Source organism: Legionella sp. 227 (genome assembly GCF_043161935.1).
Lineage (GTDB): Bacteria > Pseudomonadota > Gammaproteobacteria > Legionellales > Legionellaceae > Legionella > Legionella sheltonii.
Genome location: NZ_CP171154.1, coordinates 1,617,501 through 1,675,171, shown reverse-complemented (window position 1 = coordinate 1,675,171; position 57,671 = coordinate 1,617,501). Strand labels below are relative to the sequence as shown.

Below are 57,671 nucleotides of genomic sequence, written 5' to 3'. Positions count from 1 at the left end.
ATTATAATAACGGATAAATCCTGGCAACCTACGATTGCCCCAGTTAACGACAACAATAGAATTCGCTAAGATTTGTATGAATAATAAAACATATTTAATGCCCGATGAGCCAACGCGTTTTACTCCACTGTTTATGGATAAAATGTTGGAGCATACAGAGCGTTTAAATGCTTCTGATATTACCATTCAAACAGGAGAACCCATTTACGCAGAAGTTTATGGAAAACTCTTACGCATAACGAATCGTCGTTTATCCAACACAGAACTTGGTGATTTAATTAATGCAATCTATGGTCCTAATGCCACGACTCAGCTTCTTTCAGGTAAAGATATTGATACTCACTATGAATTTCGTCCGAATCGCGGGGTCAGATACCGTTACCGTGTCAATGGAACGGCCTGTCTTGTGGAAGGCCATGATGCAATCCAGATTACTTTAAGAACGATTCCTACCACGCCTCCGAGGCTTGAGACGATGAATCTACCCGATAATGTGCTGGAAGCAATTGCTCCTCAAGAAGGAATCGTTTTTATAACAGGAGCAACGGGTTCAGGTAAATCGACCCTATTGGCCTCTATTATTCGTGACTTAATTGAAACCGAAGATTCAAACCGTAAAGTATTGACCTATGAATCTCCAATCGAATTTGTCTATGATGAAATTGAAACCATATCCGCTGTAGTAAGTCAGTCAGAAATCCCTCGTCACTTGCCTAGCTTTGCTGATGGAGTAAGAAACGCTTTACGTCGTAAGCCACGTTTAATTATGGTGGGTGAGTGCCGGGATGCAGAAACAATCAGTGCTGCATTAGAAGCTGCTCTTACTGGACATCCAGTATACACAACGTTGCACACCTCGGGTGTTGCCGAAACCATGCGCCGTTTAGTCACCTCATTCTCTGGCGAAGAACGTTTAGGAAGAACGATTGATATTTTGGAAACGATTCGATTATGTATTTGGCAAAAACTGGTGCCTACCGTAGACGAAAAACGAGTTGCCTTAAGAGAGTATCTGGTATTTGATGAAGAAGTCCGAGATATTTTACTTGAAAGCGATCCGAATGATGTAACCTCTGCTACACGTAAGTTAGTACGCCAAAAAGGCCAACTGATGACCTGGGATGCCAAAGCGAAGTTTGAACAGGGCATTATCAGTGAGCGGGTTTACAAATTAATTATTGCTGGAGCTAAAGAATATCAGCAATAGATTCATAAAAAAATCTAGAACCATGCGTTATTTCTGTAAATTTAGCTGCTTAGGTTAACATCATTTCCTGTCATTTCTCTACTTTTATAAAGAGTCTTCCATCAACTCTAATTTTAGCTATACTAATTTTAAGAACAGGTATGCTTTGTACCCGTACTTAGGAGTTATATGAACGATTCGATCATGCTTTTAGACGCCTCATTAAGAGATGGGGGACACCGCACTAATTTCCATTTCGAAGACATGCATTTAGAAAAAATCATTGGCCCACTCGATAACTCGGGCATTGAATATATTGAAATTGGCTATCGTAATGAGATGTTAGCTCCTACCACTGTAGGTAGAGCAGGATTGTGTAAAAAAGATTACCTGCTTCTTTGTCGATCGTTAATACAAAAAGCTAAAATGGTCGTCATGGTTTTCCCAAATAACCTCACTCAAAATGATCTGATGGAATTAAAGGAGTGTGGTGTTGATTTATTAAGAATCTGTATTGCTAAAAATGAACTTGCTTCTGCCCTACCTAAAATCCAAATGATAAAAAATGCCCATATGAATGTTTCGGTCAATCTGATGCATATTTCTTATTACCAAGACAATGAACTCACTGATTCGATCCAGAAAATCAGTGAATATGAACCCGATATCATTTATTTTGCCGATTCAAATGGTAGTTTATTGCCGTCTCGTACTCAAAAAATTTATGAGCAATACACTAGTAAATACCCCTTCCCCTTTGGATTTCATGCTCATGACAATTTGGGTTTAGCACAAGCGAATGCCTTAGCAGCAATGGACTCCGGGGTACGTTTTATCGATGCATCATTAGCGGGTATGGGTAAAGGCACTGGGAATTTAAAAACAGAATTTTTTGTTGCTTATTTACATTCGATTCAATTAAAAAAATACAATCTGGAAGAGGTATTAAAGGCGGCTAATTTTGTCCGTAGCGCATTAAAGATTGGCCAGGAACCCATCGAAATGTCTGAATTTATCCGAGGCATTTCTGATCTCTCTAGTGCGAGTTGTCAACCTAAAGGCTAATGCGTGCTCAGTACTTTTTCTTAAAAATAAAGCAAATTCATGATTTGAGAGAATTCATGGGGATCTCTTCAGCAACAGCAGATTGCAGTATATCCGAATGCTTATGATTAGGTTTTTGCAAAAACCCTTTAGCCAAGGCTTTTAGATCAGGATCATCTGGATTGTCTTGTATTCCCTTTTCTAATTTCTGGACTGTTTTATCCCTCATATCACTAGTAAACTCTTTATAACGCCCTTTGACTTCATCTTTAACATCTTGAGTCACATTCTCAAAGCCGCCTCTGCGATTTGCTTCCTGACATAGCAGAACCCCATGAATGTTGGCGCGGGTATTTGCTATAGTACAATTATCGTATGATTGCGGTTTTTGAGTTATGGTACTTATTGGTTCTTTACCTTGAGTGACTTTCTGGATTTCTGCCATGACTTGTCCGTGTGATAACCCTTTATCGTGCCCACTCATTACGTTATTTATAAAGTCAGGAGTAACATCCTTGGTATTTACCTCATAAATTTGCGTTCCATACTTTCCTTTTGCCCCCTCCCCTCGATTGGTGAATACTAAATAAGTTTTATCAGGATTTCCTTCAACCGGCACAAAAGATAGCCCCATAGCATGTCCCTTGCAATTGATGGGGACTGAGGTTACTTTGCCTTCTTGTACTCGCTCAGAAAGTGAGACTCCTGCTTTAGGGCTTCCTTTAGGAGTGCTGAATTCAAAATTGGCTTCTTTATTTGCAAAAGCGAAGGCCTCTTTAATTTGCGTAAAGTCTTTTTTTGTAGGCTCCTTACTACTACCTTGGCTATACTCCCTTATGGCATCGGACATCATGTGATAAGTAGGGCCTATATGCGCGCGTTGAGAAGACGTTTTATCGACACTTTCCATGACGATACCCAGAACCAGACCAAATTCTTTAACTTTATGCAATTTATCTGGACGAGATTGATACCCCCCCTCAGGAGGAGTGATGGTCTTTTGTTGAAGCGCCTGTTGGCCTCGCTGGCTTTTAATTGCAATATCATATTCATCCATTGATCGAACATCATATTTTGCGCCTGAATTAAGTAAGGTTTGCGCCAGAGAGAAATCTTGGTTTTGCAATGCTTGAGTTAATGGGGACTGTCCACGTGCATTTTTTGCAGAATTTAAAGCGGTAGGCAGGTCTTGGTAGCCACAATCTTTAGCAAGATCAGTTAATTCAGCTTTAGGATCGACTTGAAGGTTTAAAATTGAAGCCAGCATTCTTTGTAAAAATAGAAATAACTCTTGGAAAAATCGATCTTCATCTATTTTCGCTTTTTGCAAACCTTTAAGTTTATCTTGAGCCATATCGCTCTGGCTCATCGTAGTACTTTTAGGAGCAGATAATTCAGGCATGATGCAAACGACCTTATGTTTAATATGTATCTAATTATATCACAATGCGCTTTAAAACTTTTTACATTGGAAATAAAGTGATAATCCTTTTTAGCAATTTTACTTAGTTACAGGCGCTTCAGTACCACCTAATTCCTGCCCCCCTGACTTAGGTGCTCCTTTACTAGATCCTTTTTTATCTTTACCACTATCCGTATCACTACTCGGAGTCGCATTACCCTGAGCAGAAACATCGCCACCGCCGCCGCCTTTGCCCAAAAGACCTTTAGCCATACCAACGCCTTTCACACCATAGCCACCCAATGTCTTATCGATTTGTCCTTGTGCAGTCTGGGTTTCCTTACCTGCTTCTTGAGTCTTGCCTTTTACTTCCTCACCCCATTGTGCGGTTTCTTGACCCAAGCTTTCAGGAGTACCGCCAATCCATCGCAACACTTTATCTGGCAGATAGGATATCAGTGTAAATGATTTTTGAATTATCACTAAGTACAACGAGGTATAAGTTAATATTGAGAAGAAGAATGCATAAATTCCCGCCCAATCCGTATATCCACCGGTACCAGAAGGCGAGTCGGAACCACCAGTCGACCAAAATCCAGCCGCGAGATGCGCTGGGTCTTGATTAGGCCGTTGTATAAAGGCAATAGCCTGATCATACCCTGCATTTAGAACCCATACGCCTACGTAAGATAAGGCGATAGCAGATATATACCCTATAATCATCATCGAAGGTCTTAGGAAGACATTAACCAGGATCATGATTGCAGCCTCACCTTTACCAAAAGCGTCATGTCCCTCAGGATGGGTCACTCCCAATGCAACAATAGGTGCGGCAACCATTGCTTCAATGACCGAGATTAACCAGCCCAGGGCACCAAAGGTAAAAATCATATACGGTAATATTGGAATATAATAGGCGGTTGTAAAGCCTACGGTAACCATGACCCCCACCCAGGCGATCACCAGCGGCATAGCCAAAGACATCATCGCAAAGATAAAGATACCAAATACCGGGATTAACGCACTGGATACCGCCATATTCAATAAAAGCATCCATAAGTTACCCGCAAAATTGATGTATTCATTTCCCATATTGGCTAATGCAACAACTGGGTTTACCCCGGGTTGCGCGATAATCTGAAGCCCTTGCTGGAAGATTGTTGCCATTCCTTGTAATGGAATCATCAGGAATGCCATAACCACACTGTTGATAATCTGGCCAAAGATATCAAGGAACAGGTTATATACGGTCACCAAGATAATATTATAAAATATGTTTCCAAGAATTTGTCCTAAACAAATAGAGAAGAACGGTTTTACTTCACCGCAAGAAAAGTTTTGCCGTTGTAATCGATACAATGACGTATTCACACTGAAGTTGATGCTGTTTGCAAAAGTCAGTTGCTGTACCCCTGGTTGGCCAGGAGTTTGCATCATCAATCCATTGTTAATAAAACCATATACCGTAGATGCAGACTGCGTTTTATCACTTGTCATCGAGGATGACCAGGAAGGCTTTTTATCTGTATCGCTGGAAGTTATTAACGCTTGCACCGCTTTTAATGGAGCATTATCTTGATTAAACCAAGTACATAATGTGGTAAAATCTTTACCCTGAGCCGTCATGTTTCCAGGACCACAAGTAACACTCGTACCGTTGGTGCCAATTACAAACGGACTCGTTATCGCCTGAGGATTAAACGTACTTCCATCCAGTCCTGTGCCTGAATCGGTTTGACTTGAATTCGCAATGGATGACGTTCCCTGAATCTCCACCAAGTTAAAAAAGTAAGCACCGGCCATAATCCAGCCTTGCAGCTCAGCATTATTGATAAAGTCTGTGGCCTTAGCATTGTCTGATGCATTGTTAATCAGGCGGGATAGATTTACCGTAGGCATCATAATGCCATTATAATCATTGATCGCATTGATTAATTCATTACCATTTAACAAAGTCCCACCCATTGGAGATCCCGGCACTGGCCCCCAAATCACGCATCGATCATCTGGCGGAGTGCTGCTGCTGTAATTATCACACACTGTTCCATCTTTTTTATAGGGTACACCGAATTGCTCCGTTGCCACTGCAGAATAAGCACTTGGGTTTGGTTTTTGATTAAACGGTATTCCTGGAGAATTAGTTATCATAGACCGAGCCACTGGTGACAAATCCGAATACATTTGCTGGATTGCAATAGCGCGAGACATCTGCGTGGCCGCAATCTCTCCTGGAGTTAACGTGTTATTTCCAACTTTCACGTTATTTCCTGCAGTGAAATAATTCATTTCAACCTGGCCATCTTTGCCGATTACAGGATTACCGTTTTGATCCAGTTTAGGACTAGCACTTCCAGACAGTAGGGTGCCAAAATTAGAATTTAGGGTGGTAATACTGTTCCATTTGATGGTGCCGCAGATTCCATTAAGAAAACTATAAGGGGAACTGGAATCAAAATTAGGCATGTCAACGCTCCAAGAGCTTCTAGTTGGAGCAGCATTTTGAACCGCAACTGCATTGACCGAGCCTAAGAAATCTGGAACTACATTATTACAAAATTGCTGCATGCTAGAACCTTGAGCAGCGGAGTAACACGCCCCTGTTTTTTGCGATTGGGCATCCAGCAGGGCTTGTCTTTGAGTCGTCAGTTGCGTCTGCAATCCCAGCATACATACTTGGCCCGCAAGGATATTGACGACACCACTTGCTATACCACTAATCCCTGTGGTTCCAGTATTAGTCAATTCAGAGGCCGGATTTATCTGTTGTGCTTGAATAATAACGCCACCACGATTCAAATAGCTTAACGCAGCATTCCATACCTTATCTGCTGCACCAACCCCTTGCACAACAACCCACATGACAAAAATTTGCATTAAGCAATAACCAGAAGTCTTAGGGATCAATAAAGCTAAACCTACAGTGGAGCGAATAGGAATCCAAATGGAGGACCACTTTTGCCCAAGCATCTGCCCTTCGTGGGCAGTATTCATGGTGGCTACCAGGAGGGTATACATAATAATGATACCGCCCAATGCCAAAACAGCAGCGTTAAATACGGCAAACATGTTGCCCATAATTTGGCTGCCAGTACCACTTAAAACACCATCAACAACACCAAATAAATTACCAAGAAATACTACAGAATAATCACTCGCAGGAGGAGCAAAACTCAAAGCACCGCCACTACTATCCGCTAAAACCAATCCAGGAAATAAAAGGAGGAGTAGAGTAACTAACAACTTATTCATTTCTTCTCTCCCAACAACCCCTGCCTATACCATTCATTAAAAGTACACCCTAACTTACGATTTTTCATTTGAAAGTACCAAAAGTGGTAACGGAAGGCTAAAACTAGTGCAATCATAGTAACAATAATGCTCACAAGAAACGCTCTTATCGAACCGTAAAAAAGCTGATATCCAGCATATACAAAAATTAAAACAGCGGCTAATACCATAAGAATACTTAAACGAAACAATGATTTTTGTTTCGTAAGTATACTTTCATCGCTAAGATTTAGAAGCTTCACCGCTTCACTGAATGATTCACCCTCGGTTGGTGCTTTTTGTGGCACGAATAAGCGTTTAAACCCATTTCCCAAATATAAAGTAAACGCTCTCATTCGTTCCCAATCGAACCACCTACGAACATTAAGGATCGATGAAACCAGCTTAATTATTCTTGACCGCTTTTTCATATATTTTACTTCTTTCTTTTACCTTTCATAATATACTATAGTAGTAAGTAATGGTTTCGTCCATCCGCTAATTATAAGTAAAGAAAGAGTAAAAAATGCCAGATCTTAGCCACGAAGCATCCGCACAATACTGGTTTGAATACATTGATCCTATGATCTATAGAGTGATTACTTTTATGGAAAGTGTGGAGGATTGGACTCTTGATGGAAATCCAGAGTTTGAGCAAGCCATGGAGCAATTAGGCAGAGAACTTGACGACATAGAAAAAATAGACATGGGGCTGTTAGCCGAAGAAGAAAAGTTTATTCGCATCGTGGGGAATATCAAATCAGGCAGAGGCCTACGTCTGCTGCAGGCAATTGATACGGTCCATCCGGGCAGTGCTTCACGAGTCTTGATCCATGCAGAAGAAACAAGTACAGGAAGTCATGATTCAGCCGGAGTTTTTCTCAAAAGAAATATTGTATTTGAACGTTTAAGGTTGTTGTCGCGAGTTTTTTGCCAGTACCGGCTAAAACTTGTTTTACGTGCACTTGAAGGGGAAGAATAAATGAAATTATCGTCGTCCAAATTTGTATTGCTTAATCTGCTTTGTTTTACTGCTTTTCCTGCTGCAGCAGATAATACAACCAATTTATACAATCAACAACAAATGTCTAATAATACCCAAAAACTTGTCCAATATTTCCAAAATTTTGGTAGTTATTTGGGTTTTGATGTAACGCAACAACCACAAAATCCCCAAACCTACATACTCAACTACAATCTAATTAACCTACCTGTTGCACAACTGGCGCAAACCTATATGCTTTACACTTATCTAGGTGCGATTCCCGTCAATACGTTTACGAGTGGTAGTAATCAGAATAGCGGAGGCAATGAAAGTGCCGCAACCCCCTTCTCTCAGTTAGTGCCTACAAATATTCCGACTGCTTCGGCGATTAATCAGCTGGTTAATAATACATTTAATGGCTTTAATGGTTCGAGCTCTTCAGGTTCCTCTGGCCAGTCAACAGTTACAGCGAATCCATTATTCGACCAATCAGTTCAATCGAATCAATCAGGTGGTAGTGCCTTAGGATTCACTGCGAACCCATTGTTCAATCAAATACAAGGTGGCAGTCAAGGTCAGGGATCTTTTCAACAAGAGCCAATTAGCCAAGCGGTACTCAATATTTTAGGAACACCGGATATTAGTTACTGTATGAAATATGACCAGTCCCCAACTACCATGACTGAGAATTGCGGCTACCTGTATGGCACTTTAGTATCTGCTAATGCAATAGGAGCATACATCCCCAATGCGACTACTTTTTTTAACGGCCAATACATTTCACAATTTTTAAATCAGCTGAACAGCAACGCATTAACTGGACCATTAATGTATTCAACTGATAGTCTTGGGGTGGGTACCGGAACCAATAATGGCCTCACCGCGCAAAATCAAGAACAACTCGCTAACAATTTTATACGTTACGTTACCGGAAGTATTGTTCCTATAAAATTACCAAAATGGTATGACTATGATCAATTGGTACAGAAGACGATTCCTAGCTCATCCAATAGCGGCGGCGCTCCTACTGCGCAACAAGTTCAGGCGACACAAACAATCTCTAAATATCTTGCAAGCTTACGTACCTACGCAGCTCAAAGCTCAGTAGGAATAAGTAACCTTTACTTTATTATGTCCAAAAGAATGCCTCAATCACCCCCTCAGAACGCACAGGGAGGTCAGCAAGGTCAAAATCTGACCCCAATGAGCCAAGCGTTAAGTGAATACAATATGGCCACTTGGCGGTTATTCCCTAATGCTGGTGCGGGTGGTACCACTGGCACTGGTAGCACTGGAACTACTGGCACTGGGTCAAGCGGTACTGGCCAATCAGGTGGTAGCCAATGGATAACTCAACTGAACACTGCAGCTCCTGCTACTGTAGAAAAAGAAATTGCGATCTTACTCGCTGAGATTAATTATCAGCTTTATTTGGATCGTCAAATCCATGAGCGTCTTTTAATGACGAATAGCATCTTGTTGTTGCAAAGCGTTCGTTCTGGCGCACCAAATGCTGATCTGAATGCAGGACAATAACTTCGTAATATCCCTTCAGGGTGAAAGAGCCATTTCACCCTGATTCATTTTTAGCTCCATCAATTCAACGCCGACCTTAGAATTTCTTATCGATTCAAAGACGACCTCCAGTAATCCCCTAAGCACTTTTAAAAAAGATGGTGCAAAAAATGATGCATATGATATGATTTCACGCATATTATAACTTTCTGCTTTTTTAATAAACTTAAGGCTTGATGTTTTATAAACCTAAGTAAAACGTCTTTTTTTTCAAAGACTAAGTCAGACCTGTCTCAAAAAATATGAGCAATTAAGCCAGAAAATTCAGGACCTAACAACAATAAGAAAAATATCAAGTCTTACTAAAATAATTCTTAATTGACGAGCCTATATGCCTAAATCCAGAAGCTATATTTTTTATGTTGATGGGATGACCTGTGCCGGTTGTAGTCGGACTATTAGAAGTTACCTACAAGGTCAACTGTCTGACAGGCTAATACATTTTCATGCAGACATCACAACGCCAGATCCTAAAAAAGTAACCGTAATTATTAAAGTTGATGATGAAGAAAAACGAGTCGATCAAGAAATCTGGTTGGAACTTAAGAACCATATTGAAGAAGTGGGTTTTTCATGTAGAACATATGAATATCAACCGGATAAAAAGGACGCACCGCAAGCACCAGCTGAGCAATTAACCCCCTTAAAGCAAACCATTAATAAAATCAAAAAATTTTTTAACTCACATTGGTTTCTTGGTGCAGTCGGATGCGTGTCAGGAGTGGCTGTACTTATCCTTTGCCTTGCAACCGGCGGACTTTCACTCCCTGTGATGGCGTCTCTTGCTGTTTTTAGTTCTCTACTAACCCTATTACTTGGGTATAACTCCTATTATGACGCTTGGATAAAATTGACCAAAAGCAAAAAATTAACTATGGACAGTTTATTTGCGCTCAGTACTGCCTCCATCATAGTTTGCTCAATTGCCTCACTCTTTGTACCTTGGCTTCCTATGATGTTTGAAGCAGGCTTGCTTATTTATGGCTTTAGACATATAGGCATTGCGATAGAAGATACCATCAAAGAAAAAATTGGCACCACAAAGTTTCAGGACAGAGTTCCTAAAGTTGTAAAAAAACAGAACACTATTGGCTATGATGAAATTAGTTTAGAGTTGATTAATGAAGACGATGTGATTATTGTGCACCCAGGAGAAGTTATACCTCTTGATGGTACCTGTGAAAATGAAAGTATCATTTACAATACCATCATTACAGGAGCTACTCTTCCTCATTATTTTCCGCCGCAAGCAAAAGTAGTAGCTGGCATGCGCTTAGCGAACCATGCAAACCCTTTAGCTATTCGTGTCACAAAAAATCACAAAGAATCCTACCTGGCACGGCTCGATAAGGCAATAGAAGCATCGGCGTTGGAAGCTGCGCCCATTGAATTAAAAACCGAACAACTTTTAACCTATTTTATCCCAACCGTAATTGCATTAGCAGTGGCCTCTGGAATCATTATCGGCCTCTTTTATCCAGCCGCTATAGCAATTCAGTGCGCCGTATCGGTTTTAGTAAGTGCTTGCCCCTGTACCTTAGGGTTAATTACGCCTTTTGCCGTAAAAACAGGGATGCATAAAGCGGCAGAAAATGGAGTGACCTTTAATAGTGCTAAAACATTACAACACGCAGAACAAATAGACACGGTAATTTTTGATTTGAATGGCACCCTTACAACAGGGGTTCCTAATATTAAAGAACTTTATCTATTTGATGAGAGTGGACTTAAAGAATCAGAGTTCCTCTCCTATTGTTCGGCCCTAGAAAAAAAATCAACTCACTCCATAGGCCAAGCGATTTATTCGTTTAGCAATCAACATCACGTATCCCATTATGAAGTTACGGATCTTGATGACTCTCATCATTCTGGAGTTTCTGGGCTAATAAAGAATAAAAAATATACTATTGGCAGCATGACGCTAATGAAAGAAAAAAACATCTCCATTCCCGCTAAATTCAAACAACCTAAATTAGAGGCAGGAGATCAGGTAGTCTATGTGGCACGTCAGAATACTGTAATTGGATTTATGGTAATCACCGATCCGCTACGTGAAGATGCCTATTGTACTATTCGTACGTTAAAGGCAATGGGGAAAAAAATCTGCTTGTGTACCGGAGCAGATGAAGAAACAGCCACTCGTTATGCTAGAGCGCTTGGCATCGAACACGTTTATGCCGGCTGCAAGCCAACTTCTCTAGAGGAAAATGATCAAAAGGAAAATTCTCTGTCAAAAACTTCCCGTATTCTCGCGTTAAGGAATAAAGGGCATAAAGTAGCCATGGTAGGCGATGCAGGAAATGATGCGCCTGCAATTAAAGTCAGCAACTTAGGCATAGCAGTAATATCGGACAGCAGTGATGTTTTAACTCAAGAAGCAGCAGGAGTGGTCATTCATAAAGGAATGCTACTCCCTATCGCTTCAGTTTTTGCAATCTCCAAACAAACTGTATCCAATATAAATCAAAATCTGGCCATGAGCTTGGCTTATAACCTCGGTTCCATCTTGGTTTCTGGTGGGCTTTTAGTTGCAGTGGGTTTGACGCTTAATCCAGTAGTTGGCGTCACATTAATGATTCTTCAAGCATGCATGATTTTTATGAATGTCTATCGCTTTAAAGAACAACCTCTAGAACATTTGCAAGAAGAGGCAAAGCGATATCAGGAAGCCAGCTCGCCTACAGAATCATCTCATGCAAAAATCCACAAATACACCCCTACTGGTTATCAAAGCGAACTTGTTTGTGATCAAGAGCCCCCATATACTAGACCAAAACCACAGCAATCAACAACATTTCCTTTTTGGAATAACTGCTGTAATGAGGGACGTAATGACGTGGAGTACCCCTCACTTGAAACGGATTTAGAAAATCATTTAGAGATTGCTTACAGTAAAAAAAATTAGTAAGAGCCTGTAAAGTATAACGCCGCAGTAGAGTGGTTGAGAAACAAAAGGTAAGCGTTCAAGCAATGGCAGCAACTAACGAACAGCCTAGGTAAGGTCGAAACTCGAGTTTCACCTAAACTAGGCGTATATGAAGGAGCTGCGTGGTACTTAAGCTGACGCCATCGGTCGCTCATGTAATTGCTATTGACGATAGCCATCTAATACAGCTGCTAATTTTTCCATTACCTCATCAACGGAAATCAATTGCATGGGTTCGTCACCGTGTACATGTTGCCCCCAAACATCCTCAATTCGCTTGCTACCCAGAATTTTTTCTGCTGCTTCAGGATAGCGATTTACCACTAAATGTTGAAAAAGATAAGGACCAGAAATAAGCGGGTTAGTCACTGCATGCAACGCAATAACAGGAGTATTTACCGCAGTTGACATATGGGAAGGTCCCGTGTCAGGGCAAAGAACAACGGTCGCTTTACTTATGAGCGCTAATAATTGTTTGGGTCTCGTTTTGCCAACGAGATTTATTGCAGGGATAACTTGGGCTATTTGTTCTGCCAAATGTTTATCAAAATCAATCGGCCCTCCAGTTATAACGACTTGTACGTTCCATTTCTCCTGAGCTCGTTGCAAGACATCAATATATCGAGCAATAGGCCAACTACGCTCCGGTTTACTGGCGGCGGGATTAATTACTAAAATAGGGCCTTGTTTAGGTAGGTGCTGTTCCGCCCACTCATAATCTTCAGGAGCAATAGGTAAATCCCAACGAATAACACGCTCCTTTATTCCTAGTGCCTGCGCAAATTTTAAAAAACCATCTAAGGTATGCTCTAAGCCCGGAGTAATTCGTTCATTAACAAATAAGCCATGAGCATCATTGGCTCGGTGCTCGTCATAACCTATTTTTCGTTTTGCTCTAATCAGGGGATAGAGTAAATTAGTCCTAAGACTTGCTTGTGGCGCTAGTAATACATCGAAAGTACGCCCTTTCATTTGTTTTTTAAAGCGCCAATAATCCACAACACTGTTCGGCTTGTCGATTAAAATAAACTCCACACCATCCATCCCTTCCACCAAATCAAAAGCAGGCTTGGAAATGATCCAAGTCAACTTGGCTTGTGGGAGACTGGCTTGCAACGTTCTAATGAGCGGAACAGCCATTAGAACATCACCTAATGCAGATAAACGTACAATACAAATGGATTTAATCATTCTGTAAAACAAACCGCGAACCGCAATAAGGACAAACTTCTACTCCAGTTTTTTCAATAGGCAAATAAACCTTAGGGTGAGCATTCCACAAAATCATATCCTTTGTGGGACAACTCAAAGGTAATTCATTACGATGGACTATATAATTTTTTTCTGTGCTTGCTGGTTCTTTTTTAACTTTTAACATGATGTTCCTTTGATACGTGTTTGCTAGGATTATCTAATATTTCCCCAATTTTCGCTATAATCTCATCGCGAAAAGCCTCATTTTGTGGATCATAATAGAATGCCTCTCCCCAATGCCTAAGCCAGGTTAACTGGCGTTTCGCCAATTGCCGTGTCGCTGCAATTCCTTTATCACGCATGAGGGAATAATCAAAATCATCTTGCAAATATTCAAGTACCTGCCTATACCCTACACAACGCATTGCTGGCAAGTTCATGGTTAGCTTCCATTTTTGCTGTAACTGTTTCACCTCATCAATAAAGCCTTCAGTAAGCATCTGATCAAAGCGTTGTGCTATGCGTTCGTGCAACCATGCCCTCTGCTCAGGGAAAAGAATAAAATTCACAAAGTGATAGTCCGTTTTTTCATTGGGTTGAACAAGAAATGAAGACAATGTCTTACCGGTCAAATAATATACCTCTAAGGCACGTTGAATTCGTTGTGTATCATGAGCATGGATACGTGCAGCAGACTCTGGATCAATATGTTCTAATTTTTGATGGAGAACAGCCCAACCACATAAAGCCGCCTCTTCTTCTAACTGGCGACGTACAACGGGATCCGCTTCGGGCAAAGTAGATAAACCTTTTTGTAACGCATTAAAATACATCATCGTTCCCCCTACCAGAAGAGGAATTTTGCCTTTTTTGAAAATTTTTTCACATAAAGATAAGGCGTCAGTACAAAATTGAGCGGCAGAGTACGACTCAACAGGATCCTTAATATTTATTAAATGATGTGGCGCACTATGCAACTCCTGAGGAGTTGGTTTGGCAGTCCCAATGTCCATACCCCGATAAATCATTGCAGAATCAACACTAATAATTTCAAAAGGATAACGTGTTACCAATTCACACGCTAAAGATGTTTTCCCTGATGCAGTAGGTCCCATTAAACAAAAAATTAATTTAACCATTCAAGATCTCAATAAAACAGCCATAATTTTACCCTCATCCGCCCTTAAGTGCACCTTCTCCCTTGCAGGAAGAAGGGATTTTTATCTTTGTCCCAGCATGAGAGAAAAGAATGTAATGTGCATCCCCTATCCCACCGGTGGGAGAGAGGTAGGAGTGAGGGTTATTAATAAGTCATAACTATAATCAGCGATTACTCCGCCCCCACTAGCTTGCTACACACTTCATTTGTTAATACTTTAAACAAACCAAGCTGCTGATTTCCCTCTTTATAAATACGCAACAGCAGTCCATTTAAATCCATTTTTTCCTCTACACTAAGCAGTCCAGGATCAAACACTTGTGAGCGACTCATTAAGTCCATTAATGTGCTCTGCTGAACTACACCACATTCCGCAACAGAATCAAAGAACAAACGCAAATCCAAGTAGGGCATACAAAGAGGAATACTACGAATCTGCACTTCATGTTCTCCCAGCCACTCAAGCCCCACTCCTAACTGTTTGAGGCCCTGCTCCAAATTCTCTTTGTGGTTTTGGAGTTTTAAAGGAAGAGAATATCGAATCGGCACCAATAAAGGCCTACTGGCTAGAGGCAACCCCAATTGGGAAATTTGCATTTCCAGCTGATATTGATGCAATGCCACTACATCTATAACATGCGGTTGCTGATGAATAAATGTTAAAATGTACCTATTAGTTAAAACGACCCAAGGTAATTCAGTTTCTGAACTATCACGCGTTCTATTTAATTCAGTCAATTTAGGATAGGGTTCATAAATCTCTTGAGTTTGACCTTGAGCTGAGGGTTGGAATAATACATATGAAGCGGCTTCCTCAATATCATTTTTTGATTTTAATGCCGCACTCAATTGAGAGGTAAAAAAATCAAATACCAACCGAGGTTGCTGGAAGCGTACTTCATGCTTGGTTGGATGTACGTTCACATCCACCTCCGCATGGTTCATCGTGAAGTACAGCACACATGCAGGAAATCGTCCAGGATGTAACAAACCATCATAAGCCTGTTTTAGCGCCTGGTTTACCAACTTATCTTTTACCATGCGCTGATTAATATATACCCACAGTCGGTCATTCTGGCTGCGCTGAAAATTGGGGCCACTTATCCATCCAGTGAGTTTCATTGCCCCATGTTCAACATCAAGAAAAATAGAATCTTTAATAAACGCATGACCCAATATCCGGGTTATACGTGTTAAGCAAGCTTGTTCGTTTGTCGCTGCAGGTAAGGATAAAATTTGTTTTCCATTATGTTTGAGCGTAAGCGCAATTTTAGGCGCACTTAAAGCAAAACGTTTCACTACAGTTTCTATTGCTTGAAACTCCAGTTTTTCACTTTTTAAAAATCGTTTTCGAACCGGTGCATTAAAAAATAAATCAACCACATCTACTGTTGTACCTACACTGCGCGCACAGGGAGAAATAGATCGTTCTGTACCTTGTACACGTAACATTGCCGCCGTTTCTTGCTGTTCCGGTTTAGAACTAATTGTAACTTTTGCTACAGAAGCAATACTGGCCAATGCTTCACCACGAAATCCCATGCTATCAATCGCATACAAGTCATCCAGTGAATTAATTTTACTGGTCGCATGCGCGGCAATTGCCAAAGGTAAATCTTCTGCATGGATTCCTGCTCCATTATCACTAATCTTAATTTGATTCAGGCCGCCATAACCTATTTCAATGCTTATAGTGTTAGCACCCGCATCAAAAGAATTTTCCAATAGTTCTTTGACTACCGATGCAGGTCGCTCTATGACTTCGCCCGCAGCAATTTGATTGGCGATAAGCGGTGGTAGTTGCTGAATTCTTATGCCCATGCCGGAGGAATCACCAATTTCTGCCCCGGCTTAAGCAGGGTAATGCCGCGTAAATGATTTGTGGATTGGAGCGCTGCAACCGAAACATGATAGCGTGCGGCGATGGCGGGTAAGGTTTCTCCCGCACGGACTAAATGGACATTATTGGTTGTCATTGCCTCGATGCGAGATCCATGAGGAGGGTTTTCCCAGAAGTATCCTTTAATACCTTGAAAAATAGCCTGACTCAAACGCGCTTGATAACTGGGGTTGGTTAAATTACGTTCTTCTATGGGATTTGAAATAAAACCTGTTTCTACCAAAATGGAAGGAATATCAGCTGACTTCAACACAACAAAACCCGCCTGTTCGACTTTGTTATTATGTAAATTGGTAAAATTACCCAGTTGACTTAAAACACGCCCCCCCATTTGCAATCCGGAATTAATTGTCGCTGTTTGTGACAAATCGATGAGAACCGAGCGGACTACCCCATTCTGATCATCCAAATCACCCAAATTTACACCACCTAATTCGGAATAGTTCTCTTTTTCTGCAAGCCAGCGTGCCGCTTCACTCGTTGCTCCACGTTGTGATAAAGCAAATACTGAAGCACCATTTGAATGAGGATTATTAAATGCATCCGCATGAATGGCCACAAATATATCCCCATTATATTTTCTGGCAATATCCAGACGTTGTCTCAATCCTACATAATAGTCTCCAGATCGGGTTAGTACCGCACGCATCCCTGGCTGCCTATCAATTAATTGTTTTAACTTCAAAGTAATTGCCAAAACAACGTCTTTTTCTCGGCTGTGATGAGGACCTCGAGCTCCAGGATCTTTGCCTCCATGACCCGCGTCCAAAACAACAATCACATCACGCAACTTGGAAGGCTTGCCACTTACTTTAATAGGCTGTTGATTTGCTAAAATAGGGGGAACTGGCTGTTTTGGTGCATTTTTTACAGGCAATTTTGCTGGTTGTATATTTTTTATATTGGCTTTGCGTGGCAATACCGAAGCAGTCTTGGGAGGACTATTTGCGGCAATCGGCTGAGCAAGACGTCCACTATGTAGTAAATCAACACGTACACCGCCAAAAGCTCCATTAGGCTTCCAAGGAGCTGATCGGAGTTGTACGTGTTGATTGACCTCGAAAACTAATCTTAAAGTTCGCGGATCAGAATGTCCGCTGCGTACTTGTCTTACCAACCCGTTGATTAAACCCAGTTGATTTAAATCTACAGCGAGTTGTGTTTCCTTTAAATCCAATACAACTCGCTCAGGACTATTTAAAAAGAACACTTTATGTGTAAATGGTCCATTGATTGTTAGAAAAAGGGAAGTTTGATTTCCTTGTTGTTTTAATACAATGGACTTAAGTTGAGCACTAAATGTGGCAATAGAACAAAGACACATTACAACAAAACACCATGAGCGAAATATCATGTTTCACCTGCCAGGCGAGCTAAAATTCTTTTACCCTCTGTGCTCAATGCCATTATTTGCATTTCACGTCCAGCCCCTTTAATACTTAACTTAAAACGAATATCCACATTAGGCAATGCTTTTCCTGCATTTTCAGCCCATTCAATACAACAAATACTCCCTTGCGTAAAATAATCCCTGAACCCTAAATATTCCAGCTCCTCTTCATGATGTATTCGATAGAGATCAAAATGATGGATGGTCAAATGATTGCATGTGTAGCTTTCTACTAAGGAAAAAGTAGGACTTTTAATCGCAGATTGAACCCCAAGATGCCTTAACATGGCGCGAATAATGGTGGTTTTACCTGCCCCCAGATCGCCGCTAAAGGTCATGATTAAGGAAGGACAAAGACACTTTGCCAATCGAGCGGCAAACTGTTGACTTGCCTTTTCATCAGGTAAATCTAATGTTGCTGTATCTAATTCGCTATTTATCATCATTCAGGGTAATTTAAAATATGAGGTAACACATCAAATAAATCACTGGCCAATAATCCAGCACCTCCCAATTCGTTGGCTACCTGGTCGCCAGCAACTGCATGCGCCCAAACACCACACTGCGCTGCATCAGCCAAAGAAAGTCCTTGAGCACAAAGGCCTGCAATAATACCGCTTAATACATCACCCATGCCAGCGCTAGCCATTGCTGGATTACCCCGAGGACAAACAAAAGTATCTTTTTCAGCAGTTTGAATCACTGTCCCAGCACCTTTCAACACAACGACCCCACCATATTGTTGTTGGATGTTGGCTGCTGCTTGATATCTATCTTTCTGAATCAAATCAGTCGAACAAGACAACAGGCAAGCCGCTTCACCAGGATGGGGTGTTAAAATCCAATTATCATCCACTTGTGCATGCTCGGATAACAATCTTAAGGCAGAGGCATCGATAACCATAGGCAATTGTGAGGTAATGGCAGTCAAAAATAGGTTAATAGCCCATTCACTCTCCCCTAGGCCAGGGCCAATAATGCAGACTGAGGCGCGAGCTAAAAGGGGCATTAACTCTTTAGCAGTTTTTACCCCGCTCACCATCGCCTCTGGAATTAATGATAAGGCATTTTTTGCATGATCAGGCCAAGTTGCGACAGTTACTGCGCCTGCACCAGTTCGCATCGCAGCTTTCGCGGCCAAACTAATCGCGCCAGGCATGCCTGGACCTCCACCAATTATTAAAACATGACCATAATTTCCCTTATGCGAATTTTTTTTACGCCCGGCAAGTGGTAAAGATAGAGTGGCAGAGCTTAGAAGACGGGCAGCAGGAATGAGCTTGGACACACAGGGCTCAAGTTGTAACGAACAACAATGAATATCACCACAATAATCTGGACCATCGGCTGTATACATCCCCACTTTCTGGGCAATGAACGTTATGGTCGTATTGGCTTTAACACAAAAGTTTTCAACCATTCCTGTATCGGCATTAAGACCCGATGGAATATCCAAAGCTACAACAGGTAGTCCGCTTGCATTGATCTGATGGATCGCCGATGCAATAACGCCATGCACAGGTCCTTTCAGACCAATCCCTAAAAGAGCATCAATAATTAATTCTGCTTCACTATCTATGGATTCATCCGCAGCTTGACACTCAACCCCAGCATTTATCGCCATTAATGCGGCATGTTGGGCGGTAAAAGGAAGATCAGCCACGGTCTTACATTGGTAAATTGTGACCAATATTCCATGTTCATGCGCTAAACGTGCAACCACATATCCATCCCCTGCATTATTGCCTGCGCCACAGTATACGGCAATGTGACGCACATGCGGATAAAGCTTTTTTATCAGCGAAAAAGCCTCTGCTCCCGCCCTTGACATTAATTCATTTTCATCTAATTGAAACAAAGATGTTGCTTGTTGTTCACAAGATCTAATTTGTTCACAACGATAAAGGGAATTTGCTGGTATGGTCACCTTGTGCTCCAAATCCATTAAGGCCTGTTTCTTTGTACTGTCTTGGCTCAAGTCAGCAAACTGGGAACAGGACTTAGTTTGAACACGTTTCTTATTTGTAGTCTAGGATGTAGTGTATAAAACCCAGGCATCAGAATTCCCGGGTTTCGACTTCGTCTTCACCCAAGCTACTTCCATTTACTTGACTAATTTTAACGAAGGCTTACTTTTAGAAGCAGTTGAGCCCTCAGATTCACTACTAGAAGCACCTGAAGCTGCTGGAGGCGGTTCTTCTTCATCTTCTATGGCAAAGGCTATGCCTCTACCATTCTCTTTCGCATAAATTTCCAATACAGCTCCAGGAGGAACAAAAATTTGTTCCGTTTTTCCTGAAAATCGTGCCGTAAAAATAATACGATCGTTTTCTAATAAAAGACCGCGAGTTGCTGCCGGAGAAATATTTAACACGATACGATCATGGTTCACATGCTCTTTGGGAACCTGAACCCCTGTATATGCTGCATTAACCAGGATATAAGGCGTTAATTCGTTATCTACTATCCAATCGTAGGCCGCACGAATTAAATAAGGTTTATTTGATGTCATTGTCATATGTTTATGCCGCTCTTAATTGTCGCTCAGCATCAGTCAGACTTGCTTGAAACGATTCACGTTTGAACAAGCGCTGCATGTAAGCAATTATTCCTTTAAACTCTGGTGTAACTTCAATTCCCAATCGAGGCAAACGCCACAATAAAGGAGCTAATGCGCAATCCAATAAAGAAAATTCATCACTCAAAAAATAAGGCTTATCTGCAAATACAGGATCAAGCGCGGTTAAGCTTTCAAATAAATTTACTCTAGCCTGGTCCGCGTTATCATCCCTTAAAATACGGTTCATTAAATAATACCAATCATGTTCTATTCTGTGCATCATTTTTCGTGTTTCAGCGCGTGCAACAGGATATACAGGCAATAAAGGTGGATGAGGAAAACGCTCATCTAAATATTCCATAATGATACGTGGCTCATAAAGTACAAGCTCTCTATCGATTAAAGTAGGAACCGTTCCGTAGGGGTTAACTGATAAAAGATCAGCGCTGGGCTCAGCTTGTTTTGCAACAAGAATTTCTACATTCACCCCTTTTTCAGCCAACACAATCCGCACCTGATGACTGTAGACATCATCCGTATCGGAAAATAAAGACATTATAGTGCGCTTCGCAACAATTGCCATGAGCAACTCCTATTTAATTCATAAAACCTAGATAAAGGTAAAGTTCACACACAAAACTCGCACTTTACCACATTTTTACCTGTTTGGGTTACTTTATGCCGATTTTTCGCCAATAAACTGTTTTTAAACCCAGTGCAACAAGAAATAAGATCAATAAAAAGCCTACGACAAAGAAACCCATGTGGTAACGCAGTGGTTGTACTGGCTCACCAACGAACGCAAGAAAAGTCACCAAATCGTCTAAATTAGTGTTAAATTGTTCTTCGGGTAATTCGTGGCTCATCGTTTCTAAAATATTTGGCATTGCAACATCAGGGACCAGTCGGTTATTGGTCCCAAAAGGTCGAGCATCGTCTTTATAAAATCCATTTAGATAACCATACAGCCATTCCGTACCTTTTTCTCGAGCAACTAAAGATAAATCAGGAGGTACGATTCCAAACCATTGTTTTGCATCTTCCGGAGGCAAAGCAATTCGAATTGGGTCATGAATTGTTGCCTGGGTAAAAATCAGATTATTTTTTAATAAATCTTCATTAATTCGACCATTAAACTGGGTTAAGCCTAATCCTTTAGCCATATGATTATAGCGTAAATATTTTAAAGAGTGGCAGCCAGAACAATAATTCATAAATAAACGAGCGCCTCTTTGCAAACTCTCCTTATCTTGAACATTAATATTGACGGGATGCGCTAAAACAATTGGATTGACAAGCAGACCCAAAAACCATGCCAACACGTATAAAATGCCTGCTTTTTTATGCATTATCGCCCTCCTATACGTGCAGGCAATGGGCGTGATGATTCAAAACGAGTGTAAAAAGGCATCAAAATAAAATAAGCAAAATAGAGTCCCGTACTCACACGAGCCCAAAATAAACGTACTGGCGTAACTGGGATTGTGCCTAGATACCCCAACAGTACAAATGCGATGACGCAGAGAAACAACATAACTCGTGAATAGTTACCCTTATAACGCATTGAACGGACTGGACTGCGATCGAGCCATGGTAAAAAGAACAAAACTAATAAAGCAAAACCCATGCACATTACCCCTAATAATTTATCAGGGATAGCCCGCAGCATGGCGTAATACGGTGACATATACCACATCGGAGCAATATGATCTGGGGTAACTAAAGGGTTAGCGGGTGCAAAATTATTATGCTCTAAAAAATATCCCCCCATTTCGGGAGTGAAAAACACTACAGCAAAAAACAGGCTGAGAAAAGCAATGATCATCACTAAATCTTTCACAATGTAATAAGGATGAAAAGGAATTTTATCTAAAGGCTTGCCTTTTTCATCCAGTTGCTTTTTGATTTCGATTCCGTCTGGATTATTAGATCCTACCTTATGCAAGGCAACCACATGCAAAAAAACCAGCATCAGGAGTAAAAAGGGAATCGCTATAACGTGTAAAGCAAAAAACCGTTGCAACGTAGCATTGCCAACGGTGTAATCACCTCTTAACCACACAACAAGACTTTTACCGATATAGGGTATTGCACTTAACAACGAAGTGATTACTTGAGCCCCCCAATAGGACATTTGCCCCCAAGGCAATAAATAACCAAAAAAAGCACCCGCCAAAAGTAAAATATACAAAAACATCCCTAAAAGCCAAACTAATTCCCTGGGTCTTTGATACGACCCATAGAGTAGCCCGCGAAACATATGTAAATAGATAACGATAAAAAATGCGGAGGCGCCGGTGGAATGCATGTAACGCAATAACCAACCGAAATTTACATCACGCATTATGTACTCTATGGAAGAAAAAGCCTGTTCTGCACTTGGGGTGTAAAACATGGTAAGCCATAAACCGGTAATCAATTGATTGACTAAAACGACAAGAGCTAATGAACCAAAAAAATAAAAAAAATTTAAATTTTTTGGAAGATAATAGGCACTGAAATAATTTTTCCAAGTGCTCATTAGTGGAAAACGCTCATCAATCCAATTAAGGAGTCTATTCATTTACTCTAGCCTTTTTTCTATTACCTGTTGTTGGAGCCTGGCCTGTTGCCCTCTATCGGACATGGACATGCTCGGTCAATTGATTCATGCTAACGTATGCTTTTGTGAAAAAAGAGCGCTGCAGCGCCTCCTTCTCGTGTCCATGTTCAGAGCCTACCCTTACCCGATAATCATCACCCCCAACACAAAAAATTTATGCCTTATCCTCGCCAATAACAAGAGTATGCTTATTGAGAAAATAATAGGGCGGGACTTCTAAATTAATTGGTGCAGGAACATCCTTAAAAACTCGACCCGAAAGATCAAAAGTTGATCCGTGGCAAGGACAGAAAAAACCACCTGGCCAGTCAGGTCCTAAATCGCCTAGATTAGGTTTGTATTTAGGAGAACATCCCAGGTGTGTACAAATACCTATAAGAACTAAATACTCAGGGTTAATGGATCGATGCTCGTTTTTCGCATAAGAGGGTTGTTGTTGGGTCAACGAATTCGGATCACGTAACTTTGATGAATCTGTAGTTAAACGTTGTAACATTTCCTGAGTTCGTCTAATTATCCATACAGGTTTACCACGCCATTCAACCACTGCCTGTTCACCTGGCTCCAATTTACTTACATCGACCTGTACTGGAGCACCTTCTGCTTGAGCTTTGGCACTGGGTAGCCAGGAAGAAACAAGGGGTGTTAAAGCACAAAGAGCCCCTATGCCTCCCAATACACAAGTTGAGGTCAACAAAAATCGACGGCGATCTTCATCTACACGATCGCGTTTATCCTGCTCAGGATCAATAATTTGATTTTCCATAGCTGATATTTCTGTAGCCTTAGTCTGGTACCGTCATTACAGTTAATTCAATTTGCCTTCTCACTATGAGGAGAAGAGTGTCCGTCAGGGGCAGATGGCATCTAGAGAACAGCTAATGAACCTTCCACTTGTCCCACTGTCATTAAGGCTTAATAGTAGTAAAACCACGCCAAACAAAAAACCCCGCATCGGCGGGGCTTTTTAACCAAAAAACGATTAACGTTTTGAGTATTGAGTTGCACGACGTGCTTTGTGCAAGCCCACTTTCTTTCTTTCAACACGACGTGAATCACGAGTTAGCAAACCACGTGCACGAAGTTTTCTGCGAACAGAATTAGGATTTGGTTCAGCATCTTCTGCCAATCCTGTTTCATCATAAGCAACTAATGCTCTGGCAATACCTAAACGAACAGCGCCTGCCTGGCCAGAAATTCCACCACCAGAAACTGTAACGTACACATCAAACTTATTAACAAGATCAACGGTTTCTAATGGCTGCATAACAACCATGCAAGAGGTTTCACGACAGAAATATTCTTGTAAAGTACGACCGTTTACTTTGATGTCGCCTTTTCCTGGACGTAGAAACACACGAGCTGTTGAACTTTTTCTACGACCAGTGCCGTAGTATTGCTTCATTTCAGCCATAATACTTATTCCTCAATATCAAGTTGCTTGGGTTGCTGTGCAGTATGTGGATGCTCGTTACCTGCATATACTTTGAGCTTACGATACATCTCTCTACCTAAAGGATTTTTGGGTAACATGCCTTTGACAGCAAGTTCGATAATTCTAACAGGATTTCTAGCCTGTAATTTTTCAAAACTATCTGATTTTATTCCACCAGGATATCCAGTGTGACGATAATACATCTTGTTGGTAAACTTACGGCCGGTCACAATAACCTTTTCCGCATTGGTAACAACGATGTAATCGCCTGTATCAACATGAGGGGTGTACTCAGCTTTATGCTTGCCACGTAAACGACGTGCAATCTCACTAGCTAAGCGACCCAAAACTTTATCACTGGCATCAACCACTAACCAGTCACGTTTGACTTCATGGCCTTTGGCACTAAATGTCTTCATTAAATGAACTCCGAACCGCCTAAATTGGTAATCTTCTATCATGGACGGGCGATTTTAACCAAAACAGAAACATCCTACAAGTAAAAAAGGATAAAAATTTATAAACAATTATTTAAATCCGCGTAAATATAACAAATTTCATACAAGAATCATAATTATTTTTGTTCTAATGTAGGGTGAACCTTGGGCTGATAAACGTTCTATGATGCATTTGCTTTAGAAAAAAGTTGGGCTAAAGCCCAACCTACATTTTATTCATCCTACACAGAGTTGTAATTAGGGTACAGTTCACCACACAGAGGCCAATCGAGCTTAATAATTATTCTTGATCAATTAGCAATTGCTCAACAAGACCACCAGCAATTAAATGTTTTTCGATAATTTCATCAATATCAGCAAAAGATGAATAGGAGTACCATACCCCTTCCGGGTAAATTACAATGCAAGGGCCTGAGCTGCAACGCCCAAGACATCCTGATTTACTGACACGAATTTTACCTGGACCATGCATCTCAAATTCCAGGAGTCGCGACTTCATATAATCAAAAAAAGCTTCACCGCCGGTATTGGCGCAGCATTGCTTACCTGCAGCCTTTTGGTTGGTGCATATAAGGACATGTTTGTTGTAATAGGCCAATGAATTATTTTCCTATAGACTCAATTTTTGTTTTTAATTTCAAACCCGGTTTAAAGGTGACCACTCTCCTAGCCACTACAGGAATTTCTTCACCTGTTTTGGGGTTCCTACCTGGTCTTTGTGGCTTATCCCTTAATGTAAAATTACCAAAACCAGATAATTTCACATGATGTCCGTGTTCAAGTGCATGCCGCAATTCTTCAAAAAAATTCTCGACCATTTCTTTTGATGCGGGTTTGGACAATTTTAATTCATCACTTAAGGTTTCTGCCATTATTGCTTTGCTTAGTGCATTCACGATTATTCCCTCAATATGATTGAAAATTTATTTTCTAACGTATTGATTATAGCACTAATCAAAGAATTTATCTCGGCATCCACCAATGTCCGACTTTCATCTTGCAAGGTCATAGCAACTGCAAGACTTTTCTTTCCTTTGGGTACCCCTTCTCCAGTATATACATCAAAGACATCAAAGGATTTTAACCAATTTTCATTAATCGTTGCTCGAACTGCTGCTTCAATCTGCATGACACTAACATCCGCGTCAACCAAGAATGATAAGTCGCGACGAATTTGGGGGTATTTGGAAATTGTTTTATAGCGTGGTTCTTCATGCCCAACTAATGCCGCTAAATTAATTTCAAACAGCAACACATCATTTTGTAAATCCAATGCATCAGTTAAACGTGGATGTAACATACCTATCCATCCTGCAGGTACTCCGTTAATCTTGATTTGAGCTGATTGTCCAGGATGTAGCGCATCATGTGCCGCAGCAATGAATTCGACCTGCTTTAATTTGAGTGATGCAAATAAAGATTGCAGATCCCCCTTTAGATCAAAAAAATCAAAACAGCGAGTGGGTTCACTCCAACTCACGCTGCCTTGTTCCCCCATTAATAAGCCTGCAACGCAAGGGCGCTCTACGAGTTGCCCTTTGTTCACATCAAAAACCACACCAATTTCAAAAAATTTTACGGCATGTTGTTGACGATGAACATTATAAATCATGGATGCAATCAAGCCAGGCCACATCCCAGCACGCATTTGCGATAATTCTGAGGAGATGGGATTAAGTAACTGCATAAATTCTTTATGCGGATAAAGTTCTTGCTGTAACTCAGGGTCAACGAAGCTGTAACTGATCGCCTCATGATATCCTCTGCAGCTAAACCATCGGGAAAGTTTGGTAGCTATTTCCTCATTCCCACACGTTTTTCCTGCCTGCGCACAAGTATAGGTAGGTTGCGCATGTAAATTATCATACCCATACAGGCGGATAATTTCTTCAACCAAATCTACATCCTGTTGAATGTCAAAACGATGCGAAGGAATAACAACATCAAGGCAATTATTGTGTTCTTTTCCAATAACAATGCCCAGTCCGCCTAATAAACTTTTCATTTCCTGTAATGAAATACTAAGGCCGGTTAACTTCTGCACTTTATCCGTATCAAAAGAAAAACTCACAATTCCTGGGATATGCTTTTGCTCATAAGCCTCAATAACTGGCCCAGCCTCTCCACCTGCAATTGATAAAATTAATGCTGTAGCTCGTTCTAATGCTTTCATCTGCAAACCAGGATCAACCCCGCGCTCAAAACGCTGGGATGAATCGCTGAATAAACCAAACTTTCTTGCAATTCCTGCGATAACGATTGGATTAAAATAGGCGCTTTCTAAAAATACATTTTGCGTATGTGCTTGGACTGAACTCGGCTCTCCCCCCATAATCCCGGCCATCGCCAAAGGTTTTTCTTGGTCAGCAATCACTAATACTTTTTCATTTAGTGTTAACTTTTGACCATCAAGCAATTCTAATTGTTCTTGAGTACTGCTAAAACGCACATTAATTTCACCGTTGACCGTGTCTAAATCAAAAGCGTGCATGGGTTGGCCCAATTCGAGCATCACGTAATTCATAACATCAACAATAGGATGCACAGTGCGTATACCACCACGACGTAAGCGTTCAGACATCCATAAAGGTGTTGTTGCTTGAGGATTTATATGTCGAATGACGCGACCACAATAACGCGGACATGCTTCAGGGTTTTTCAATTGTATAGGTAATACATCATCAATAATTGGGGTCACCTTAGGAATCGATTGTTCCAATAAGGGTAATTTGTTCAATACTGCGACCTCACGGGCGATGCCTAATACACTAAAACAATCAGCACGATTAGGGGTTAAATCGATATCAAAAATATGATCATCAAGGGTTAAATATTCACGTAAATCCATCCCTACCGGAGCATCACTTTCTAATTCCATAATGCCTTCAGATTGCTCAGCCATGCCTAGTTCGCTCACAGAGCAAAGCATTCCTTGTGATAGTTCACCGCGTAATTTAGATTCTTTGATATTAAAACCACCTGGCAAACGCGCGCCAACCATCGCTAATGCCACCTTTAAACCGGCTCTAACGTTTGAAGCACCACAAACAATTTGCAAAGGTTTGTCTGTGTTTGCATTCACTTCGCATACAGTCAATTTATCTGCATTTGGATGAGGTTTGGTACTAAGAACTTCGGCCACAATGACATGAGTAAACTCTCCTGCTACGGGACTTACTGCATCAACTTCCAGGCCTGCCATGGTCAGTTGATGTGCTAATTCTTGTTCAGTTAATGAGAAATTTACCCATTCACGTAACCATAATTTACTTAATTTCATTTATAGTCCTTACCACCTGATTAAAGTCTTATTGCCCAGCAGGCATCGTTATCACTGTATCTCTATTGGGCTTTAATATTCAAAATAATAGGCCGACAGCGTACGTCTCTTAAAATTGACTTAAAAAATTAAGATCATTTTCAAACATCATACGTAAGTCATCAATTCCGTAATACAACATCGCCAGTCTATCCATACCCATACCAAATGCCCATCCCTGATATTCATCCGGGGAAATATTTACTGCCTTAAGCACATTGGGATGCACCATACCGCAACCTAAAACCTCAAGCCATCCAGTAAATTTGCACGAGCGACATCCTTTACCACTGCATTGGGTACATTCAATATCCACTTCAGCTGAAGGTTCCGTAAAAGGAAAATAAGAAGGTCTAAACCGTAATGCTAATTTTCGACCAAAGAAATCAGCAAAAAGATCTTCGAGCAATCCTTTTAAACTGGCTAAAGTAGCTTGTTTATCAATCAACAAACCTTCAACTTGATGGAACATGGGAGTGTGTGTCAAATCTGAATCACAACGATACACGCGTCCAGGGGCAATTAAACGAAACGGCGGGGTACGTTGCTCCATCGCACGAATTTGTACCGGTGAAGTATGCGTACGCAACAGACGGCCATCACCAAAATAAAACGTATCATGCATGGCACGTGCCGGATGATGTCCGGGAATATTTAATGCTTCAAAATTATAAAATTCTGTTTCTATTTCTGGGCCATCAATAATATCAAAGCCCATGCGGCTAAAAAATTCATTAATCCGGTGCTTCACCTGGGTTACCGGATGTAATGAACCGCTCTCTTTTTTACGTCCTGGAAGGGTAACATCGACGCGCTCTGCAGAAAGTTTTTCTAATAATTGTTTTTCTTTGAGCTCAAGCATTTTCGTTTCAATCCATTCACTGATTTCACGTTTTGCCTGATTCACTAATTGGCCTACTTTAGGTTTTTCTTCGGCAGATAGATGGGCAAGGCTTTTTAAAATTTCAGTTAACTTGCCTTTTTTACCTAAAAAATCAACCCGAATTGCTTCCAATCCCGATACATCTTGCGCATTGTTAATTGCTTCAGAGGCTTGCTCTTGTATGGTGATGATATCCTGCATAATTATACCCACAAGTAAAAAGGAGGCCGCAGCCTCCTTAAATAAATTTCATCTTTATTTAGTATTCTTAGAACAGCTCCTGGGTGAAGCACAGCAAAACCGAGTTTTCTGCCACAGCTTCCCGGGTTAGGATGCGCCTTCACCCAGGCCACGTACTTTATAAAGATTATTGTGCCAATGCAGCCTTAGCTTGTTCAGCAATTGCAGCAAAAGCTACTTTGTCATGAACAGCCAAATCAGCCAATACTTTTCTATCGAGTTCGATTGCTGCTTTTTTCAATCCATCAATCAAACGGCTGTATGATAAACCGCACTCACGAGCTTGCGCGTTAATACGCGTAATCCACAATGCACGGAACTGACGTTTCTTTTGGCGTCGGTCACGATATGCGTATTGACCTGCTTTAATTACTGCTTGTTTCGCCATGCGGTAGGTCCGGCTACGGGCTCCGTAATAACCTTTTGCTTGGTCTAAAACTTTCTTGTGACGTGCTTTCGCTGTCACACCACGTTTAACTCTTGGCATTCTTCATTCCCCCCCTTAACTACCGTGCAACATGCGTGCTGCTAAACGTGCATCGCATGGCTTCAAAGTACCGGCTTCCACGCGCAAATGACGCTTCGCCTTGGTAGACTTTTTGGTTAGGATATGATTTCTATAAGCACCGCGACGTTTAATCGCGCCACTTGCTGTCTTACGGAAGCGTTTAGATGCTCCGCGATGTGACTTTAACTTCGGCATAACAATATACTCCGCATTTGTTCAGCTACTTAGTTTTTTTGGGTGCCAAGACCATCAGTAATTGTCTTCCTTCACGTTTCGCTTGTTGTTCTACAACCGCAAACTCAGCTGTATCCTGCTGCAAACGTTCGAGAATCTTCATACCCAGTTCTTGGTGAGCCATTTCACGACCACGAAAACGTAGCGTCACTTTGACTTTATCACCATGATTAAGGAAACGGATCAGGTTGCGTAGCTTGACCTGATAATCTCCATCTTCCGTCGTAGGACGGAATTTTAATTCTTTGACTTGAATTTGCTTCTGCTTTTTCTTTGCTTCCGCTTGTTTTTTACTCAATTCAAAGAGAAACTTGCCATAATCCATGATACGGCATACAGGAGGTTTGGCTGATGGAGATATTTCCACGAGATCTAATCCCCCTTCTTCCGCTGCACGTAAAGCTTCACGTGTTGGGACTATCCCTGCCTGATTACCATCGACATCAATTAAGCGTACCTCAGGTACATTGATCTGTTCATTAATTCGTGCGCGATCATTTTCACGCTTAGTTGGTGCACTAATGGTTTAACCCCCCCTGCTTATTAATTAATTAATTGACCCTTTACGAGCAATTTCTTGCGTCAAGGTATCACAAATTGTATCTATTGTCATCACACCCAAGTCTGCTCCTTCGCGTGAGCGCACAGCAACTTGGTTCGATTCGACTTCTTTATCGCCTATCACTAAGAGATATGGCACTTTTTGTAAAGTATGTTCGCGAATTTTAAAGCCAATTTTCTCATTTCTCAAGTCATAGTTGGCTCGAATACCTCTTTTTTGCAAAATTTGTGTTATTTTCTTTGCATATTCATTTTGCTTTTCGCTGATTGTCAGAATCATCGTTTGCACTGGAGATAGCCATAAAGGCAGTTTTCCTGCGTAGTGCTCTATCAAAATACCCATGAAACGCTCAAAAGAGCCTAAAATTGCACGATGCAACATCACTGGAATTTGTTTACTGCCATCTTCAGCGACGTATGAAGCATCCAGCCGACCTGGCATCGAGAAATCAACTTGAATTGTTCCACATTGCCAAATTCTGCCCAAACAATCTGCTAATGAGCATTCGATTTTGGGTCCGTAAAAAGCACCTTCACCTGGAGCATCAACCCAATCAATTTGCCTGTCTTTCATTGCTTGTTTTAAAGCACCTTCAGCTTTATCCCATACATCATCGCTACCAACTCGCTTTTCAGGACGTAACGCCAGACGGTACTTAATCTCACTAAAACCAAAATCAGCATAAACCGACTGAACGAGCTCAAGCATCATCGCTACTTCTGATTGAATTTGATCTTCAGTACAGAAGATATGCGCATCGTCTTGCACCATGTTACGAACGCGCATCAAACCATGCAATGCGCCGGATGGTTCACAGCGATGGCAATTACCAAACTCGGAAAATCTTAATGGTAAATCTCTATAGCTTTTTAAACCCTGATTAAACACTTGAACATGGCATGGGCAATTCATTGGCTTAACAGCATAATGGCGATTTTCTGTTTCAGTAACAAACATCTCATCTCTAAAATTAGCCCAATGGCCTGATTTTTCCCAAAGTACTTTATCAACCAATTGCGGTGTTCTAATTTCTTGGTAACCAAAATCAACCAATCGGTTGCGCATATAACGCTCGAGCTCTTGATAAATTGTCCAACCTTTTGGATGCCAAAATACCATCCCAGGAGCGATATCCTGAAAATGGAATAGTTCTAAGCTCTTACCTAATTTACGATGATCACGTTTTTCGGCTTCTTCTATACGGAATAGATAATCTGCCAAAGATTTTTTATCAGCCCAGGCAGTACCGTATATACGTTGTAACATTTCGTTATTGGAATCACCACGCCAGTATGCGCCTGCTAATTTAGTCAGCTTAAATGCCTTCAAAAAACCCGTAGAAGGAACATGAGGTCCACGACAAAGGTCTTCAAAATCACCTTGCTTATACAACGATAACACTTCATTTTCAGGAATATCGGCAATAATCTTCGCTTTGTATTCCTCGCCAATGCTCTTGAAATACTGAATGGCTTCATCACGGGGCAATTCTCGACGCACTACAGGATAATTTGCCTTGGCCAGCTCTGCCATTTTTGCTTCGATTGACTCCAAATCTTCAGGCGTAAATGCTCTTTGAAACGCAAAATCATAGTAAAAACCATCGTCAATAACGGGTCCTATAGTCACTTGCGCTGTAGGAAAAAGACTTTTAACTGCTTGTGCTAATAAGTGGGCTGTAGAGTGACGAATGACTTCGAGGCTTTCTTCTTGTTTTTCAGTCAGAATAACCAATGCACAATCATTTTCAATCAGAAAAGAAGTATCAACCAAACGATCATTGATACGACCGGCCAAAGCAGCTTTAGCTAGTCCAGGGCTTATACTATGAGCCACCTCATAGACCGTTAAGGGCGCTTCAAAATGTTTTATACTTCCATCAGGTAATTTAATGTTTGGCATAATTTTATCCGTAAGCACTTCTTTTCAAAAAAAAACCCTGCATGGCAGGGCTTAAACCTTAATTAAGAGGAGTCAATCAAGCATCGTCCCAAATGAAAGTGGGCGCTCCTGGAATGCGATTTAGTGCATGGTAGGCACGAGTGGGATCGAACCACCGACCACCACCATGTCAAGGTGGTGCTCTACCACTGAGCTACGTGCCTATAAAACGACCTGCATATACATTGGGGTGAAGTATATAATAAGGTGCCATTATAAAGCAATCATTTAGATTATTTTGTATTAATAAATCGTGTAATCCTTTCTGGCTCGTGCAAAAAACACTCCCCCAGCTGAGGCATCTAGAAAGGCTTAAATGGAGGGGAACCATTCAAGCCATGAGTTTGCGAGGTTAACTGCTATGAGTTATCCACTTTTTCTTCTATTGGACTGTATTGTGATATTTGTTCCATCGTATATCACCTGCTTCCTTGTTTGGGACTAGAAAACCTTTTCCATAGGTTTCGAAGCCATTATACTTTTTTACCCCTCATTGTCAACTTTAAATTTCCAAAGGAAACTTTAAGTTTCCAATAACTGATTATTTTGAATTTTATGTTTCGTTTTGTTATACTTTATTACATTAAAATGCAACCTCCTAATTCACTATGGACAAAATTAAACTGGCAAAACAATTTGCTGATCGTTTACGTGATGCCATGATCGCAGCAGGTTTTAATTCGCAACGTTCTACTTCAGGTATCTGCATCCATAAGCTTTCTGAAATTACAGGATATTCCGTACAAATATGTCGCAAGTACCTCCGGGGAGAAGCCATCCCGGAACCTGTCAAATTGATGGAAATTGCGGCTACACTTCATGTGTCACCAGGTTGGTTATTATTTGGAAACTCGCCACATGATCAAGGAGTTGATCGAGAAAAAGTAACGGTTAATAAAAATTTGCTTCACTATCTTTTCTCCAGAGCATCATGTCTTTATAACAGCACGCTCGCGGAACAAGAAATACCTAATTTCTTAATAGAATTAATTAACGACGTTAGTCTAATTAATGCGGATGAAGAGCAGTCTAAAAAAATTATTGATTTAGCTTTAGCTTCAGTAAAACACTTTAGCCATTCGCATGGAACCTAAAGAGCGCCAAATAATTCAATAACGTACAACTGGCCTGGGGCATCGACTTTTCAGATAGTCTCTAGCCCCAGGTAAAATGAATTGCATGAATTATATTTCGAAAGACTTGACGTAATGTTCAATATTATTTTCGATATTCTCTTGTCTTTCTCTAATAACCTCATTCATTTCTTTAAGAAATTGTTTCACTCCATCCATATTGAAATGACGATGATGTTTGTTTGCATAATTAACAAATTGTTGAGCCATTTCCCTGCAATGCTCTGGAGAATATTTGTTATCACCCTGAAGTCCCTCTTGATACATTTCTCTCAATGCTCTTTCAACTCGAGGGCCAGTCAGTTTCTCCTCTCTAACACGAAGAGCAATTTCTCCAGGATAACTTGCTTTAGCAGTTGGCTCTGCATTTCTCTTAAAGAGAGGGTGTTGTGATTTTTCACTCAGCACGCTTTTGTGCGATTGTCTTGTTTCCGTATAATCTGATGCAGCAGTAATTGCGGTTTCAAGAGTTTCTTTGGAAAAAAGATGATTTATTTTGAGACCGTATACATCGAATACTCCAGTAACTTCTGGTGAATTTAGTACATCCAACATTTCTGACAAACTATGAAAACCTGATTTGCAGGTAAATGCCACGAAAGTCTGGATGATATTATCCAGATCTTTTTGTAACGTAGGACTTTGCTGGTTCTCTTTAGCATACTCATTTAACACGGCCGCCAAGGTATACGCTGTACCAGAAACTGAATTAATAAAAGGGACATCCACATTTTTAGCAGAGTACCCATCTTTAACTGTTCGCTTGATTAAAAAACTATCCGTGATACTGCCTTTTACTGCTTCCGCTCTACGTTCAACTAAAGGTATTGGAGTGTTTGCTTTGATAATACCAGGGTTTTGTGAGTAACCAACATCATCTGGTTTACGTTCTGAACCTCTGTCTTTAAAATCAGATAACGCATTTTCTTCATGCCGCATCTCAATTATTTTACCTAAAACAACCGGTGTGGCGTGTGCCTCTTCACCAAATCCCCTTATTGCAGCAATGACCATTTCCATATCGCTCAAGTTATTAACTTTTCTAAGCTTTGAGAAATCTTGCTTTTCGGCATAGAGCTTATTGGCACCCACCATAAATTTGGCAAGGCGGTCAAGACTGTCTTGATGATCTGTCGTGTCAAGAGTTTTCCACTGCTCATTAACGAACTTATTTTCAAAATACCGTCTACTTTCTACGTGCTCAGGCTTAGAGTTTTTAGCTGCCTTTTCAGCAGCTTGTTCAAACAACTCGGCAATACTTGGGTCCTTTAGCGTTTTGGCTGCGGCAATAAGTTTTTCAACAGCATCAGTATAATTGACCTCTAGATAATCAACTTTAATTGCACCAATCGCTTCTTCTATTGATTGTTCTTCCAGTATTTTGTTTTCAATTTTGAGTATGTCTAATGCAATTAAAATAAAATCAGATGTATCGATTTTTGCATTTTCTAACATTTTTCTTAGATCGCTAGTTCTGCGGGGCATTTTAAACTCCCATAAAGACTGTGTATAATTATATTCAAGAGCATATTATGCACACTTCATGTAAGCACAATGCTGAGTGACTTATTTTAAATTATATAGATTAAGAAAATATTAAGAAGTATTGCTTTGGAACATAAAAGATTAAGGATTGAACTATATGAAAAAATTTTTGCAGTCTGAAGCCATTTTTCAGTGCATCGAAATCAATGATATCGATAAGTTAAAATCCGAAATAGATAAATACTCTAAAGCAGAGCTTGTAAAACGTTCTTCTGGTTTAATCAGGCTTGAAAAAGGTGTAAGAAGCTATAACCTTTTAGAAGCATGTTGTCTTGTCGAAAATGAAGATGCACTTCGCGAATTGTTGTCAAGGGACTTGCCCTGGGAGGCATCTCGAATCAAGGGAGCAGCACATCTTGCTGCGACATCTAAAAAATATTCATTAATTAAATTGCTGATGAAGTATGGCCTTACGGTAAATGAAGCTTTGTTAGACGCATGCCAAGCAAATAATATAGGGCTGGTAAAAAATATATTACTTGAACATAGTGAGAAAATTGACCTCAGCAATTGCGAACCATTATTCAGTGCGGCCGCCCATGGATATCTTCCTATTCTTCAGATATTGGAAGAAAATGGTTTTGATTTACATGCTGATCAAGACAAAGCGTTGTGTTTTGCAGTTCGAAGCAATCATATTGATTGTGCTAAGTATTTAATTTCAAAAGGTGCTAATGTAAACACCCAGAACGAGCTACCATTAAAAACGGCCATTGTTAATGGCGATTTAAATATGCTCAATGTGCTGTTAGATAATGGAGCGGAGCTTGTATGTGTAGCTGAGGATGAATTTGTTACTCTAGCAGAGCGCTATAATCAATCTGAAATTGCCAATGTATTACGCACCAAACTGGCACAAATGAATATTGTACCTCATCTTAATACCAAACAAAGTACACATGCATCGAGTGTAGACAGTTCGGCAGCAGAATCAGCTCTACGCTTGCAGAAACGTTATGGAGATACGCTAAGTCCGGCGTTAATCCATGCAACGATTAATGAAATAAACTCGTGGGGTACTGGTTTAGCAAATTCAAAATCTCAGGAAGACTTAGCTGCTCATAGAGCGCTGGATGACATTTTGAAAGGAATTGAAATCCATGCCAAGACAGGTATTCCTTTAAAAAAACTTTTGATTTTAACTTGGATTGCTATTCATGATGAAAAAAATAGACAGGGGGAGTTAGCTGAGGCTCTCAAGATGTTGAAAGAGGGTTTATACGAGATTCAAAGAGGATATAACCTACTAGAAGGTGATAAAGATAAAGGGGATGAGGATATCGATATTTGTCGCGATGGAAAATTGAATAAGTTCATGGAAAAATTAGTAGGAATCCATCCCGATGTAGCGATCGACTTTGTCACAAAAGAAGTCGCTTCCTATAAATTACAGGCTGTCGTTAGGGAGGAAGCAAAGAAGTTTATTCAGTCATCTTCTCCTGTATTAGTTAATGGCATGTTTCGGCAAAAACCTACAATGGAAGACATTTGGGACTCAATTCGTGAACGCGTCAAAAAAAGAATGTTCGAAGAGTTTTCTGTTTTATTTAAATCTTATGATGATGAGGATTTTAACTCATTTGTAAACATGGGAATTTATGTTGGTTTGGACAGTGATTCCTCTCAAAGTATGTCATCAGAAGCCCCCCCAAGAAATAGCTTCAAGAGTTAAGTAAGCCATTATTTAAATGATGGATATGGGAATTATCCCTCTTTGTTCGCGCGGCCATAGTTCTCCGCTTGCCTGAATAGTGGTATAATTGCGATTTAAAAAAACACTCTGAGCTTTATATGTTACTCCATTATCTTTTCATCATAGGCATTTGTGTTGAAGCAATCACCGGTGCATTGGCAGCCGGTCGCAAGAAAATGGATTTTTTTGGCGTCATGCTCATTGCCAGTATTACTGCATTAGGCGGTGGAACAGTAAGAGATGCACTATTCAATACTTATCCTCTGACCTGGGTAACACATCCTGAATATCTGCTGTATACCTCATTATGTGCATTCCTGACCATATTTATTGCCCATTCATTGATCCGCATTATGAAAATATTTTTAATCCTTGACGCACTGGGATTATCGACTTTCGTGATTATTGGCACCCAAAAAGCATTGAATCATGGTTTATCCCCAAGCATCGCCATTATTAGTGGTATGCTCACAGGCATTTGCGGCGGCATGTTGCGGGATATTTTATGTAATGATATCCCTCTGGTGTTAAGAAAGGAACTCTATGCAGTGATTGCTCTTGCTGGGGCATTGCTATTTATTGTTCTCGATTATTTTCATATCCCAGAAAACATCAACATCATCATCACACTAATCAGTATTTTCACCGCACGTCTACTGGCTATTTTCTTTCACATTGAAATACCCATATTTGACTATTCAGAGAGTATTAAAAAGCGTAGACGGAAATCATAGGGATAGGGAACTGTAGTCTAGAATGTAGTGAAGGCAACGGCCATTAATCCCCTCACATCTGCTCTAACGAACACCTTCCCCCCCATGGGGAGAAGGGAAATTTCTGCGTTTCACTATGGCTACTTATCAAACTTCTTTTACTTCGAGAATGCTCACTTCCTCAACTGGCACATCTGCATGGCCCATTCGTTGTCCTGTTTTTACTTTGGCAATAGCATCCACAATATCCATACCCTCAACGACTTCACCAAAGACACAATATCCATATCCTTGCATATGATCACCGCTGTAGTTTAAGAATGCATTATCAGCAACATTAATGAAAAATTGCGCTGTTGCAGAATGAGGATCCATGGTGCGCGCCATTGCAATCGAGCCACGTTTATTTGGCTTCGCATTTTTTGCTTCATTCTTAACAGGCTCATTCGTAGCTTTTTGCTTCATATCGGAGTCCAGTCCACCACCTTGAATCATAAAACCTGCAATAACACGATGGAAAATTGTATTATTATAAAAACCACTGCGCACATAATTAAGAAAATTTTCTGCTGTAGCTGGAGTATTTTCTGTATCTAATTGTATATGGATATCACCTTTAGATGTGCTAATTACAACCATTTTATCTCCTGTTATTTTTTAGATTAATTGATGAACCCCATATAAAAAGCCTTGCCTTTTACTGGATCATGTCTTCGTTAATGACGTAAACAGGCATAAGATGCCTTTTAGTTCGAACTTTCGTTAATTATCAACTCGCGCATTTTATCACAAACATCGTGCATTACATGAACATTATGAATACTTGCCAAAGCAGTAAATAAATTTGTTTTTTGTTTTGCTAACTGATGTAAGTAAGAACGTGAATAATTTTGGCACGTATAACAAGAACACTGTGCCATAATTGGCGACATATCTTCAGCAAAACATGATTTCTTGATTTGAATTCGCTCATTCTCATATTCACTGGAAAAACGTAACCAATTGCCTTCTCGGATTAACTCACCACAATATAAAGAACCATGACGTGCGTTTCGTGTTGGAGCGACACAATCAAACATGTCGATTCCTTCGGCAACTACATCCAAAAGATCCTGTGGCGACATGCCAACACCCATGGTATAGCGTGGCTTGTTTTCCGGTAAATACTCGCGCACCCAACGAATGACTTCAACGGTGGTTTTCATATCAAAACCGATTGTCTCTCCACCAATTGCAATACCCTCGGTATTCATTGAAGCGATAAAATCCGCACTTTCACGGCGTAAATCTTTAAAAGTTCCACCTTGAATAATTCCAAATAGTGCTTGTTGATAACCATATCGTGAGTTGGGATGTTGTTGGTGATATTGTATGGATTGCTTTAACCAACGATGGGTGCGGTTCATAATGTGCTGCACTTCATCTTTAGTACAACTATCTGGCGTACACTGATCAAAAGCCATGATAATATCCGCACCAATGATCTTTTGCGTTTCCAGTGACATTTCAGGCGTCATATGGATCAATCGCTGGCTACCAGGTAATGTAAAGTGGGCTCCTTGCTCATCAATAGTACAAATTTCTTTGTTCTTTGAAAGACTAAAAACCTGAAACCCCCCGCTATCGGTTAACATTGGACCGTGCCATCCCATAAAAGGATGCATCCCTCCTGCTTTTTCAATAACTTCCATCCCTGGGGCACACAACATATGGTAGGTATTCCCACCTAAGATAATTTGGCTGTGTGCGTCTCGCAACTCTGCAGGAGTCATATTATTTACACCAGCGCGAGTACCAACTGGCATAAAAACCGGGGTAATAAATTCACCATGGGCGGTAGTAACACGTGTCACTCGTGCCTGGGTTGTGGCGTGTTTGTGTAACACCGTGCAAGAAAAAGTATTCATTTACTAAAAATAGTTCAAAAATGGCGATAATAGCTAAGTCAAACGTGGATTACCAGCATTAGTCATGTTAATCATGAGTCAATCTATGATATTATGCGCAAAACCAATGGAAGTATGGTCCTATTCATCTCAATTCTAAAAAGGATAATATATGTCCAGTTCAAATTCTAATTTATTCATGATTGACTTAGAAGGCATTGAACTTTCAGATATTGAACGGGAAATCGTAAAACATCCTAATGTAGGAGCCGTAATCCTTTTCACGCGTAACTTTATAAATCCTCAGCAATTAGAACGTTTAATTCGTGAAATCCGTGACATCAATCCCAATATTTTTGTCGCAACCGATCATGAAGGGGGTTTTGTGCAACGTTTTTCACGCCATGGATTCCGCTCCTTGCCTGCATCCCGCGTTTATGGTGATGTATATGATCTAAATCCCGAGGTCGGAATCAAACTTGCAAGACAATATGGCGAACTTATGGCCAAAGACTTGATAAATTGTGGTATTGATTTAAGCCTCGCACCAGTGCTTGATTTACATGACCAAAGCCATGTTATTGCTCGCTTGGATCGCGCCTTCCATCATGATCCTGATGTAATTATTGCTTTAGCAGGCGCTTTTATCGAAGGCATGATTGCAGCCGGCATGCCTGCCGTCGCCAAACATTTTCCAGGCCATGGCTCGGTCAATGCGGATTCACATGTTTGCATGCCGGTTTCACATGCCACAATGGAGGAGCTGAAAGCAAACGATTTAAAACCTTTTATTGAACTTTTTAATAAGAGGCTACTCCACGCGGTCATGCCTGCGCATGTAACTTACAAGACAATTGATGCCAACAAACCCGCTGGTTTTTCAACCATTTGGTTGCAAGAGATATTACGCAATGAACTCCAGTTTGAAGGCTTAATTTTAAGTGATTGCTTGAGTATGACTGGTGCCGATATAGGGAATTTAATGACTCGAGCAGAAGAAGCACTTAAAGCCGGTTGTGATATGCTGATCGTCTGCCACCAACCACGCCCCGTATTACTTGAATTATTACAAAAAATCACGTACTCCCAATCATCAGAATCAGTCGCTCGGATTAGTCATTTTAAAAATCAAATGCTTCGCTTTGCCTATCCGGAAAGAAATCAACTCAAACCCTATTTATCAGAACGAGCACAGGAAAAGGCTTCCGAAGTTGTTAGCCAAAATCAGCAATTCAACACTTCAGAAACGATTTAATTATAGGCGTAAGGTAAACCGAGATTTTTTGCCATCATCCCGAGTGAAGCGAAGGCTCTTACTACTGCGCAGCCCCATAGTCAACCCTCGCAACACTGGGAATGACTCCGCTGCGCAACCAGGCTTGTATCTTTAATCTGTAAGCAAAAAAGCTTAATCTCAAGGGCACTTGAGATGGGAGAAGTGATCTTGTAACCGGGCAAGGCATAAAAGCCTGATGTGTAGATTAGGACCTTCTCCCCACTTATCAATCGACCGAACAGTATCTTAGGCCGCTCTCGTCAAAGTAAGCCTGTATTCGCAAGCTTGGTCAATGATAAATAACCTCAAGTATTTTTTACAGCCATTGGAGATTAGCATGAGTGCATATGATTTTATAGGTGTTGATATCGCTAAGGATAAGTTTGATAGTGCTCTAGCAATCAATAACCGTTACAAACATGCTGTTTTTCCTAATAACAAACAAGGATATCAAGCATTTCATAAATGGCTTGAGCAACACACAATATCTCCTTGGGTCTGTATGGAAGCAACTGGTCATTACAGCGAGGGGCTTGCTGACTTCTTAACGGAAAAAGGAATTCGAGTGAGTGTCATTAATCCCTTTCAAATTAAGAGCTTTGCCAAAGCCTCCCTAGCACGCAATAAAAATGATACGATTGATGCAAAAATCATTGCCCAATTTGGTCAACGTATGGAACCCCGCCTTTATCAGCCAAGCTCTATAGAGCAAAAAGAAATAAGAGAGTTAACTAAAGTATTGGATATGCTAAAAGCCCAGGTCATTCAATTAACGAATCAACTACATAGCCTTAAGGGACATGCAGCACAGAAAAGCGTCAAGAAAATGATTGAGAAGCTGGAACAAGAAATTAAAGCCATTCAACAACAAATTGATGAACGCATTGATAATAATAAGCAGCTTAGAGAGCAATTTGAATTATTACTGTCTATTAAGGGTATTGGAAAACTTACTGCCTATCAGATATTGGCACGTATGCCTGAAGTACAATGCTTCCAAACAGCAAAACAATTCGCTGCCTATATGGGGATTACTCCCAAACAACATCAATCAGGTTCTTTTATCGGCAAAACTACGATTTCGAGACTCGGTGACAGCCGATTAAGAAAGGCTCTTTACATGGCTGCTTTAGTTGCCAAACGTTACAATAAATCGCTGCTTCCTTTTGCTAATAAACTTCAAGCGAAAGGCAAAACACCGAAAACAATCATTTGTGCTGTGATGCGCAAGTTAGCTCACATTATTTTCGGTGTCTTAAAAAATAAGCAAGCTTTTAATGAACATTTAACTTGCTTTTAAAGACAGTATCTACAAAGTGCAACCAACTAAAAATTTTCTTGTCGAAATCTGCGTGAACTGGTCTGCCAAAATAAGAAACATCCCATTAGGGCCATGTATAAAAAGTACATCGCACACCATCCAGGCATCGAGACTCCAAGTAGACGCCAAGTGACTTCGGCACAATCCCCTGTTCCTAAAAATAAAGCTTTTAGTACCGTTTGCCATGGTAAATAGCGCATTAAAATATCCAAGCTTGGCATACAAGCGGGGGCTTGGCCTGCAGGTAAGGACTGTAGCCATAATTGGCGTAAAGAAAAATATAAGCCAGCACATGCAATGATTATTTGTAAAAAACTAATCATTCGGGCCCTTTTTAAGGTTCGAAAACTAAATCCCATAACCGCTAATAATAATAAGACACAAAGCCGTTGCATGATGCATAAAGGACAAGGAACAAGGCCAACAATATATTGAAAATAAAAAGAAGCAAATAATACAAACACAGTCAGAGCTGCATTGAAGGTTTGAATTTTTTTAAAAGTAATTTTTCTCATGATTTTGGCAACATATAAGATATGGCGGCTCGAAGATCATCATCACTACATTTAATACACGTTCCTTTTGCAGGCATAGCATTCAACCCTTTTATTGAAGAAGCCAGTAAATCATTTAATTCTCTCCCGGCTAAACGCGGTTTCCAATCCTGTTCATTCCTGAATTTTGGTGCTCCCGCAAGACCATCTCGATGACAAACAATACAATACTTTTGGTAGGTTTCTTCGCCAGGCTCTTTTTTTGCTGCAACTTCGCTCACTGCTTTATTATCTGCCTGAGCTTGACCTTGTACAGAGACTTCCCCTACAGGTTGAATTCTTAATTGCATTTCTCGTTGTCGCACTTCATCACAGGCATATACCGCAAATGAAAAACTAAACAATAACATTAAAAACTGCAACCTCATGCCCGTACACCCCATGATAATAATTTAGGATAATACCCAGAAGTGAATTTTTTTTCCAGCACGATTAAAACCAAATAAGGGGAAAATCATTTTATTTTCTTGAAACACGCTTCAATCTATAATGGGGGGCTTTAAGTAAATGCATTTCATTCATGGCAAAATAAGTTATAAGGATTAGATATGTCAGATTTTACTGCACTGGAACCTATTTTACTCATTGCTGATCCTAAAATTATCGCCATCCCGGTAATTGATAATCAAGAGCCAATGATCGATTTAATAAATCATCCGGGAATTAGCTATGGCCCTTCTCCAGAAATACCGAATAATACTGATTACACCAAAATGCGAAAAACAATTTATGAAAAATTAAAAAAAGCCCAATCCTTGTTACCTACTGGATTACGTTTTTGTTTGTATGAAAGTTATCGGAGTCTCACCCTACAAAAATCGCTTTTTGATACACGTCATGAGAAAGTCAAAAAGAAACACCCGGAATGGTCTGCCGAACAGATTTTTACGGAAACAACGCGATTGGTTTCCCCAGTAATCAACCAGGACGGCTCACCCAATATCCCGCCTCATTCAACGGGCGCCGCGATAGACGTTTACCTAATCAATGAGCAAGGAGAGGCCATTGAAATGGGAATTCACCCAAAAGATTGGATGGACGATTTGGATGGCTCTCTTTCACTAACTGCGTCCGAAATTATTACTGAGGAAGCAAAGCAAAATCGGAAAATCATGAGCCAGGCATTAGAGGCCGTTGGTTTTGTTAATTATGGTAATGAATATTGGCATTGGTCTTATGGAGACCGTTATTGGGCTTATTATAAACAAAAACCTTATGCGTTTTATGATAGTTACAAATAATTTTCTCTTATAGTCTGTAGGCAAGGCCTTGGCCCAACAAAAACTTTCGTAATCCATTCGGCTTTAAGTCCATGTTGGGACAAGGTTCCAAACCGACATCAAATTCAATAAAACACGGCTACACTATTCGACAACTCTTTGAAAATTAGGTTATATTTTACTAGTTGTTATTCGTTATGGATGTACCACAATAAGGAAATGATATGGCAAACACGAACGAAATTTACACCCCAAATGCGATAAGACGTAATTGGGGTTGGCTTTTAGGATTGGGAATACTACTTGTTGTTCTAGGCTGCATAGGCTTGAGCATGGTCATTGGTCTGACGTTGGTCAGTATGTATTTTTTTGCAGCCTTATTAATTATCTCTGCAATCTCTCATTTTATTGATATTTTCAAACACCGAGACTGGAAAGGAATATTCTGGCAAGCAATAATTGCAGTTTTATACCTGATTGGTGCTGGTGTTGTCATTTATGATCCCTTTTTAGCATCCACTTTAATTACTGCACTCTTAGCAGGCGTTCTAATTGTTATTGGTATCACACGAATCATTTTGGCCTTATCTTTAAAAGAAGCTCAGGGCTGGGGTTGGCTCTTATTTGCCGGAATCCTCGCCATTATCCTCGGCATCCTAATCATCATGCAATGGCCTGTTAGTGGTTTATGGGTTATAGGAATGTTCATTGCAATTGATATGATTGTTAATGGTTGGACTTATATTTTTATTGCTCTTTCTGTGCGTGCATCCATATAGTGAACATAGTATGATACTGCATCTTTTTTTAAATGCAGTATCCTATGAGTTCAAGAACATTACGTATTGCAACACGTCAGAGCCCATTAGCCTTATGGCAAGCCAATCATGTTCGTGATTTACTGTTAAACAAAAGGCCAAATCTGCAAATAGAATTAGTACCTATGAGCACATCTGGGGATAAGTTTCTTAAGGATAAACTTCAGGTTATTGGCGGGAAAGGTTTATTTGTAAAAGAGTTAGAAGAAGCTTTGTTAGATAAGAGAGCTGATTTTGCTGTTCATTCCTCAAAAGATATGCCTGCAGAATTCCCTGAAGGCCTTGATCTCGTTGCGATTTGTAAAAGAGATAACCCATTCGATGTCTTTGTCAGCTACCAACATAAGGATCTGCACTCTCTGCCAGCTCAATCTATTGTTGGAACCTCAAGCCTTAGACGACAATCGCAATTATTAGCGTACCGGCCCGATTTAAAGGTTAAATCCTTACGAGGAAATATCAATACCCGACTTGAAAAACTCAAGTCAGGAGAATATCAGGCAATTATCTTAGCTGCTGCAGGTCTTGAGCGTATGGGCTTCACCGAGGTCATAACAGAGCAATTATCTGCTCAGATCATGCTTCCTGCTTGTGGGCAAGGGGCTCTAGCAATCGAATGCAGAAGCGATGATGCAGAAATTCGGGAACTCCTTGTCGAACTCAACGACCCCATATCGTCTATTTGCGTGCATGCTGAGCGTAAGGTCAATGCACTCTTAGGTGGTAATTGCCATGTACCTTTAGCAGTTTTTTGCTCACCCATGGCGAATAATCAGCTTGCCTTAAAAGCAAAAATTTTAACTCTTGATGGTTCACAAATCATAGAGAGCATGCAAACTGGTCCATTAGAGGAGGCAACAAACTTAGCCGAACATTGCGCCCAATCTTTGCTGGCACAAGGTGCAGCAAATCTTCTTGCATCAGTTCCAAAATGAAAAATTCACTATCTGGCTTATGTATTTTAAATACTCGCCCACGTGGCCAAGCGAGTCAGTTAAGCCAAAGCATCCGTGACGCAGGAGGAATAGTAATTGAACTTCCCGCGATAGAAATTAAGGCGACCAACACTCATTGGATCAGTTTACTACCCAATTTGAAAACGATAGACCAAGCTATTTTTATTAGTGCTAATGCGGTTCATTATTGTTTTACTCAATTAAGACAACATCAGATCGAATGGCCATCTTCCATTCAAGTCATTGCAATTGGCCAAGGAAGTGCGGCAGCACTTCACGAATTCAACATCCAGGTGAGTGCAATTCCCGAGGTGCCTGACAGTGAGCATTTATTGGCATTAAAAACGTTACAACAACCAGAAAAGCAAAACGTGCTACTATTTAAGGGAGAAGGAGGCAGGCCACTTATTGAGGAGCAGTTAATACAAAGAGGAACTAACTTGCTTGTTCTCGAGGTGTACAAAAGAGTTATTCCTCAAATGAGCACTCAATTTGTGCAATCGATATGGCGCGAAGATTTAGTGGACATTATACTGTTAACAAGTGAACAGTCCCTGCATAACCTTTTTAAACTATTTGATAAAGAGGCCCATGATTGGCTACGTAATAAAAAATGGCTCATGATTAGTGAGCGGCTGGCTCAAGTTGCCTCTGCATCGGGTATAACAGATATTAGGATATGCCACCCTAGCCGGGTGATGGATACATTGTTTGACTACGTAAACAAGGATTAATTTATGGCAAACGGCAACGAAGAACAAATACAAAAAACAAAAAAAGCACCTAATACGACGCAAGTTGAGAAAGCAAAACCAAAAAGTAATTCCTCTGTTTCTAAAAATAACTATCTATTCACCGCATTCGCTTTTATTGTTGCCTTAGGCGCCTTAGGGATTGCTGCCTATACCTTTTCTCTGAATAAGCAATTGCACGATCAATTAAACACAGCACAACACAGTTTCGCCACCCAGTTACAGCAACTCGAACAAAAACAAGAGCAAACTCTAGAGCAAATCAATACTAAAACAAATAATGCCGAAGAAATACAGACGCAATTACAAACCAAATTTGAGAACTTAAGCAAACAATTACAAACTGCAATGAGCCAAAGGTTTTATCAAAACCAGGATTGGATTCTTCTCAAAGCACGTTACTATCTTGAATTAGCTCAAATCAATGCACATTGGAGTAATGGTGTTGATGCAACAATTGCTTTATTGGAGCAAGCCGATCAGCTCTTAAAACAATTAAACAATCCTAAGATTTTTAATATAAGGCAGGCAATAGCCAAAGATATAGCACAAATGCAAGCCTTACCCTCTGTAGACATTGCCGGTTTACTAAGTCAATTGGATGCGGCTCAAAACAGCATTAATGATTTGAGCATTCCACTACCTGTAAGTGAGAAGCCTGCTACCGAAAATACAACGCCTGCACCCAATAATTCTTCTTGGCGATCCCGTTTACAAAGCAGTATGACCGTGCTGGAAAAACTTGTTGTAATTCGTCGCCATGATCAGGAGATAAAACCACTGATGTCTCCCTTATTTGAGGCCATATTCAAAGAAAAGCTCCGTCTGAATCTCCAAGAGGCACAATGGGCAGTTCTACATCACAATGCCTTTGTCTACCAATTGGTTCTAAAACAGGCGATTAATAATCTGAGAATGAATTTTAATAAAGAGACACCAAATACAGCTGCTTTAATCAAAGAGCTCACTGATTTACAGCAGGTGAATATAACTCCAAAAAGACCTGAACTAGGCTCCGCTCTCCCTATGCTCAATGAATTGATTGATGCAAAGAGGACACCTGTAAATCAATCCTCAACTGAGGAAAATAGCGCAGGAGGAAATTAATAATGCTTCGTCTTCTCTTTGCTTTTTTGATTTTACTGGGTGCTGTAGCATTAGGAATTCAACTGAATAAAGATCCCGGTTACGTTCTCATTGCAATCAACCACTGGACTATCGAAACAACAGTTTGGGTCGCTGTTTTTGGCCTGATTATTTTGTTCATAATCTTGTATCTTATTCTGCGTTTATTCCAGCAAATTTCCCGTACTCCAAGTACATTAACTCGATGGCACTCCAAGCGACTGTCTCAAAAAGCACAAGCAATTACTCGTAAAGGATTCATTGAATACAGCGAAGGCTATTGGCTCAAAGCAAAAAATCATTTAATTCAGGCCTTACCCAACACAGATACACCATTACTTAATTATTTGACTGCTGCTCGAGCAGCCCAAAAAATGGGAGACAACCAATTACGAGATGATTATTTGCGTGAAGCGCAGCAATCAATGCCTGAAGCCAAAATTGCGGTGGAATTGACGCAAGCAGAATTACAACTGGCAAATCATCAATGGGAACAGGCTCTGGCAACCTTAAAACATTTACATGATATAGCACCACGTCATCCATATGTTTTAAAACTTATAATGCAACTTTATCAAGAAGTAAAAGACTGGCCACAACTGATTACCATTCTACCTGACTTAAAAAAATATCAGGTTGTTAATCCCCAGGAGTTTGCGTTATTGCAATATAATACTTATTTACAAAGAATGATTGATCTAGTAAAGCAAAATCAAGCAGATGCCGTACATACTTTTTTTCATTCACTACCTAAAACTTTAAGTGATGAACCCAATATCATCGCCGAATACATTCGTTTCTTATTAAAGAGGGCAGACTACACTACAGCCAATGATTTATTGCGGCGTGCTCTGCGTAAAGACCTTAGCCCCCAATTGATTAGGCTTTATAGTTTATTACCCACAGATGAAAAACAACTCACTTTTGCCGAAGGATTACTGAAAAAACATGCTCATTCAGCAGCACTCTATTTATGTTTAGGGCAAATTTGCATGAAACGTAAATTGTGGGGAAAGGCTAAATATTATCTTGAAAAAGCCAATGAGATTGAACCTACTGCTCTAGCCTACGAAATTCAGGGGCAATTGCATGAAAAACTGGGTGAAGAAGCACTTGCGTGTAAAAGCTATAAACAAGGTTTAGAGTTAATTACAAAAGAAGTCTACACCGAGAACAATTAATTCGAGCAGATAACCTCATCTCGAACAGCGCGAGGATCTCCAGCATGAGAAATAAAATGCATAAAACAGAAGATCCTTCGTTGTAGCTCCTCAGGATAAAGTAAATTTATCTATAAAAATTTTGGATGATGACATGCATCATTACAATTTATTTTAGTCTTCTCTACCTGAATGGTGACATGTTGAATGTTAAAGTCATGGCGTAATTGCTCAACCCATTCGGACCTTAATGCATCAGAAAGTTCTGCATCAGGCATATATAAGTGAACTGACATGGCATTTTCTTGGGTGCTGAGAGCCCAAATATGTAAGTCATGGAATCCTTTTACTCCTGGCTTACCCAATAAAAAATCACTAACAGCAGTCCAGGAAATATTTTCTGGAACTCCATCGATAATAAGTCTGAAACTTCCAGCAAATAAGGACCAAGTTCCTTTTAATATAATTAATGCAATGCATAAACCAACTATTGGGTCTATCCAAAACCAACCAGTCCAATACAATAATGCAGCAGATAGAACGACGCCAACAGAAACCAAAGCATCATAAAATAGATGTAAATAGGCAGCTCGAATATTCAAGTCTTCAGAACCACGAGCAAACAACAGTGCCGTAGCAAAATTAATTATTATTCCCACACCGGCAACGATCATTACAGAAAATGCATGAACCTCTGAGGGCGAAAATAATTTGTATACTGCATCTGTAGCAATAATTCCGCATGTAAAGACTAATAAAATTCCATTTGCTAACGCAGAGAGAATGGATATTTTTTTTAAACCATAGGTAGCCTTCATCGTAGGTGCACGCTTCATCAGTACCGTAGCAATCCATGCTAAAACTAAACCCAAAACATCACCTAAATTGTGAAACGCATCAGCCAATAAACTGGTCGAATTAGATAAATAAGCAAAAACTATCTGTAAAATCACAAAAAGACCATTAGCGATTATAGAAATGATAAATGCTCTACCATAAGTGACCGCAGCATTGTGCCCGTGATGGTGATGTGAATCACCATGTGAGTGAGTACTCATAAGGCTCCTTCGTCTTTTGGTTCTTCAGTATAATAGTTTATACCGATTTTAATTCGATCACGTTCTTTTTGTTTGCGCCAAGCATTGGTATCACGTAAAGAATACACACATCCACAATATTCTTGCTTATAAAATTCCTCGCGTTTTGCAATTTCATACATACGCTCCGAACCACCATTTTTACGCCAATTATAAGTCCAGTATTCTAAGTTGGGATATTTACTTGCAGCGCGAATGCCACAATCATTAATTTGATTCATATCTTTCCAACGGGAAATTCCCAAGGAACTGCTGATTACTGGAAAACCATGCTCATGAGCATATAAAGCGGTTCGTTCAAAACGCATATCAAAACACATGGTGCAACGTTTACCACGCTCTGGTTCCCATTCCAAACCTTTGGCTCGAGCAAACCAGTTGTCTTTATCATAATCTGCATCGATGAATGTGATATTGTGTTTTTGAGCAAAATTAATGTTTTCGTTTTTTCTGATTTCATACTCTTGAACAGGATGAATGTTCGGATTATAAAAAAAGATTGTAAAATTTATCTCTGAACTAATAAGCGCCTCCATAACCTCACCAGAACAGGGGGCACAACATGAATGCAGTAATAACTTGTCTGCGGCGTTAGGTAATTCCAATCGCTCTCTTTCTATCATTTGGGTACATCCGGTAAATTTATAAAATGGTGACGATAATATACCAATTCTGCAATCGAATCTTTAATATCATCTAATGCAAGGTGTTTGGATTCTTTAACTACTCCATTCAACAACTCAGGCCGCCAACGGATCGCTAATTCTTTCAGCGTGCTGACATCCAAATTTCGGTAATGAAAAAACGCTGCAAGTTCTGGCATGTATTTGTATAAAAATCTCCTATCCTGGCAAACGCTATTACCACACATTGGTGATTTTCCTTTATCCAAATACTGTTTTAAGAAATCGATAGTTAATTGTTCTGCTTGCGTCTCACTAATTTGGCTTTCCAAAACGCGCTTGACTAAGCCGGATTGCCCATGTTGTCTGGTATTCCAAGAATCCATACCATCGAGTAAAGTTTTAGGCTGGGAAATAGCAAAAACGGGCCCCTCAGCAATTACATTTAAATGAGGATCAGTCACAACTGTAGCAAGCTCGATTATCCTGTCTTTTTCAGGTTCAAGCCCTGTCATTTCCAAATCTATCCAAATTAAATTTTGATTATTTTTCATTTATCATCCAGGAGTTTAATATCAGTTCAACACATGCCACTCGTCTTTGATGTAACGCATGTTTAATTGCTTCACCCTTATAACCTTCAGTGATAAGGGCTTGGCTATTCACTTTAGCACATTCCGTAAGCAAATAACCCCATAATTTACCTTGTCGGTAATCAATATTTCGGCCACAGCCCTCTGCATCGGATTGACAAGCAATTAACATATTATAGAAGAGATTAGGGCGGCGAAATGCATCACTTTGCTCTAAAAGCTTCACAATAGTACTTGCTTTTAACTCAAATAAGCGATGTATATTCAAATGAAATCGCGAGGTCATCCTTGCAAGGGCACGATACTCATTGGGGATACGTAGTCGAGAACATAAACTCTCAATAATAGCCACTCCACGCTCCTCATGGCCATGATGACTTGGCCAATTATGCATCGGTGACAAAGCCTTACCTAAATCATGCACCAAGGCGGCAAAACGGACCACGGGATCTGGAGATAAACTTGCTGCTGCATGTAAGACCAGCAAAGTATGAATACCACTATCTACTTCATGATGATACCGATAAGGGTTGGGAATACCAAATAATGCATCAATTTCAGGCAAAACCACGCGTAATGCATCACAGGAGCGCAAAGTACCGATAAATTGCTCTGGATTTTTTTCCGTCAAGCTTTTCTGCCATTCTTGCCAGACTCGCTCAGCAACCAAATGAGTCAATTCGCCTCTTTGAACCATCGTATACATTAATGAACGGGTTTCATCCGCCAATTTAAAGCCTAAATGATGAAAACGCGCCGCAAAACGAGCAACACGCAACACGCGTACTGGATCCTCTACAAAAGCAGGAGATACATGGCGAAGTAACTTAGCCTCTAAATCCTTTCTTCCCTGATAAGGATCAACAAGGCACCCCAGCTCATCCATCGCCATGGCATTAATTGTTAAATCGCGACGTGCTAAATCATCTTCCAAAGTTACTGTTTTACTAAAATTGCAGGAAAAACCATAATAACCTGGAGCAGATTTTCTTTCAGTTCGTGCTAAAGCATATTCTTCACTGGTCTCTGGATGCAAAAAAACAGGAAAATCACGCCCAACCTGTTTGAATCCTTTTTCTAATAAATCATCGGGACTGGAACCAACAACAACCCAGTCCCGTTCATTTACTGGAAGACCCAATAATTGATCACGAACAGCACCACCAACCAAGTAGACTTTCATTAATTTTAATTTACCTTCATACTGTATGATTATTTAGCTCTGATTTGCCTCACCGAGCTAAGAATATTTAATGATTATATTATAGATCCGAACTATGAGTAAAAGACGTATTAGTAAGCAACAAACTGCACGCATTGAAAAAATCCAACGAAATTATCATGAAAATAAAAAAAATCATGAGGATTTAGCTGATGGCCTAGTGATTACTCGATTTAGCAGACATGTTGAACTCGAAGACCATGAGGGAAAACATGTTCGGTGTTCGATTAGACCCAATCTGGAAACATTAGTTGCTGGAGATCGGGTAATTTGGCAAACAGAAGGAACGAATCAAGGTGTAGTAGTCAGTCTTTACCCTCGCAGCAGCGTTTTGGCAAAACCAACCAGCTCAGGTGTGGTCAAGCCCGTTGCAGCAAACATTACACAACTCATCATTGTGATCGCACCAAAACCCGAAATCTCCTGGCCGTTACTTGATAGCTATTTAGTGATGGCAGAAACACTACACTTGCAGGCCGTAATTCTATTGAATAAAACGGATTTGCCTTGCGAAGCCCTAAAAGAACAGTTACTTCTTGATTATGGGAGGCTTCATTATCCAATCCTGCAAACAAGTAAATGCACTCCTGATGGCTTAGAAGCACTGAAAAATATATTAAATCATCAAATCAGTGTGTTTGTAGGACAATCTGGGGTAGGGAAATCGTCACTTATTTCCAATATTTTGCCTCATGAACAAAATATTTCCATAAATGCCCTTTCGGAACTATCCGAGTTAGGCAGGCATACTACCAGCAACTCACGCTATTATCATTTGCCCAGCGGTGGTGCCTTAATCGATTCTCCGGGAGTCAGGGAGTTTAGTTTATGGCATATCGATGCTACAGAAATCGCTCGTGGCTATCCTGAGTTTTGCCCCTATCTGTCACAATGCAAATTTCGCAATTGTACGCATAAAGATACGCCTCATTGTGCCATTATTAGAGCAAAGAATGAGGGTTTTATTTCAGAAAGGCGATACGAAAATTTTATTAAGCTCTGCACTCAATACGCCAAATAAAGTTTAATTTTAGTTAAGTAAAAAACCAGACCTGATCTTTTGAGCCAAACTCCACCCCTCCTCGTCATTTCTCGGGGTGGCAGGAAACGCACAGAGAAAACCCTATGATTTCATGCGAGTATAATTTAAACAAGCCTCTAGGTATACTGACCTATATAATAATCATGTATAGGCCGTCCACAATCCTTGACGTTTTCTTTTTGTGCTGCGCTTAGAATGGGATGGCTTATTTTCATTAAGTAATTACTGATTTTCTCTCCGAAACTAGGTTCGATATTAAGCTTAGATAATTGAGTTTTATACTCGCTCATCATTGTTTCAACATCTTTTATACCATCAGTCAAATGAAATAATTTTTTATGATCAAGTTTAGTAAGTAGCGGGAAGAACGCTGATGATGAAGATGTTGGACGTTGGCATAGCTCAGATACTTGTCTATTGATGTATTTGGTACAATTATTGAGAAAATTTGATTTAGCTATTTTCGGATCACATGTTGAAATTAATCTTAATATATAGACGCGGTGATCCTCAGTTAATGTTTCTAGAAACTCCGTAAACAAAATATTCACTCGCAATTGCTTCATGAGATCATTTTGATTTTGGGCATAAGTTTGAATTATGTCATCCAATAGTGAATTGATCTGCTTTTGAACCGACTCATTCCTTGTATCAAAAAGCTTCAAGGCATTAAACAATATTTCAGGTTCAAACCAATAAACACCGAGTTCGTTTAACTTACAATTCTGGACAAGCTCCAACCATTTAATTGTTGAATTACTACGAGTAAACCATGTATACCAGGTATTATCTTCACTTGCAGGAATGACTATATCCTTAATAATCTTGGCATAAGCGTCCTCTAAAGCTTTAGGTTTATTTGCCGCAATTAATGGCAACAAAATAGTAAAAATTCCATATGCTTCAGGAAATACTGTATTTTTTTTATCCCATAAACTGTGTGTTTGTCGAGTAAAGAAAATGGAAAGTTCAAACTGGGTAGTAAGTAATGAAACAAGTAACTTACAACAATTTACAAAAGCCTCCGACGGAACAACTGGTCGATCTGCGTCTTTAATGTCTTTGGATAATCCTTGATAAAAAGGACCTAACTCTTTACTTACGGCCTTTAAATCAGGATTAATATCGAATAACCATTTGCTTAACGTTTGGATTTCATAATCCAGATCCATAAAATCATTAGCTGTATAAAGATTAATAAATAGATCGAGCATATATTGCTCATCCTCTTTATACGCAATTTTTGTACCATACAAAAAATTTACATCTGCTAATTCATAACGGTATAAACGAGCAAAAAAACTCCTTACTTCATTTTTAAACAAGGAAAAATCTAAGCTATGAGCCCGTAAATAGTAGTAGCGTTCGATCAATGCGAGCATATGAGGAAGTAAGGCTATAGGCATATTCCCTTGGGCGCTTAAATTAACAAAGACTTTTTTGCGCAAGAGATCCCAAAAGTTTTTGAAATGTTCATCATTTACACTGACTTCGCGAGCAGTTACTTTGCATAATTTTAAACGGGCTAACTCATCTATTGTCACTGCAGTCAATTTTCTGTCTGATCTATACGTTGATAAGGTAAATTGTCGATTTTCTAGGTGCTTACAAAAACTCCATTTTCGGTATAAAGTCTTGCCACCGTGGCCTAGATAAAAATTAAAGAGATTTACGGTTTCGTTCAGCGATGAAAAGTCATTCAAATCTTTTTCATTGCTTAAGGTTGGGATTAATATTTTTAAATAATTAATTTTGGCTAGAGGAGCAAGTTCTTTCGCTAAAGCTATCCACGCGAGGTTAGAAGCAGATGGATTACGGGTATAATCATCATCTTTATCGACTATCGCTTCCCATCGACTTTTATAGCACGTAAGAAGAAAATGAAGGTCATCACTGGTTAATTTAGAGCCAGCTGGCTTTTTAGAAAATCGCTCTGAAAGACATTCAGATAGCACTTTATCACACGGAATCGGTGTGCCTTCCTTTTCAAGCGTTTTGATAAAATCCAAAATTTGTTGGACTAACATAAGCTACAACCTATCCTAAATAAAATTAACTTAAACTAAAGTTTAATAAAAATCAATTACATGAACCCCGATGAGAGCACAATTGATGAGCAAAAAAGATAAAATACAAGCAAAAAGTTATAATTTTAATTTGATTAACAGGAGAAACAACAAACTTAAAATCCATATCCTTAGTCCAAGCATGCTCTGTTATTGAAGTTTATTATTCAAAATGAAAAAAAAAGCGGCTTAGTTAGCCGCTTTTAAGAATAAAACCCTGGCGATGACCTACTTTCACATGAGGAAGCCTCACACTATCATTGGCGCGGGTTCGTTTCACTTCTGAGTTCGAGATGGAATCAGGTGGTTCCAAACCGCTATGGTCGCCAGGAAAACTGGTTTAACATGATTAATGGGCGCATTATACCCGAATCATGCGTTAGGTAAATAAAGAGTACACATTTTTTTTAGGTTGGGTCTTAACCCAACCCACTTTTCTTGTAGTCACATTCAGTTAATCTGAAGTAATTCAGATTATATGGTCAAGACAATCAGCCAATTAGTACAAGTTAGCTGCACACATTACTGCGCTTCCACACCTTGCCTATCAACGTCGTAGTCTTCAACGGGCTTCATGGGAAAACTCATCTTGAGGGAGGCTTCCCGCTTAGATGCTTTCAGCGGTTATCCCGTCCGAACTTAGCTACCCGGCGATGCGACTGGCGTCACAACCGGTACACCAGAGGTTCGTCCACTCCGGTCCTCTCGTACTAGGAGCAGCTCCTCTCAATTTTCCTACGCCCACGGCAGAATAGGGACCGAACTGTCTCACGACGTTCTAAACCCAGCTCGCGTACCACTTTAAATGGCGAACAGCCATACCCTTGGGACCTGCTTCAGCCCCAGGATGTGATGAGCCGACATCGAGGTGCCAAACACCGCCGTCGATATGAACTCTTGGGCGGTATCAGCCTGTTATCCCCGGAGTACCTTTTATCCGTTGAGCGATGGCCCTTCCATTCAGAACCACCGGATCACTAAGACCAACTTTCGTTCCTGCTCGAGCCGTCGCTCTCGCAGTCAAGCACCCTTATGCCTTTACACTCTTGGTACGATGTCCGACCGTACCGAGGGTACCTTTGTGCTCCTCCGTTACTCTTTGGGAGGAGACCGCCCCAGTCAAACTACCCATCATACACTGTCCTCATCCCGGATTACGGGACCAAGTTAGAACCTCAATAACAACAGGGTGGTATTTCAAGGTCGGCTCCATGAGAACTAGCGTCCTCACTTCAAAGCCTCCCACCTATCCTACACAGTTATCATCAAAGTCCAGTGCAAAACTATAGTAAAGGTTCACGGGGTCTTTCCGTCTAGCCGCGGGTACACTGCATCTTCACAGCGATTTCAATTTCACTGAGTCTCGGGTGGAGACAGTGTGGCCATCGTTACGCCATTCGTGCAGGTCGGAACTTACCCGACAAGGAATTTCGCTACCTTAGGACCGTTATAGTTACGGCCGCCGTTTACCGGGGCTTCGATCAAGAGCTTCTCCGAAGATAACCCCATCAATTAACCTTCCGGCACCGGGCAGGCGTCACACCCTATACGTCTTCTTACGAATTTGCAGAGTGCTGTGTTTTTAATAAACAGTCGCAGCCACCTGGTCTCTGCGGCCCTCTCCAGCTCTGAAAGTAAATCCCATCACCAGAAAGGGCGTACCTTCTCCCGAAGTTACGGTACCATTTTGCCTAGTTCCTTCACCCGAGTTCTCTCAAGCGCCTTAGTATTCTCTACCTGTCCACCTGTGTCGGTTTGCGGTACGGTTCTCTATAAGTTATGGCTAGCAGCTTTTCCTGGGAGCCGGGCATCAATAACTTCGCTGTACACCGAAGTGTCAGCACCACGTCGCACCTCAGAGTTAATAATGGTCCGGATTTGCCTAAACCATCCCCCTACATGCACGTACCAGGACAACCAACGCCTGGCTTATCTAGCCTTCTCCGTCCCCACTTCACCACTTATAAAAAGTCCAGGAATATTAACCTGGTTCCCATCGACTACGCTCTTCAGCCTCGCCTTAGGGGCCGACTCACCCTGCTCCGATTAACGTCGTGCAGGAAACCTGGGACTTCCGGCGTGAGGGCTTTTCACCCTCATTATCGT

At 40.4% G+C, this 57,671-nt stretch carries 53 protein-coding genes, 1 tRNA gene and 2 rRNA genes (2 of these 56 cut by a window edge); 18 read left to right on the top strand and 38 right to left on the bottom strand.

From position 1 onward, the window contains the following. The 3 genes from ACF8MK_RS07215 to ACF8MK_RS07205 all read left to right on the top strand — a co-directional run. On the top strand, positions 1 to 69 hold the 3' portion of the coding sequence (locus tag ACF8MK_RS07215; protein ID WP_392538745.1) for a type IV secretion system DotC family protein. 858 nt of this gene lie to the left of the window's left edge; 69 of the gene's 927 nt are visible here — the last part of the coding sequence; the start codon falls outside the window, past its left edge; it ends in the stop codon at positions 67 to 69. A gap of 7 nt (positions 70 to 76) precedes the next feature. Continuing rightward, complete coding sequence (gene dotB, locus ACF8MK_RS07210; RefSeq protein ID WP_028380733.1) at positions 77 to 1,207, top strand: Dot/Icm type IV secretion system ATPase DotB; 1,131 nt, start codon at positions 77 to 79, stop codon at positions 1,205 to 1,207. Positions 1,208 to 1,375: 168 nt separating this feature from the next. Further along, entirely contained in the window at positions 1,376 to 2,251 is an 876-nt protein-coding gene (locus ACF8MK_RS07205) for a 4-hydroxy-2-oxovalerate aldolase (protein WP_392538744.1), read from the top strand. A 37-nt stretch (positions 2,252 to 2,288) separates the two neighbouring features. On the opposite strand, the gene ankD is transcribed toward ACF8MK_RS07205, so the two are convergent. The 3 genes from ankD to icmV form a co-directional block, all read right to left on the bottom strand. Continuing rightward, complete coding sequence (gene ankD, locus ACF8MK_RS07200) at positions 2,289 to 3,632, bottom strand: Dot/Icm T4SS effector AnkD/LegA15 (protein WP_392538743.1); 1,344 nt, start codon at positions 3,630 to 3,632, stop codon at positions 2,289 to 2,291. Positions 3,633 to 3,731: 99 nt separating this feature from the next. Beyond that, complete coding sequence (gene dotA / locus ACF8MK_RS07195) at positions 3,732 to 6,881, bottom strand: type IVB secretion system protein DotA (protein ID WP_392538742.1); 3,150 nt, start codon at positions 6,879 to 6,881, stop codon at positions 3,732 to 3,734. Beyond that, a complete protein-coding gene (gene icmV, locus ACF8MK_RS07190) occupies positions 6,878 to 7,330 on the bottom strand; it encodes a type IVB secretion system protein IcmV (protein ID WP_265703106.1) in 453 nt (150 codons plus the stop codon). Before icmV ends, dotA begins: the two co-directional genes overlap by 4 nt. A 95-nt stretch (positions 7,331 to 7,425) precedes the next feature. Between icmV and icmW the strand changes: the two genes are divergently transcribed. The 3 genes from icmW (at position 7,426) to ACF8MK_RS07175 (ending at position 12,364) form a co-directional block, all read left to right on the top strand. Next, entirely contained in the window at positions 7,426 to 7,881 is a 456-nt protein-coding gene (icmW, locus tag ACF8MK_RS07185) for a type IVB secretion system protein IcmW (RefSeq protein WP_028380728.1), read from the top strand. After that, a complete protein-coding gene (gene icmX, locus ACF8MK_RS07180; protein ID WP_392538741.1) occupies positions 7,882 to 9,420 on the top strand; it encodes a type IVB secretion system protein IcmX in 1,539 nt (512 codons plus the stop codon). Between the two features lie 370 nt (positions 9,421 to 9,790). Then, positions 9,791 to 12,364 carry a heavy metal translocating P-type ATPase gene (locus ACF8MK_RS07175; protein ID WP_392538740.1) on the top strand — a complete coding sequence of 858 codons (2,574 nt, stop codon included), beginning with the start codon at positions 9,791 to 9,793 and terminating at the stop codon, positions 12,362 to 12,364. 183 nt (positions 12,365 to 12,547) lie between these two features. Here the strand turns inward: ACF8MK_RS07175 and ACF8MK_RS07170 are convergent, their stop codons facing one another. The 23 genes from ACF8MK_RS07170 to ACF8MK_RS07060 form a co-directional block, all read right to left on the bottom strand. Beyond that, positions 12,548 to 13,576, bottom strand: a complete 1,029-nt coding sequence (locus ACF8MK_RS07170; protein ID WP_392538739.1) for a glycosyltransferase family 9 protein — start codon at positions 13,574 to 13,576, stop codon at positions 12,548 to 12,550. Next, positions 13,569 to 13,763, bottom strand: a complete 195-nt coding sequence (locus ACF8MK_RS07165) for a zinc-finger domain-containing protein (RefSeq protein ID WP_265703102.1) — start codon at positions 13,761 to 13,763, stop codon at positions 13,569 to 13,571. The genes ACF8MK_RS07170 and ACF8MK_RS07165 overlap by 8 nt, the downstream gene beginning before the upstream one ends. Then, positions 13,750 to 14,718: a tRNA (adenosine(37)-N6)-dimethylallyltransferase MiaA gene (gene miaA, locus ACF8MK_RS07160; RefSeq protein WP_392538738.1), complete on the bottom strand. Its 969-nt coding sequence runs from the start codon at positions 14,716 to 14,718 to the stop codon at positions 13,750 to 13,752. The genes ACF8MK_RS07165 and miaA overlap by 14 nt, the downstream gene beginning before the upstream one ends. A 191-nt stretch (positions 14,719 to 14,909) precedes the next feature. Next, positions 14,910 to 16,559, bottom strand: a complete 1,650-nt coding sequence (gene mutL, locus ACF8MK_RS07155) for a DNA mismatch repair endonuclease MutL (RefSeq protein WP_392538737.1) — start codon at positions 16,557 to 16,559, stop codon at positions 14,910 to 14,912. After that, entirely contained in the window at positions 16,550 to 17,992 is a 1,443-nt protein-coding gene (locus ACF8MK_RS07150; RefSeq protein WP_392538736.1) for an N-acetylmuramoyl-L-alanine amidase, read from the bottom strand. The genes mutL and ACF8MK_RS07150 overlap by 10 nt, the downstream gene beginning before the upstream one ends. Next, positions 17,989 to 18,474, bottom strand: a complete 486-nt coding sequence (gene tsaE / locus ACF8MK_RS07145; RefSeq protein ID WP_392538735.1) for a tRNA (adenosine(37)-N6)-threonylcarbamoyltransferase complex ATPase subunit type 1 TsaE — start codon at positions 18,472 to 18,474, stop codon at positions 17,989 to 17,991. The genes ACF8MK_RS07150 and tsaE overlap by 4 nt, the downstream gene beginning before the upstream one ends. Next, positions 18,471 to 19,973 carry an NAD(P)H-hydrate dehydratase gene (locus ACF8MK_RS07140; RefSeq protein WP_392538734.1) on the bottom strand — a complete coding sequence of 501 codons (1,503 nt, stop codon included), beginning with the start codon at positions 19,971 to 19,973 and terminating at the stop codon, positions 18,471 to 18,473. The genes tsaE and ACF8MK_RS07140 overlap by 4 nt, the downstream gene beginning before the upstream one ends. 159 nt (positions 19,974 to 20,132) lie before the next feature. Then, on the bottom strand, positions 20,133 to 20,546 hold the full coding sequence (locus ACF8MK_RS07135; protein ID WP_265703096.1) for a ClpXP protease specificity-enhancing factor: 414 nt from the start codon (positions 20,544 to 20,546) through the stop codon (positions 20,133 to 20,135). Between the two features lie 4 nt (positions 20,547 to 20,550). Beyond that, a complete protein-coding gene (gene sspA / locus ACF8MK_RS07130) occupies positions 20,551 to 21,171 on the bottom strand; it encodes a stringent starvation protein SspA (protein ID WP_392538733.1) in 621 nt (206 codons plus the stop codon). A gap of 88 nt (positions 21,172 to 21,259) precedes the next feature. Then, a complete protein-coding gene (locus ACF8MK_RS07125; protein ID WP_392538732.1) occupies positions 21,260 to 21,937 on the bottom strand; it encodes a cytochrome c1 in 678 nt (225 codons plus the stop codon). After that, on the bottom strand, positions 21,937 to 23,151 hold the full coding sequence (locus tag ACF8MK_RS07120) for a cytochrome bc complex cytochrome b subunit (protein ID WP_392538731.1): 1,215 nt from the start codon (positions 23,149 to 23,151) through the stop codon (positions 21,937 to 21,939). Before ACF8MK_RS07120 ends, ACF8MK_RS07125 begins: the two co-directional genes overlap by 1 nt. A 193-nt stretch (positions 23,152 to 23,344) precedes the next feature. Further along, positions 23,345 to 23,956, bottom strand: coding sequence for a ubiquinol-cytochrome c reductase iron-sulfur subunit (gene petA, locus ACF8MK_RS07115; RefSeq protein WP_392538730.1), 612 nt, complete (start codon positions 23,954 to 23,956; stop codon positions 23,345 to 23,347). Positions 23,957 to 24,172: 216 nt separating this feature from the next. Next, positions 24,173 to 24,604, bottom strand: a complete 432-nt coding sequence (rpsI, locus tag ACF8MK_RS07110) for a 30S ribosomal protein S9 (RefSeq protein ID WP_028380714.1) — start codon at positions 24,602 to 24,604, stop codon at positions 24,173 to 24,175. A 5-nt stretch (positions 24,605 to 24,609) separates the two neighbouring features. Further along, the gene (gene rplM, locus ACF8MK_RS07105) at positions 24,610 to 25,044 is read right to left on the bottom strand and encodes a 50S ribosomal protein L13 (protein WP_058468779.1); all 435 of its coding nucleotides are present in this window, start codon (positions 25,042 to 25,044) and stop codon (positions 24,610 to 24,612) included. 319 nt (positions 25,045 to 25,363) lie between these two features. Further along, positions 25,364 to 25,681 (bottom strand): ferredoxin, encoded by a 318-nt coding sequence (locus tag ACF8MK_RS07100; RefSeq protein ID WP_265703091.1) that lies wholly within the window; start codon positions 25,679 to 25,681, stop codon positions 25,364 to 25,366. A 4-nt stretch (positions 25,682 to 25,685) separates the two neighbouring features. Continuing rightward, positions 25,686 to 25,979, bottom strand: a complete 294-nt coding sequence (locus ACF8MK_RS07095) for an integration host factor subunit alpha (RefSeq protein ID WP_028380711.1) — start codon at positions 25,977 to 25,979, stop codon at positions 25,686 to 25,688. 2 nt (positions 25,980 to 25,981) lie between these two features. Then, the gene (gene pheT, locus ACF8MK_RS07090) at positions 25,982 to 28,363 is read right to left on the bottom strand and encodes a phenylalanine--tRNA ligase subunit beta (protein ID WP_392538729.1); all 2,382 of its coding nucleotides are present in this window, start codon (positions 28,361 to 28,363) and stop codon (positions 25,982 to 25,984) included. Positions 28,364 to 28,472: 109 nt separating this feature from the next. After that, a complete protein-coding gene (gene pheS, locus ACF8MK_RS07085; protein WP_265703089.1) occupies positions 28,473 to 29,486 on the bottom strand; it encodes a phenylalanine--tRNA ligase subunit alpha in 1,014 nt (337 codons plus the stop codon). Between the two features lie 166 nt (positions 29,487 to 29,652). Beyond that, entirely contained in the window at positions 29,653 to 30,012 is a 360-nt protein-coding gene (gene rplT / locus ACF8MK_RS07080; RefSeq protein WP_265703088.1) for a 50S ribosomal protein L20, read from the bottom strand. A 15-nt stretch (positions 30,013 to 30,027) separates the two neighbouring features. Beyond that, positions 30,028 to 30,228, bottom strand: a complete 201-nt coding sequence (gene rpmI, locus ACF8MK_RS07075; RefSeq protein WP_082650800.1) for a 50S ribosomal protein L35 — start codon at positions 30,226 to 30,228, stop codon at positions 30,028 to 30,030. A 25-nt stretch (positions 30,229 to 30,253) separates the two neighbouring features. Beyond that, positions 30,254 to 30,790 carry a translation initiation factor IF-3 gene (infC, locus tag ACF8MK_RS07070; RefSeq protein ID WP_035900696.1) on the bottom strand — a complete coding sequence of 179 codons (537 nt, stop codon included), beginning with the start codon at positions 30,788 to 30,790 and terminating at the stop codon, positions 30,254 to 30,256. A 24-nt stretch (positions 30,791 to 30,814) separates the two neighbouring features. Next, positions 30,815 to 32,731 (bottom strand): threonine--tRNA ligase, encoded by a 1,917-nt coding sequence (gene thrS, locus ACF8MK_RS07065; RefSeq protein WP_392538728.1) that lies wholly within the window; start codon positions 32,729 to 32,731, stop codon positions 30,815 to 30,817. A 128-nt stretch (positions 32,732 to 32,859) separates the two neighbouring features. Further along, positions 32,860 to 32,934, bottom strand: a tRNA-Val gene (locus tag ACF8MK_RS07060). Positions 32,935 to 33,378: 444 nt separating this feature from the next. Between ACF8MK_RS07060 and ACF8MK_RS07055 the strand changes: the two genes are divergently transcribed. Further along, the gene (locus tag ACF8MK_RS07055; protein WP_392538727.1) at positions 33,379 to 33,864 is read left to right on the top strand and encodes a helix-turn-helix domain-containing protein; all 486 of its coding nucleotides are present in this window, start codon (positions 33,379 to 33,381) and stop codon (positions 33,862 to 33,864) included. A gap of 90 nt (positions 33,865 to 33,954) precedes the next feature. Here the strand turns inward: ACF8MK_RS07055 and ACF8MK_RS07050 are convergent, their stop codons facing one another. Beyond that, entirely contained in the window at positions 33,955 to 35,388 is a 1,434-nt protein-coding gene (locus ACF8MK_RS07050) for a hypothetical protein (protein WP_392538726.1), read from the bottom strand. 157 nt (positions 35,389 to 35,545) lie between these two features. Here ACF8MK_RS07050 and ACF8MK_RS07045 point away from each other — a divergent pair, with 157 nt between their 5' ends. Together ACF8MK_RS07045 and ACF8MK_RS07040 are read left to right on the top strand one after the other, a co-directional pair. After that, a complete protein-coding gene (locus ACF8MK_RS07045; protein WP_392538725.1) occupies positions 35,546 to 37,120 on the top strand; it encodes an ankyrin repeat domain-containing protein in 1,575 nt (524 codons plus the stop codon). A gap of 119 nt (positions 37,121 to 37,239) precedes the next feature. Next, entirely contained in the window at positions 37,240 to 37,875 is a 636-nt protein-coding gene (locus tag ACF8MK_RS07040; RefSeq protein WP_265703083.1) for a trimeric intracellular cation channel family protein, read from the top strand. Between the two features lie 126 nt (positions 37,876 to 38,001). Here the strand turns inward: ACF8MK_RS07040 and ACF8MK_RS07035 are convergent, their stop codons facing one another. Together ACF8MK_RS07035 and tgt are read right to left on the bottom strand one after the other, a co-directional pair. Continuing rightward, positions 38,002 to 38,493, bottom strand: coding sequence for a peptidylprolyl isomerase (locus tag ACF8MK_RS07035; RefSeq protein WP_265703082.1), 492 nt, complete (start codon positions 38,491 to 38,493; stop codon positions 38,002 to 38,004). 107 nt (positions 38,494 to 38,600) lie between these two features. Continuing rightward, on the bottom strand, positions 38,601 to 39,761 hold the full coding sequence (gene tgt, locus ACF8MK_RS07030) for a tRNA guanosine(34) transglycosylase Tgt (protein WP_392538724.1): 1,161 nt from the start codon (positions 39,759 to 39,761) through the stop codon (positions 38,601 to 38,603). 151 nt (positions 39,762 to 39,912) lie between these two features. Between tgt and nagZ the strand changes: the two genes are divergently transcribed. Both nagZ and ACF8MK_RS07020 read left to right on the top strand, forming a co-directional pair. Then, positions 39,913 to 40,995: a beta-N-acetylhexosaminidase gene (gene nagZ / locus ACF8MK_RS07025; protein ID WP_392538723.1), complete on the top strand. Its 1,083-nt coding sequence runs from the start codon at positions 39,913 to 39,915 to the stop codon at positions 40,993 to 40,995. Between the two features lie 358 nt (positions 40,996 to 41,353). Further along, positions 41,354 to 42,316 carry an IS110 family transposase gene (locus tag ACF8MK_RS07020; protein ID WP_392536427.1) on the top strand — a complete coding sequence of 321 codons (963 nt, stop codon included), beginning with the start codon at positions 41,354 to 41,356 and terminating at the stop codon, positions 42,314 to 42,316. Between the two features lie 26 nt (positions 42,317 to 42,342). On the opposite strand, the gene ACF8MK_RS07015 is transcribed toward ACF8MK_RS07020, so the two are convergent. Next, positions 42,343 to 42,852 carry a disulfide bond formation protein B gene (locus tag ACF8MK_RS07015; protein ID WP_392538722.1) on the bottom strand — a complete coding sequence of 170 codons (510 nt, stop codon included), beginning with the start codon at positions 42,850 to 42,852 and terminating at the stop codon, positions 42,343 to 42,345. Then, positions 42,849 to 43,259 carry a c-type cytochrome gene (locus ACF8MK_RS07010; RefSeq protein ID WP_392538721.1) on the bottom strand — a complete coding sequence of 137 codons (411 nt, stop codon included), beginning with the start codon at positions 43,257 to 43,259 and terminating at the stop codon, positions 42,849 to 42,851. The genes ACF8MK_RS07015 and ACF8MK_RS07010 overlap by 4 nt, the downstream gene beginning before the upstream one ends. Before the next feature lie 180 nt (positions 43,260 to 43,439). Here ACF8MK_RS07010 and ACF8MK_RS07005 point away from each other — a divergent pair, with 180 nt between their 5' ends. From ACF8MK_RS07005 to ACF8MK_RS06980, 6 genes are all read left to right on the top strand, one after another. After that, the gene (locus ACF8MK_RS07005; protein ID WP_392538720.1) at positions 43,440 to 44,132 is read left to right on the top strand and encodes a M15 family metallopeptidase; all 693 of its coding nucleotides are present in this window, start codon (positions 43,440 to 43,442) and stop codon (positions 44,130 to 44,132) included. A 203-nt stretch (positions 44,133 to 44,335) separates the two neighbouring features. Further along, the gene (locus ACF8MK_RS07000) at positions 44,336 to 44,890 is read left to right on the top strand and encodes an HdeD family acid-resistance protein (protein ID WP_392538719.1); all 555 of its coding nucleotides are present in this window, start codon (positions 44,336 to 44,338) and stop codon (positions 44,888 to 44,890) included. A gap of 44 nt (positions 44,891 to 44,934) precedes the next feature. Continuing rightward, entirely contained in the window at positions 44,935 to 45,864 is a 930-nt protein-coding gene (gene hemC / locus ACF8MK_RS06995; protein ID WP_392538718.1) for a hydroxymethylbilane synthase, read from the top strand. Continuing rightward, positions 45,861 to 46,619 (top strand): uroporphyrinogen-III synthase, encoded by a 759-nt coding sequence (locus ACF8MK_RS06990; RefSeq protein WP_392538717.1) that lies wholly within the window; start codon positions 45,861 to 45,863, stop codon positions 46,617 to 46,619. Before hemC ends, ACF8MK_RS06990 begins: the two co-directional genes overlap by 4 nt. A 3-nt stretch (positions 46,620 to 46,622) precedes the next feature. Then, positions 46,623 to 47,744, top strand: a complete 1,122-nt coding sequence (locus ACF8MK_RS06985) for a uroporphyrinogen-III C-methyltransferase (protein WP_392538716.1) — start codon at positions 46,623 to 46,625, stop codon at positions 47,742 to 47,744. Positions 47,745 to 47,746: 2 nt separating this feature from the next. Continuing rightward, positions 47,747 to 48,943 (top strand): heme biosynthesis HemY N-terminal domain-containing protein, encoded by a 1,197-nt coding sequence (locus ACF8MK_RS06980; protein WP_392538715.1) that lies wholly within the window; start codon positions 47,747 to 47,749, stop codon positions 48,941 to 48,943. A gap of 110 nt (positions 48,944 to 49,053) precedes the next feature. Here ACF8MK_RS06980 and ACF8MK_RS06975 read toward each other — a convergent pair whose 3' ends face one another. The 4 genes from ACF8MK_RS06975 to ACF8MK_RS06960 are packed head-to-tail and all read right to left on the bottom strand — an operon-like array spanning position 49,054 to position 52,418. Next, on the bottom strand, positions 49,054 to 49,980 hold the full coding sequence (locus ACF8MK_RS06975; protein WP_265703071.1) for a cation diffusion facilitator family transporter: 927 nt from the start codon (positions 49,978 to 49,980) through the stop codon (positions 49,054 to 49,056). Further along, positions 49,977 to 50,642, bottom strand: coding sequence for an epoxyqueuosine reductase QueH (locus ACF8MK_RS06970; protein ID WP_028380689.1), 666 nt, complete (start codon positions 50,640 to 50,642; stop codon positions 49,977 to 49,979). The genes ACF8MK_RS06975 and ACF8MK_RS06970 overlap by 4 nt, the downstream gene beginning before the upstream one ends. Then, positions 50,639 to 51,196 carry an oligoribonuclease gene (gene orn / locus ACF8MK_RS06965; RefSeq protein ID WP_392538714.1) on the bottom strand — a complete coding sequence of 186 codons (558 nt, stop codon included), beginning with the start codon at positions 51,194 to 51,196 and terminating at the stop codon, positions 50,639 to 50,641. Before orn ends, ACF8MK_RS06970 begins: the two co-directional genes overlap by 4 nt. Then, positions 51,186 to 52,418 (bottom strand): multifunctional CCA addition/repair protein, encoded by a 1,233-nt coding sequence (locus ACF8MK_RS06960; RefSeq protein ID WP_392538713.1) that lies wholly within the window; start codon positions 52,416 to 52,418, stop codon positions 51,186 to 51,188. Before ACF8MK_RS06960 ends, orn begins: the two co-directional genes overlap by 11 nt. Positions 52,419 to 52,512: 94 nt before the next feature. Here ACF8MK_RS06960 and rsgA point away from each other — a divergent pair, with 94 nt between their 5' ends. After that, complete coding sequence (gene rsgA, locus ACF8MK_RS06955) at positions 52,513 to 53,478, top strand: small ribosomal subunit biogenesis GTPase RsgA (RefSeq protein ID WP_392538712.1); 966 nt, start codon at positions 52,513 to 52,515, stop codon at positions 53,476 to 53,478. A gap of 137 nt (positions 53,479 to 53,615) precedes the next feature. On the opposite strand, the gene ACF8MK_RS06950 is transcribed toward rsgA, so the two are convergent. From ACF8MK_RS06950 to ACF8MK_RS06940, 3 genes are all read right to left on the bottom strand, one after another. Continuing rightward, positions 53,616 to 55,526: a hypothetical protein gene (locus ACF8MK_RS06950; protein ID WP_392538711.1), complete on the bottom strand. Its 1,911-nt coding sequence runs from the start codon at positions 55,524 to 55,526 to the stop codon at positions 53,616 to 53,618. Positions 55,527 to 55,780: 254 nt separating this feature from the next. Then, positions 55,781 to 55,896: ribosomal RNA gene (gene rrf, locus ACF8MK_RS06945) — 5S ribosomal RNA — on the bottom strand. A 147-nt stretch (positions 55,897 to 56,043) separates the two neighbouring features. Further along, positions 56,044 to 57,671, bottom strand: a 23S ribosomal RNA gene (locus tag ACF8MK_RS06940) (it continues 1,267 nt past the right edge of the window).

Excerpts from the sequence above, each read along its gene's own strand:
- ACF8MK_RS07125 (WP_392538732.1), bottom strand. The coding sequence starts at position 21,937 with ATGCATAAAAAAGCAGGCATTTTATACGTGTTGGCATGGTTTTTGGGT.
- tgt (WP_392538724.1), bottom strand. The coding sequence starts at position 39,761 with ATGAATACTTTTTCTTGCACGGTGTTACACAAACACGCCACAACCCAG.
- ACF8MK_RS07015 (WP_392538722.1), bottom strand. The coding sequence starts at position 42,852 with ATGAGAAAAATTACTTTTAAAAAAATTCAAACCTTCAATGCAGCTCTG.
- rplT (WP_265703088.1), bottom strand. The coding sequence starts at position 30,012 with ATGCCAAGAGTTAAACGTGGTGTGACAGCGAAAGCACGTCACAAGAAA.
- ACF8MK_RS07205 (WP_392538744.1), top strand. The coding sequence starts at position 1,376 with ATGAACGATTCGATCATGCTTTTAGACGCCTCATTAAGAGATGGGGGA.
- tsaE (WP_392538735.1), bottom strand. The coding sequence starts at position 18,474 with ATGATGATAAATAGCGAATTAGATACAGCAACATTAGATTTACCTGAT.
- icmX (WP_392538741.1), top strand. The coding sequence starts at position 7,882 with ATGAAATTATCGTCGTCCAAATTTGTATTGCTTAATCTGCTTTGTTTT.
- ACF8MK_RS07140 (WP_392538734.1), bottom strand. The coding sequence starts at position 19,973 with ATGGATTTGGAGCACAAGGTGACCATACCAGCAAATTCCCTTTATCGT.
- pheS (WP_265703089.1), bottom strand. The coding sequence starts at position 29,486 with ATGCAGGATATCATCACCATACAAGAGCAAGCCTCTGAAGCAATTAAC.
- ACF8MK_RS06985 (WP_392538716.1), top strand. The coding sequence starts at position 46,623 with ATGGCAAACGGCAACGAAGAACAAATACAAAAAACAAAAAAAGCACCT.
- mutL (WP_392538737.1), bottom strand. The coding sequence starts at position 16,559 with ATGGGCATAAGAATTCAGCAACTACCACCGCTTATCGCCAATCAAATT.
- ACF8MK_RS07040 (WP_265703083.1), top strand. The coding sequence starts at position 37,240 with ATGTTACTCCATTATCTTTTCATCATAGGCATTTGTGTTGAAGCAATC.
- orn (WP_392538714.1), bottom strand. The coding sequence starts at position 51,196 with ATGAAAAATAATCAAAATTTAATTTGGATAGATTTGGAAATGACAGGG.
- ACF8MK_RS06970 (WP_028380689.1), bottom strand. The coding sequence starts at position 50,642 with ATGATAGAAAGAGAGCGATTGGAATTACCTAACGCCGCAGACAAGTTA.
- ACF8MK_RS06960 (WP_392538713.1), bottom strand. The coding sequence starts at position 52,418 with ATGAAAGTCTACTTGGTTGGTGGTGCTGTTCGTGATCAATTATTGGGT.
- ACF8MK_RS07120 (WP_392538731.1), bottom strand. The coding sequence starts at position 23,151 with ATGAATAGACTCCTTAATTGGATTGATGAGCGTTTTCCACTAATGAGC.
- ACF8MK_RS07010 (WP_392538721.1), bottom strand. The coding sequence starts at position 43,259 with ATGAGGTTGCAGTTTTTAATGTTATTGTTTAGTTTTTCATTTGCGGTA.
- ACF8MK_RS07150 (WP_392538736.1), bottom strand. The coding sequence starts at position 17,992 with ATGATATTTCGCTCATGGTGTTTTGTTGTAATGTGTCTTTGTTCTATT.
- icmV (WP_265703106.1), bottom strand. The coding sequence starts at position 7,330 with ATGAAAAAGCGGTCAAGAATAATTAAGCTGGTTTCATCGATCCTTAAT.
- ACF8MK_RS07175 (WP_392538740.1), top strand. The coding sequence starts at position 9,791 with ATGCCTAAATCCAGAAGCTATATTTTTTATGTTGATGGGATGACCTGT.
- dotA (WP_392538742.1), bottom strand. The coding sequence starts at position 6,881 with ATGAATAAGTTGTTAGTTACTCTACTCCTCCTTTTATTTCCTGGATTG.
- hemC (WP_392538718.1), top strand. The coding sequence starts at position 44,935 with ATGAGTTCAAGAACATTACGTATTGCAACACGTCAGAGCCCATTAGCC.
- nagZ (WP_392538723.1), top strand. The coding sequence starts at position 39,913 with ATGTCCAGTTCAAATTCTAATTTATTCATGATTGACTTAGAAGGCATT.
- ACF8MK_RS06980 (WP_392538715.1), top strand. The coding sequence starts at position 47,747 with ATGCTTCGTCTTCTCTTTGCTTTTTTGATTTTACTGGGTGCTGTAGCA.
- rsgA (WP_392538712.1), top strand. The coding sequence starts at position 52,513 with ATGAGTAAAAGACGTATTAGTAAGCAACAAACTGCACGCATTGAAAAA.
- ACF8MK_RS07000 (WP_392538719.1), top strand. The coding sequence starts at position 44,336 with ATGGCAAACACGAACGAAATTTACACCCCAAATGCGATAAGACGTAAT.
- ACF8MK_RS07020 (WP_392536427.1), top strand. The coding sequence starts at position 41,354 with ATGAGTGCATATGATTTTATAGGTGTTGATATCGCTAAGGATAAGTTT.
- ACF8MK_RS07165 (WP_265703102.1), bottom strand. The coding sequence starts at position 13,763 with ATGTTAAAAGTTAAAAAAGAACCAGCAAGCACAGAAAAAAATTATATA.
- ACF8MK_RS06950 (WP_392538711.1), bottom strand. The coding sequence starts at position 55,526 with ATGTTAGTCCAACAAATTTTGGATTTTATCAAAACGCTTGAAAAGGAA.
- petA (WP_392538730.1), bottom strand. The coding sequence starts at position 23,956 with ATGGAAAATCAAATTATTGATCCTGAGCAGGATAAACGCGATCGTGTA.
- rplM (WP_058468779.1), bottom strand. The coding sequence starts at position 25,044 with ATGAAGACATTTAGTGCCAAAGGCCATGAAGTCAAACGTGACTGGTTA.
- ACF8MK_RS07135 (WP_265703096.1), bottom strand. The coding sequence starts at position 20,546 with ATGACAATGACATCAAATAAACCTTATTTAATTCGTGCGGCCTACGAT.
- ACF8MK_RS06975 (WP_265703071.1), bottom strand. The coding sequence starts at position 49,980 with ATGAGTACTCACTCACATGGTGATTCACATCACCATCACGGGCACAAT.
- thrS (WP_392538728.1), bottom strand. The coding sequence starts at position 32,731 with ATGCCAAACATTAAATTACCTGATGGAAGTATAAAACATTTTGAAGCG.
- ACF8MK_RS06990 (WP_392538717.1), top strand. The coding sequence starts at position 45,861 with ATGAAAAATTCACTATCTGGCTTATGTATTTTAAATACTCGCCCACGT.
- ACF8MK_RS07035 (WP_265703082.1), bottom strand. The coding sequence starts at position 38,493 with ATGGTTGTAATTAGCACATCTAAAGGTGATATCCATATACAATTAGAT.
- pheT (WP_392538729.1), bottom strand. The coding sequence starts at position 28,363 with ATGAAATTAAGTAAATTATGGTTACGTGAATGGGTAAATTTCTCATTA.
- rpmI (WP_082650800.1), bottom strand. The coding sequence starts at position 30,228 with ATGCCGAAGTTAAAGTCACATCGCGGAGCATCTAAACGCTTCCGTAAG.
- miaA (WP_392538738.1), bottom strand. The coding sequence starts at position 14,718 with ATGGTTAAATTAATTTTTTGTTTAATGGGACCTACTGCATCAGGGAAA.
- icmW (WP_028380728.1), top strand. The coding sequence starts at position 7,426 with ATGCCAGATCTTAGCCACGAAGCATCCGCACAATACTGGTTTGAATAC.
- ACF8MK_RS07050 (WP_392538726.1), bottom strand. The coding sequence starts at position 35,388 with ATGCCCCGCAGAACTAGCGATCTAAGAAAAATGTTAGAAAATGCAAAA.
- sspA (WP_392538733.1), bottom strand. The coding sequence starts at position 21,171 with ATGGCAATTGTTGCGAAGCGCACTATAATGTCTTTATTTTCCGATACG.
- ACF8MK_RS07045 (WP_392538725.1), top strand. The coding sequence starts at position 35,546 with ATGAAAAAATTTTTGCAGTCTGAAGCCATTTTTCAGTGCATCGAAATC.
- ACF8MK_RS07005 (WP_392538720.1), top strand. The coding sequence starts at position 43,440 with ATGTCAGATTTTACTGCACTGGAACCTATTTTACTCATTGCTGATCCT.
- rpsI (WP_028380714.1), bottom strand. The coding sequence starts at position 24,604 with ATGGCTGAAATGAAGCAATACTACGGCACTGGTCGTAGAAAAAGTTCA.
- ankD (WP_392538743.1), bottom strand. The coding sequence starts at position 3,632 with ATGCCTGAATTATCTGCTCCTAAAAGTACTACGATGAGCCAGAGCGAT.
- ACF8MK_RS07170 (WP_392538739.1), bottom strand. The coding sequence starts at position 13,576 with ATGATTAAATCCATTTGTATTGTACGTTTATCTGCATTAGGTGATGTT.
- dotB (WP_028380733.1), top strand. The coding sequence starts at position 77 with ATGAATAATAAAACATATTTAATGCCCGATGAGCCAACGCGTTTTACT.
- ACF8MK_RS07055 (WP_392538727.1), top strand. The coding sequence starts at position 33,379 with ATGGACAAAATTAAACTGGCAAAACAATTTGCTGATCGTTTACGTGAT.